The organism is Brevundimonas sp., assembly GCF_035627475.1.
Taxonomy (GTDB): Bacteria; Pseudomonadota; Alphaproteobacteria; order Caulobacterales; family Caulobacteraceae; genus Brevundimonas.
This window is the reverse complement of record NZ_DASPLR010000061.1, coordinates 1-55,133: the sequence shown is the minus strand read 5'-3', so window position 1 is coordinate 55,133 and position 55,133 is coordinate 1. Positions and strand designations below refer to the sequence as shown.

The 55,133-nt window shown below is 68.1% G+C and carries 60 protein-coding genes and 1 tRNA gene (1 of these 61 running past the window's edge); 8 read left to right on the top strand and 53 right to left on the bottom strand.

Features of this window, described 5'->3' with window-relative positions; all coding sequences use genetic code 11:
• Nucleotides 1-1,410, top strand: the 3' portion of a protein-coding gene (gene gltX, locus VEA62_RS15885; RefSeq protein ID WP_324823624.1) for a glutamate--tRNA ligase. Its footprint begins 27 nt before the window's first position; 1,410 of the gene's 1,437 nt are visible here — the last part of the coding sequence; the start codon falls outside the window, past its left edge; it ends in the stop codon at nt 1,408-1,410.
• 67 nt (nt 1,411-1,477) lie between these two features.
• Nucleotides 1,478-2,779 carry a citrate synthase gene (gltA, locus tag VEA62_RS15880; RefSeq protein WP_324823623.1) on the top strand — a complete coding sequence of 434 codons (1,302 nt, stop codon included), beginning with the start codon at nt 1,478-1,480 and terminating at the stop codon, nt 2,777-2,779.
• 22 nt (nt 2,780-2,801) lie between these two features.
• On the opposite strand, the gene VEA62_RS15875 is transcribed toward gltA, so the two are convergent.
• From VEA62_RS15875 to VEA62_RS15700, 36 genes are all read right to left on the bottom strand, one after another.
• A complete protein-coding gene (locus VEA62_RS15875; protein ID WP_324823621.1) occupies nt 2,802-4,310 on the bottom strand; it encodes a tryptophan halogenase family protein in 1,509 nt (502 codons plus the stop codon).
• Between the two features lie 49 nt (nt 4,311-4,359).
• The gene (gene lpxB, locus VEA62_RS15870; RefSeq protein ID WP_324823620.1) at nt 4,360-5,544 is read right to left on the bottom strand and encodes a lipid-A-disaccharide synthase; all 1,185 of its coding nucleotides are present in this window, start codon (nt 5,542-5,544) and stop codon (nt 4,360-4,362) included.
• Nucleotides 5,541-6,371, bottom strand: coding sequence for a UDP-2,3-diacylglucosamine diphosphatase (gene lpxI / locus VEA62_RS15865; RefSeq protein ID WP_324823619.1), 831 nt, complete (start codon nt 6,369-6,371; stop codon nt 5,541-5,543). The genes lpxB and lpxI overlap by 4 nt, the downstream gene beginning before the upstream one ends.
• Nucleotides 6,368-7,153 (bottom strand): acyl-ACP--UDP-N-acetylglucosamine O-acyltransferase, encoded by a 786-nt coding sequence (lpxA, locus tag VEA62_RS15860; protein ID WP_324823617.1) that lies wholly within the window; start codon nt 7,151-7,153, stop codon nt 6,368-6,370. The genes lpxI and lpxA overlap by 4 nt, the downstream gene beginning before the upstream one ends.
• Nucleotides 7,150-7,629: a 3-hydroxyacyl-ACP dehydratase FabZ gene (gene fabZ, locus VEA62_RS15855; RefSeq protein ID WP_324823614.1), complete on the bottom strand. Its 480-nt coding sequence runs from the start codon at nt 7,627-7,629 to the stop codon at nt 7,150-7,152. The genes lpxA and fabZ overlap by 4 nt, the downstream gene beginning before the upstream one ends.
• Entirely contained in the window at nt 7,622-8,644 is a 1,023-nt protein-coding gene (gene lpxD / locus VEA62_RS15850; RefSeq protein ID WP_324823612.1) for a UDP-3-O-(3-hydroxymyristoyl)glucosamine N-acyltransferase, read from the bottom strand. The genes fabZ and lpxD overlap by 8 nt, the downstream gene beginning before the upstream one ends.
• Before the next feature lie 15 nt (nt 8,645-8,659).
• The gene (locus VEA62_RS15845; RefSeq protein WP_324823610.1) at nt 8,660-9,250 is read right to left on the bottom strand and encodes an OmpH family outer membrane protein; all 591 of its coding nucleotides are present in this window, start codon (nt 9,248-9,250) and stop codon (nt 8,660-8,662) included.
• A 35-nt stretch (nt 9,251-9,285) separates the two neighbouring features.
• On the bottom strand, nt 9,286-11,685 hold the full coding sequence (gene bamA, locus VEA62_RS15840; protein WP_324823608.1) for an outer membrane protein assembly factor BamA: 2,400 nt from the start codon (nt 11,683-11,685) through the stop codon (nt 9,286-9,288).
• A gap of 89 nt (nt 11,686-11,774) precedes the next feature.
• Nucleotides 11,775-12,989 carry a M50 family metallopeptidase gene (locus VEA62_RS15835; RefSeq protein ID WP_324823606.1) on the bottom strand — a complete coding sequence of 405 codons (1,215 nt, stop codon included), beginning with the start codon at nt 12,987-12,989 and terminating at the stop codon, nt 11,775-11,777.
• A gap of 23 nt (nt 12,990-13,012) precedes the next feature.
• Complete coding sequence (gene dxr, locus VEA62_RS15830) at nt 13,013-14,209, bottom strand: 1-deoxy-D-xylulose-5-phosphate reductoisomerase (RefSeq protein WP_324823605.1); 1,197 nt, start codon at nt 14,207-14,209, stop codon at nt 13,013-13,015.
• A complete protein-coding gene (locus VEA62_RS15825; RefSeq protein WP_324823603.1) occupies nt 14,206-15,021 on the bottom strand; it encodes a phosphatidate cytidylyltransferase in 816 nt (271 codons plus the stop codon). Before VEA62_RS15825 ends, dxr begins: the two co-directional genes overlap by 4 nt.
• Entirely contained in the window at nt 15,021-15,776 is a 756-nt protein-coding gene (gene uppS, locus VEA62_RS15820; protein WP_324823601.1) for a polyprenyl diphosphate synthase, read from the bottom strand. Before uppS ends, VEA62_RS15825 begins: the two co-directional genes overlap by 1 nt.
• A 32-nt stretch (nt 15,777-15,808) precedes the next feature.
• A complete protein-coding gene (gene frr / locus VEA62_RS15815) occupies nt 15,809-16,366 on the bottom strand; it encodes a ribosome recycling factor (RefSeq protein WP_324823599.1) in 558 nt (185 codons plus the stop codon).
• Nucleotides 16,367-16,395: 29 nt separating this feature from the next.
• Entirely contained in the window at nt 16,396-17,139 is a 744-nt protein-coding gene (pyrH, locus tag VEA62_RS15810; RefSeq protein ID WP_324823597.1) for a UMP kinase, read from the bottom strand.
• A 54-nt stretch (nt 17,140-17,193) separates the two neighbouring features.
• Nucleotides 17,194-18,867 (bottom strand): ribonuclease J, encoded by a 1,674-nt coding sequence (locus VEA62_RS15805; RefSeq protein ID WP_324823595.1) that lies wholly within the window; start codon nt 18,865-18,867, stop codon nt 17,194-17,196.
• Nucleotides 18,864-19,646 (bottom strand): type III pantothenate kinase, encoded by a 783-nt coding sequence (locus tag VEA62_RS15800; protein ID WP_324823648.1) that lies wholly within the window; start codon nt 19,644-19,646, stop codon nt 18,864-18,866. The genes VEA62_RS15805 and VEA62_RS15800 overlap by 4 nt, the downstream gene beginning before the upstream one ends.
• The gene (locus tag VEA62_RS15795; RefSeq protein ID WP_324823593.1) at nt 19,643-20,392 is read right to left on the bottom strand and encodes a biotin--[acetyl-CoA-carboxylase] ligase; all 750 of its coding nucleotides are present in this window, start codon (nt 20,390-20,392) and stop codon (nt 19,643-19,645) included. Before VEA62_RS15795 ends, VEA62_RS15800 begins: the two co-directional genes overlap by 4 nt.
• Before the next feature lie 7 nt (nt 20,393-20,399).
• On the bottom strand, nt 20,400-21,842 hold the full coding sequence (gene nuoN, locus VEA62_RS15790) for an NADH-quinone oxidoreductase subunit NuoN (protein WP_324823591.1): 1,443 nt from the start codon (nt 21,840-21,842) through the stop codon (nt 20,400-20,402).
• Between the two features lie 7 nt (nt 21,843-21,849).
• The gene (locus VEA62_RS15785; protein WP_324823646.1) at nt 21,850-23,328 is read right to left on the bottom strand and encodes an NADH-quinone oxidoreductase subunit M; all 1,479 of its coding nucleotides are present in this window, start codon (nt 23,326-23,328) and stop codon (nt 21,850-21,852) included.
• Between the two features lie 11 nt (nt 23,329-23,339).
• On the bottom strand, nt 23,340-25,430 hold the full coding sequence (nuoL, locus tag VEA62_RS15780) for an NADH-quinone oxidoreductase subunit L (protein ID WP_324823589.1): 2,091 nt from the start codon (nt 25,428-25,430) through the stop codon (nt 23,340-23,342).
• Nucleotides 25,431-25,432: 2 nt separating this feature from the next.
• Nucleotides 25,433-25,741 (bottom strand): NADH-quinone oxidoreductase subunit NuoK, encoded by a 309-nt coding sequence (nuoK, locus tag VEA62_RS15775; protein WP_324814238.1) that lies wholly within the window; start codon nt 25,739-25,741, stop codon nt 25,433-25,435.
• The gene (locus VEA62_RS15770) at nt 25,741-26,367 is read right to left on the bottom strand and encodes an NADH-quinone oxidoreductase subunit J (protein ID WP_324823587.1); all 627 of its coding nucleotides are present in this window, start codon (nt 26,365-26,367) and stop codon (nt 25,741-25,743) included. The genes nuoK and VEA62_RS15770 overlap by 1 nt, the downstream gene beginning before the upstream one ends.
• Before the next feature lie 73 nt (nt 26,368-26,440).
• On the bottom strand, nt 26,441-26,932 hold the full coding sequence (gene nuoI / locus VEA62_RS15765) for an NADH-quinone oxidoreductase subunit NuoI (RefSeq protein ID WP_324823585.1): 492 nt from the start codon (nt 26,930-26,932) through the stop codon (nt 26,441-26,443).
• Nucleotides 26,932-27,159, bottom strand: a complete 228-nt coding sequence (locus VEA62_RS15760; RefSeq protein ID WP_324823583.1) for a hypothetical protein — start codon at nt 27,157-27,159, stop codon at nt 26,932-26,934. The genes nuoI and VEA62_RS15760 overlap by 1 nt, the downstream gene beginning before the upstream one ends.
• Nucleotides 27,156-28,226, bottom strand: a complete 1,071-nt coding sequence (nuoH, locus tag VEA62_RS15755) for an NADH-quinone oxidoreductase subunit NuoH (RefSeq protein WP_324823581.1) — start codon at nt 28,224-28,226, stop codon at nt 27,156-27,158. The genes VEA62_RS15760 and nuoH overlap by 4 nt, the downstream gene beginning before the upstream one ends.
• Before the next feature lie 6 nt (nt 28,227-28,232).
• Entirely contained in the window at nt 28,233-30,278 is a 2,046-nt protein-coding gene (gene nuoG, locus VEA62_RS15750; RefSeq protein WP_324823580.1) for an NADH-quinone oxidoreductase subunit NuoG, read from the bottom strand.
• Nucleotides 30,278-30,775, bottom strand: a complete 498-nt coding sequence (locus tag VEA62_RS15745; RefSeq protein WP_324823578.1) for a hypothetical protein — start codon at nt 30,773-30,775, stop codon at nt 30,278-30,280. Before VEA62_RS15745 ends, nuoG begins: the two co-directional genes overlap by 1 nt.
• A gap of 2 nt (nt 30,776-30,777) precedes the next feature.
• A complete protein-coding gene (gene nuoF / locus VEA62_RS15740) occupies nt 30,778-32,091 on the bottom strand; it encodes an NADH-quinone oxidoreductase subunit NuoF (protein WP_324823576.1) in 1,314 nt (437 codons plus the stop codon).
• A gap of 2 nt (nt 32,092-32,093) precedes the next feature.
• Nucleotides 32,094-32,327, bottom strand: coding sequence for an LPXTG cell wall anchor domain-containing protein (locus VEA62_RS15735; protein WP_324823574.1), 234 nt, complete (start codon nt 32,325-32,327; stop codon nt 32,094-32,096).
• Nucleotides 32,327-32,593 carry a hypothetical protein gene (locus VEA62_RS15730; protein WP_324823572.1) on the bottom strand — a complete coding sequence of 89 codons (267 nt, stop codon included), beginning with the start codon at nt 32,591-32,593 and terminating at the stop codon, nt 32,327-32,329. The genes VEA62_RS15735 and VEA62_RS15730 overlap by 1 nt, the downstream gene beginning before the upstream one ends.
• Nucleotides 32,590-33,252, bottom strand: a complete 663-nt coding sequence (nuoE, locus tag VEA62_RS15725) for an NADH-quinone oxidoreductase subunit NuoE (RefSeq protein ID WP_324823570.1) — start codon at nt 33,250-33,252, stop codon at nt 32,590-32,592. Before nuoE ends, VEA62_RS15730 begins: the two co-directional genes overlap by 4 nt.
• Nucleotides 33,252-33,440, bottom strand: a complete 189-nt coding sequence (locus VEA62_RS15720; protein ID WP_324823569.1) for a hypothetical protein — start codon at nt 33,438-33,440, stop codon at nt 33,252-33,254. Before VEA62_RS15720 ends, nuoE begins: the two co-directional genes overlap by 1 nt.
• Nucleotides 33,437-34,702 (bottom strand): NADH-quinone oxidoreductase subunit D, encoded by a 1,266-nt coding sequence (locus tag VEA62_RS15715; protein WP_324823567.1) that lies wholly within the window; start codon nt 34,700-34,702, stop codon nt 33,437-33,439. The genes VEA62_RS15720 and VEA62_RS15715 overlap by 4 nt, the downstream gene beginning before the upstream one ends.
• Nucleotides 34,702-35,298: an NADH-quinone oxidoreductase subunit C gene (locus VEA62_RS15710; RefSeq protein ID WP_324823644.1), complete on the bottom strand. Its 597-nt coding sequence runs from the start codon at nt 35,296-35,298 to the stop codon at nt 34,702-34,704. Before VEA62_RS15710 ends, VEA62_RS15715 begins: the two co-directional genes overlap by 1 nt.
• A 23-nt stretch (nt 35,299-35,321) precedes the next feature.
• Nucleotides 35,322-35,975 carry a NuoB/complex I 20 kDa subunit family protein gene (locus VEA62_RS15705; protein ID WP_414641924.1) on the bottom strand — a complete coding sequence of 218 codons (654 nt, stop codon included), beginning with the start codon at nt 35,973-35,975 and terminating at the stop codon, nt 35,322-35,324.
• Nucleotides 35,945-36,322 carry an NADH-quinone oxidoreductase subunit A gene (locus VEA62_RS15700; RefSeq protein WP_324823565.1) on the bottom strand — a complete coding sequence of 126 codons (378 nt, stop codon included), beginning with the start codon at nt 36,320-36,322 and terminating at the stop codon, nt 35,945-35,947. The genes VEA62_RS15705 and VEA62_RS15700 overlap by 31 nt, the downstream gene beginning before the upstream one ends.
• Nucleotides 36,323-36,584: 262 nt before the next feature.
• On the opposite strand from VEA62_RS15700, the gene VEA62_RS15695 reads away from it, so the two are divergent.
• A tRNA-Asp gene (locus VEA62_RS15695) sits at nt 36,585-36,661 on the top strand.
• An 80-nt stretch (nt 36,662-36,741) separates the two neighbouring features.
• On the opposite strand, the gene VEA62_RS15690 is transcribed toward VEA62_RS15695, so the two are convergent.
• Entirely contained in the window at nt 36,742-37,101 is a 360-nt protein-coding gene (locus VEA62_RS15690; protein WP_324823562.1) for a hypothetical protein, read from the bottom strand.
• A gap of 239 nt (nt 37,102-37,340) precedes the next feature.
• Between VEA62_RS15690 and VEA62_RS15685 the strand changes: the two genes are divergently transcribed.
• From VEA62_RS15685 to VEA62_RS15675, 3 genes are all read left to right on the top strand, one after another.
• On the top strand, nt 37,341-38,960 hold the full coding sequence (locus VEA62_RS15685) for a DEAD/DEAH box helicase (protein WP_324823560.1): 1,620 nt from the start codon (nt 37,341-37,343) through the stop codon (nt 38,958-38,960).
• Nucleotides 38,961-39,061: 101 nt separating this feature from the next.
• Nucleotides 39,062-40,120: a GGDEF domain-containing protein gene (locus VEA62_RS15680; protein WP_324823559.1), complete on the top strand. Its 1,059-nt coding sequence runs from the start codon at nt 39,062-39,064 to the stop codon at nt 40,118-40,120.
• Between the two features lie 31 nt (nt 40,121-40,151).
• Nucleotides 40,152-40,931, top strand: a complete 780-nt coding sequence (locus VEA62_RS15675) for a lysophospholipid acyltransferase family protein (protein WP_324823557.1) — start codon at nt 40,152-40,154, stop codon at nt 40,929-40,931.
• Here the strand turns inward: VEA62_RS15675 and VEA62_RS15670 are convergent.
• The 13 genes from VEA62_RS15670 to VEA62_RS15610 are packed head-to-tail and all read right to left on the bottom strand — an operon-like array spanning nt 40,928 to nt 51,018.
• On the bottom strand, nt 40,928-41,296 hold the full coding sequence (locus VEA62_RS15670) for a TfoX/Sxy family protein (protein WP_324823555.1): 369 nt from the start codon (nt 41,294-41,296) through the stop codon (nt 40,928-40,930). The two genes, VEA62_RS15675 and VEA62_RS15670, sit on opposite strands and share 4 nt — an antisense overlap.
• A gap of 3 nt (nt 41,297-41,299) precedes the next feature.
• Complete coding sequence (locus VEA62_RS15665) at nt 41,300-42,112, bottom strand: MetQ/NlpA family ABC transporter substrate-binding protein (protein WP_324823553.1); 813 nt, start codon at nt 42,110-42,112, stop codon at nt 41,300-41,302.
• A 21-nt stretch (nt 42,113-42,133) separates the two neighbouring features.
• Nucleotides 42,134-42,799 (bottom strand): methionine ABC transporter permease, encoded by a 666-nt coding sequence (locus VEA62_RS15660; RefSeq protein WP_324823551.1) that lies wholly within the window; start codon nt 42,797-42,799, stop codon nt 42,134-42,136.
• Nucleotides 42,799-43,788: a methionine ABC transporter ATP-binding protein gene (locus VEA62_RS15655; protein WP_324823549.1), complete on the bottom strand. Its 990-nt coding sequence runs from the start codon at nt 43,786-43,788 to the stop codon at nt 42,799-42,801. Before VEA62_RS15655 ends, VEA62_RS15660 begins: the two co-directional genes overlap by 1 nt.
• Nucleotides 43,788-44,201, bottom strand: a complete 414-nt coding sequence (locus VEA62_RS15650) for an iron-sulfur cluster assembly accessory protein (protein ID WP_324823547.1) — start codon at nt 44,199-44,201, stop codon at nt 43,788-43,790. Before VEA62_RS15650 ends, VEA62_RS15655 begins: the two co-directional genes overlap by 1 nt.
• A gap of 7 nt (nt 44,202-44,208) precedes the next feature.
• Nucleotides 44,209-44,607: an SUF system Fe-S cluster assembly protein gene (locus VEA62_RS15645; RefSeq protein ID WP_324823545.1), complete on the bottom strand. Its 399-nt coding sequence runs from the start codon at nt 44,605-44,607 to the stop codon at nt 44,209-44,211.
• The gene (locus tag VEA62_RS15640; RefSeq protein WP_324823543.1) at nt 44,604-45,845 is read right to left on the bottom strand and encodes a cysteine desulfurase; all 1,242 of its coding nucleotides are present in this window, start codon (nt 45,843-45,845) and stop codon (nt 44,604-44,606) included. The genes VEA62_RS15645 and VEA62_RS15640 overlap by 4 nt, the downstream gene beginning before the upstream one ends.
• The gene (gene sufD / locus VEA62_RS15635; RefSeq protein WP_324823541.1) at nt 45,824-46,852 is read right to left on the bottom strand and encodes a Fe-S cluster assembly protein SufD; all 1,029 of its coding nucleotides are present in this window, start codon (nt 46,850-46,852) and stop codon (nt 45,824-45,826) included. Before sufD ends, VEA62_RS15640 begins: the two co-directional genes overlap by 22 nt.
• On the bottom strand, nt 46,849-47,598 hold the full coding sequence (gene sufC / locus VEA62_RS15630) for a Fe-S cluster assembly ATPase SufC (protein WP_324823539.1): 750 nt from the start codon (nt 47,596-47,598) through the stop codon (nt 46,849-46,851). The genes sufD and sufC overlap by 4 nt, the downstream gene beginning before the upstream one ends.
• Nucleotides 47,599-47,600: 2 nt before the next feature.
• On the bottom strand, nt 47,601-47,939 hold the full coding sequence (locus tag VEA62_RS15625; protein WP_324823537.1) for a hypothetical protein: 339 nt from the start codon (nt 47,937-47,939) through the stop codon (nt 47,601-47,603).
• Nucleotides 47,936-49,405, bottom strand: coding sequence for a Fe-S cluster assembly protein SufB (gene sufB, locus VEA62_RS15620; protein ID WP_324823535.1), 1,470 nt, complete (start codon nt 49,403-49,405; stop codon nt 47,936-47,938). The genes VEA62_RS15625 and sufB overlap by 4 nt, the downstream gene beginning before the upstream one ends.
• 3 nt (nt 49,406-49,408) lie before the next feature.
• Complete coding sequence (locus VEA62_RS15615; protein ID WP_324823520.1) at nt 49,409-50,548, bottom strand: cysteine desulfurase family protein; 1,140 nt, start codon at nt 50,546-50,548, stop codon at nt 49,409-49,411.
• On the bottom strand, nt 50,545-51,018 hold the full coding sequence (locus VEA62_RS15610; RefSeq protein ID WP_324823518.1) for an Rrf2 family transcriptional regulator: 474 nt from the start codon (nt 51,016-51,018) through the stop codon (nt 50,545-50,547). Before VEA62_RS15610 ends, VEA62_RS15615 begins: the two co-directional genes overlap by 4 nt.
• 162 nt (nt 51,019-51,180) lie before the next feature.
• Here VEA62_RS15610 and VEA62_RS15605 point away from each other — a divergent pair, with 162 nt between their 5' ends.
• Nucleotides 51,181-51,831, top strand: coding sequence for an alpha/beta hydrolase (locus VEA62_RS15605; RefSeq protein ID WP_324823516.1), 651 nt, complete (start codon nt 51,181-51,183; stop codon nt 51,829-51,831).
• On the opposite strand, the gene VEA62_RS15600 is transcribed toward VEA62_RS15605, so the two are convergent.
• Genes VEA62_RS15600 through VEA62_RS15590 form a run of 3 tightly spaced genes read right to left on the bottom strand, consistent with a single transcriptional unit; the run spans nt 51,832 to nt 54,415 of the window.
• A complete protein-coding gene (locus tag VEA62_RS15600) occupies nt 51,832-52,518 on the bottom strand; it encodes a DUF6624 domain-containing protein (RefSeq protein WP_324823514.1) in 687 nt (228 codons plus the stop codon). It lies immediately after the preceding gene.
• A gap of 56 nt (nt 52,519-52,574) precedes the next feature.
• The gene (locus VEA62_RS15595) at nt 52,575-53,777 is read right to left on the bottom strand and encodes a DUF1343 domain-containing protein (protein ID WP_324823512.1); all 1,203 of its coding nucleotides are present in this window, start codon (nt 53,775-53,777) and stop codon (nt 52,575-52,577) included.
• Nucleotides 53,774-54,415, bottom strand: a complete 642-nt coding sequence (locus VEA62_RS15590) for a DOMON-like domain-containing protein (RefSeq protein ID WP_324823510.1) — start codon at nt 54,413-54,415, stop codon at nt 53,774-53,776. The genes VEA62_RS15595 and VEA62_RS15590 overlap by 4 nt, the downstream gene beginning before the upstream one ends.
• A gap of 74 nt (nt 54,416-54,489) precedes the next feature.
• Between VEA62_RS15590 and tyrS the strand changes: the two genes are divergently transcribed.
• The coding region (gene tyrS, locus VEA62_RS15585; RefSeq protein WP_324823508.1) for a tyrosine--tRNA ligase at nt 54,490-55,133 on the top strand (644 nt) is incomplete at its 3' end.

The window sequence follows — 55,133 nt, the reverse complement described above, 5'->3', positions numbered from 1 at the left end:
ACGTCCAAGTCCGAAGTCGTCACCCGCTTCGCCCCCTCGCCGACCGGCTATCTGCACATAGGCGGCGCTCGCACGGCGCTTTTCAACTGGCTGTACGCCAGGCGTCACAACGGCAGGTTCCTGGTCCGGGTTGAAGACACGGATCGCGAGCGCTCGACGGAAGCGGCGGTCAGGGCGATCTTCGACGGCCTGAGCTGGCTGGGCCTGTTCGCCGACGAGGAGCCGGTGTTCCAGTACGCCCGCGCCGACCGCCATCGCGAAGTGGCGAATATTCTTCTGGAGACCGGGCACGCCTATCGCGATTTCCTGTCCGCGGAGGAGACCGGCGCCCTGCGCGACGCCGCCAAGGCCGCGGGCCGCCCCTTTGAATCGCCGTGGCGCGACCGCACGCCCACGGTCGACCATCTGGCGAAGCCGCACACCGTGCGCTTCCGCCGTCCGGCCGACGCGCCGGTCGTCGTCGAGGACGCGGTGCAGGGGACGGTGCGCTGGGAGTCCGCCTCTCTGGACGACCTCGTCATCCTGCGCTCCGACGGCGCGCCGACCTACAATCTCGCCGTGGTCGTCGACGACCACGACATGGGGGTGACGCATGTCATCCGCGGCGACGACCACCTGAACAACGCCGCCCGCCAGAGCCTGATCTACGACGCGCTCGGCTGGACCCGGCCGACCTTCGCCCACATTCCCCTGATCCACGGGCCCGACGGCGCCAAACTGTCGAAGCGACACGGGGCCCAGGCGGTGCACGAGTATGCCGAAATGGGCTATCTGCCCGAGGCGATGCGCAACTATCTGGCGCGGCTGGGCTGGGCCCACGGCGACGACGAGCTGTTCTCGGACGCCCAGGCCATCGAATGGTTCGATCTGGCCGGCGTGGGGCGGGCCCCGGCGCGGCTGGACTTCGACAAGCTGGCCCACGTCAACGCCCACTGGATCCGGCTGGCCGACGACGACCGCCTGGCCAAGCTGACGCTGGACGTGCACCTGGCGCGCGGCCACGTTCTGGGCCCCGACGACGAGGCGCGGCTGACACGGGCCATGCCATTCGTGAAGGACCGGGCCAGGACCACGCTGGAGCTGGCCGACCAGACCGCCTTCGTGCTGGCGGCGCGGCCGATCGCCATCGCCGCCAAGGGGCGGGAATTGCTGACGGGCGAGTCAGGGGAACGCATCGGCCGCCTGCGCGACCGGCTCGCCCTGTTCGAGAGCTGGGACGTGTTCGCCCTCGAGGCCGAACTGAAGGTGTTCGCCGAGGAGGAGGCCGTCGGCTTCGGCAAGATCGGCCCGGCGGCGCGCGCGGCGCTGACCGGCGGCTCGGCCTCGCCCGACATCGCGAAAACTTTGGCGGCGCTGGGGCGGGAAGAGAGCCTCGGCCGTTTGAATGATGCGCTGCAACAGACTATCTGACTTCCGATAGCGAACCACGACCCGCCGCCTCCCATGTGCGAGGCCGCCGTCTCACCAAGGGGCCCCTATGACTGAACTCGCCAAACCCGCCGGCTCGGCCACCCTCACCTACGGCGACAAGTCCGTGGACCTGCCGGTGCTGTCGGGTTCGACCGGCCCCGACGTGATCGACATCCGCAAGCTCTACGGCGCCACCGACGCCTTCACCTATGATCCCGGCTTCACCTCGACGGCGGCCTGCGAGAGCGGCCTGACCTTCATCGACGGCGATGCGGGCACCCTGCTGCACCGCGGCTATCCGATCGACCAGCTGGCCTCGCGCTCGAACTTCGTCGAGGTCTGCCACCTGCTGCTGCATGGCGAGCTGCCGACGGCTTCCGAATACGAGGCCTTCGAGCGCAACATCACCATGCACACGATGCTGCACTCGCAGTTCGACCGCTTCTTCGAGGGGTTCCGCCGCGACGCCCACCCGATGGCCATCATGGTCGGCACCGTCGGCGCCCTGTCGGCCTTCTATCACGACAGCCTGGACATCCATGATCCGGTCCAGCGCAACATCTCGGCCATCCGGCTGATCGCCAAGATGCCGACCATCGCGGCCCGGGCCTACAAGTACCACATCGGCCAGCCGTTCATCTCGCCGCGCAACGACCTGAACTACGCCGAGAATTTCCTGCGCATGTGCTTCGCCGTTCCGGCCGAGGAGTATGTGGTCAATCCGGTGCTGGCCAAGGCCATGGACCGGATCTTCATCCTGCACGCCGATCACGAGCAGAACGCCTCGACCTCGACCGTCCGCCTGGCCGGTTCTTCGGGAGCCAATCCCTTCGCCTGTATCGCGGCGGGGATCGCCTGCCTGTGGGGCCCGTCGCACGGCGGCGCCAACGAGGAGGCGCTGACCATGCTGAAGGAGATCGGCACTCCGGAGCGCATCCCCGAGTTCATCGAGGGCGTGAAGGCCAAGAAATACAAGCTGATGGGCTTCGGCCACCGGGTCTACAAGAACTACGATCCGCGCGCCCGGGTGATGAAGGAGAGCGCCGACGAGGTGCTGGAGGCCGTCGGCGACCCCAACGACCCGCTGTTCCAGGTCGCCAAGGAGCTGGAGCGGATCGCGCTGAACGACGAGTATTTCATCGAGCGCAAACTATTCCCGAACGTGGACTTCTATTCGGGCATCACCCTGTCGGCGATGGGCTTCCCGACCTCGATGTTCACCGTGCTGTTCTCGCTGGCCCGCACGGTCGGCTGGATCGCCCAGTGGCAGGAGATGATCGGCGATCCGACCCAGAAGATCGGCCGCCCGCGCCAGCTCTACACCGGCCCGACCGAGCGCGACTACGTGCCCATCCAGAACCGGGGCTGACCCGACGGGCGGGGCCCCGCCGTCAGACCGGCGGGGCCTTGCAGTACCGATCGATGAAGGCCTGGTGGGTCGGCATCTCAGCCGCGGCGTGGGCCACGGCATGGCGGAAACGCTCCATACGCTGACGCATCGCCTCAGGGTCGTGAGCCGCCGCGACGGGGTCGTAGGCGCGCGGCATGACGCCCTGCCCCATCATCACCGCGACCCAGCTGGTCTCCGAGAACAGTTCCTCGTCCTCGCGGAAGAAGCGGCCCTGGCTGCGGAACAGGGCCAGCTTGCGCTGCAGGGTCTCGGGGATCTCCATGGTCCGCACATGGTCCCACAGCGGCGAGTCCGAGCGGGTCGTGGCGTGGTAGTGCAGGATCACGAAGTCTCGCAGCCGGGCGTATTCGTTTGCGGCCTGGCGATTGTACTCCTCGGCCAGGACCGGATCGAAGGTGCGGTCGGGGAACAGGGCCAGCAGGCGGAAGATGCCGGTCTGGATCATATGGATGCTGGTCGATTCCAGCGGCTCGAGAAACCCCGAGGCCAGGCCGATGGCGACGCAGTTTCTGATCCATGACTTACGCCGCCGGCCCGTCTTGAAGCGTAGCATCCGCGGTTCGGCGAGGGCCTCGCCATCCAGCCCCGCCAGCAGATCGGCCGTGGCCTCATCCTCACTGATGAACTGGCTGCAGTGGACATAGCCGTTGCCGGTCCGGTGCTGCAGGGGGATGCGCCAGCGCCAGCCCGCCCTCTGAGCCGTAGAGCGGGTGTAGGGCTCGGGCGGTCCGACGTTCTGGCTGGGCACCGCTACGGCGCGGTCGCAGGGCAGCCAGTGGCTCCAGTCCTCGAAGCCGGCTTCCAGCGTCTGCTCGATCAGCAGGCCGCGGAAGCCCGTGCAGTCTACGAACAAGTCGGCCTCGATCACCTCGCCCGATTCGAGGCGCACGCCCTCAATGAAGCCGTCGAGAGGGCGTTGCACGACCTCGACGATCTTCCCTTCCTGCCGCACCACGCCTCGCTCCTCGGCATAGGCGCGCAGGAAGGCGGCGTAGCGCGAAGCATCGAAATGGAAGGCGTAGGCGAGCATCGACAGGATGTTCCGCGTATCCTTCACCGGCCGGAAGAATTTCCCGGCCCGGGCCGCGGCGGCTGGCAGGCAGTATTCGTCCAACGTCCCGGGATCGCCCAGCTCCCTCTGGCGCAGCCAGTGCTGGTGGAATGAGGCGCCCTCGAAATCGAGGCCGTAGCGGCCGAACGGGTGCAGGTAGCGGTCGCCCGGCGCGCCCCAGTCGCGCAGTTCTATGCCCAGCTTGAAGCTGGCCTGCGTCGCCTGGATGAAGGCGGTCTCGTCGATGCCCAGGAAGGTGTTGAAGTCGACGATCGGGGGAATCGTCGCCTCGCCCACGCCAACCGTGCCGATCTCGGCCGACTCGACGAGGGTGATCCTCACCGTGCCGCGAAGTTTTCGGGCCAGCGCCGCCGCCGCCATCCAGCCTGCGGTCCCGCCGCCGATGACGGCGACTGTTTCTATGGCCTGTTGGGTCACGGGGGGAGCGTAGCGGCTCGAACCGCGATGGCAAGGCGTGGGCCGGAGCTCAGTCCGGGGAGGGCCCGGCGCCGCGACGCTCGACGATGACCCGCAGCACCGCGTCGGCGGCCAGCTCCGACGGGTCGCGCCCCTCCCGCCCCATCAGGTCCAGCGCAGCAGTCTGGCGCGCCGACTGCCCCGCCCGCGCCTCCGGGTCCGCGAGCAAGCGTCCGACGGCCTCGGCCAGCCTGCCGGGCGTGGCGTCGTTCTGGATCAGCTCCGGAGCGATCTCCTCGCCGGCGGCGTGGTTGAACAGGGTCGCGTACTTGCCGGTGAAGAACGGCTTCATGATCGCGTAGCTGAGCGGCTGGAAGCGGTAGGAGATCACCATCGGCGCCCCCGCCAGCGCCAGTTCGGTGGAGACGGTGCCGCTGGTCGCGAGGGCGACCGTGGCGGCCTTCATGGCGGAGTATTTTTCGCTTTCCGGCACGAGGTGAGCCCGGAACGGCCAGGACGCGACCCGGGCCGTGACGTCGTCGGCCACGGCGCCGGCCGCGACGACGGCGACCTCCAGCGTCGGATCCTGCCGCTTGAGCCGGGAGACGGCCTCTTCATAGACCGGAGTCATCAGGCGAATCTCGGACGGGCGGCTCCCCGGCAGCACCAGCAGCAGGGGCGCATCACGGGCGATGCCGCGCGACGCCCTGAAGGCTGCCGGATCGGCGCCGCTCATGTCGACGTGCAAGGCCTGCGACCCAACCACGGTCGTCGCCAGGCCCTCGCGCTCGAACCACGGCGCGTCAAAGGCGTAGAGCGCCAGCAGGTGGTCGACCGCGCCCGCCAAGGTCTTCGCCCGGCCCGGACGGGAGGCCCAGACCTGCGGACCGACATATTTGATCAGCGGCGTGTCCGGCAGGGCCGCCCGGATCGCCTTGGCCACGCGAATGGTGAATCCCCAGCTGTCGATCAGGACCACGGCGTCGGGCCGTTCGGCCATGGCCAGGGCCGCGGTGTCGGCGACCCGCCGCTTGACCACGCCATAGGCCTTGAGGCCCTCAAGCCAGCCAAGCACCGACAGGTCGGTGATGTCGAACGGGCTGGCGACCCCGGCCGCAGCCATCTTCGACCCGCCGACGCCGACGAAGGCGACATCGTCGCCCAGCCGCGCCTTGAGGGCGTGGGCGAGCCCGGCCCCGAGCGCGTCGCCCGACGCCTCCGCCGCCACCAGCATGATTTTCAGCGGCCGGCTCATCGCGTCTCACCCCAGACGAACAGGCCGAGGCGGTCGGCGGCTTCGACAATGGCCGCATGGTCGATCAGGATCAGCTTGCCGGCCACGCCTCCGACGCCGGCAAGGCCCGCGGCGGCGGCGAGCTCCACGGTCCGGGCTCCCATCACCGGCATGTCGACGCGCAGGTCCTGGATCGGCTTGGGCGCCTTGCCGAGCGCTCCCTTGCGCGTTGCCGGCGAGCCGCGCAGGTCAGCCGGCAGACCGGCGACCCGGGCCAGCATGGCGTCCGTGCCTTCCTGGGCTTCGACCGCCAGAACCAGGCCATCGCACACGACCGCCCCTTGGCCGATATCCAGTTCTCCGGCCTTTTCCGCGACATACAGGGCCTTCTTCAGATCCTGAATCTGCTCCGCCGTCGGTGTCACGCGTCCAAGCGCACCGGCCGGCAGGGTCTCGCCGCCAAGGATGTCGTCGGCCCCCTCGATGGCGTAACCCTCGCCCTCGAACACCGACAGGATCTTGCGCAGCAGGGCGTCATCGCCCTTGGCCGCCTCCGCAATGATGCCCGGCAGCAGGGTCATTCCCTTGAAATCCGGCTTGAGGCTCTTGAAGTCGGGCCGATTGACCGTGCCGGCGAAGCAGACGGCGTCGCAGCCCGCCTTCTTCAGCGCCGAGAGGACGCGGCCGATCTCGGCCATGCCGGCGTCTACACCGGGATAGCGGACCAGGTGCGGATCGGCGAAGCCCGCCAGCCGGACCACGAAGACCGGCCGGCCCTCGGCCTCGCAGCGGGCGGCGACGGACAGCGGCAGGGCCCCGCCGCCGGCGATCAGACCCAGCTTGCTCATTCGCCGGGCAGGCAAAGCGGACGTTTGCCGTCCTCGCGGATGAAGGCGATGATCTCCATGATCTCAGGCAGGTCGGCGTAGTCGCTCGCCACCGCATCGACGCGCTCGCCGAAGGTCCCGCCGCCCTCGAACAGGTCGCGATACGCCGCCAGCAGCCGGCGGATGGCGTCCTTGCCGTAGCCCTTGCGCTTGAGGCCTATCAGGTTGAGGCCGTGAAGGCGCGCGTGATTGCCCCAGGCCGAGCCATAGGGGATGACGTCGCGGGTCACCGCGGCCAGTCCGCCGACGATGGCGCCCTGCCCCACCCGGCCGTTCTGATGCACGGCGCACAGACCGCCGAGGAAGACCTTTGACCCGATGCGCGCGTGACCGCCGAGGGTGGCGTTATTGGCCATGACCACATTGTCGCCGACGACCGCGTCGTGGCCGACGTGAGCCCCCGTCATGAACAGGCCGTTGGAGCCGACCCGGGTCACCCCGACCCCCTGCGGCGTCCCCCGATTGAAGGTGCAGTGCTCGCGGATCAGGTTGTCGGAGCCGATCTCCAGCGTGACCGCCTCGCCCTTGTAGCCGCCGTGCTGAGGATCTCCGCCGATCACGGCGAAGGGATGGATGACCGTGCGGGCGCCGACGGTCGTGTCCTGCTGGATCACCACATGGCTGACGAGCCGCACATCCTCGTGCAGGACCACGCCCGGGCCGACCGTGCACCAGGGACCGACCTCCACGCCCTCCGCCAGGCGCGCGCCGGCGTCCACGATCGCGGTGGGGTGAATGCTCACGACGCCGCCGGCTGGTCGACGGTGACCACCATGGCGGCGAAGTCGGCCTCCGCGGCCAGCTTGCCGTCGATGAAGGTCTCGCCGCGGAATTTGAAAACGTCGCCGCGCTGTTTCGTGACCACCACCTTCATCCGCAGCTGGTCGCCGGGACGCGCCGGCTTGCGGAAGCGAACGCCGTCGATGGACATGAACATGATGATCTTGCCCTCCACGGCGACGTCCATGGTCTTGGACATCATCAGCGCGCCCGTCTGGGCCATGGCTTCGACGATCATCACGCCAGGCATGACCGGGTCGATCGGAAAGTGGCCCGGGAAGTAGGGCTCGTTGTGGGTGACGTTCTTGATGCCGGTGATCGAGGTTCCGGAAACGAAGTCCTCGGCCCTGTCGACCAGCAGGAACGGATAGCGGTGCGGCAGGCGCCGCATCACCTCGGCGTAGTCGATGGTCCCCCCGGCTCCCTTTTCGTCAGTCATTCCCGGCCTTCCCTGCGCGTGCCTTTCCGGACGCCTGTTTGGCGAGCCAGACCGCTTCACGCAAGAACTGTCGGAGGGGTTTCGCGGGATATCCGGACCAGGTTTCGCCGGCGGGAATGTCCTGCAGCACCCCGGCGCCGGCCGCGACCCGGGCGCCGTCGCCGATGCTGAGATGGTCGCCCACGCCGGCCTTGCCGCCGAACATGACGCCGTCCCCGACGGTCACCGAGCCCGACAGGCCGGTATTGGCGGCCATCAGGCAGTTGCGGCCGATCACGCAGTTGTGGCCGATCATGACCAGGTTATCGATCTTGGTATTCTCGCCGATGACCGTGTCGTCATAGGCGCCGCGATCGATGCAGCTGTTGGCGCCCACGCTGACGCCGTCCTGCAGGATGACGCGGCCCAGCTGGGGCACGTCCACGGGGCCCGAGCGCGACACCGCGGCTCCAAATCCCGGCTCTCCGATGCGGGCGCCGGACAATAGCCGCACCCGGTCGCCGATCAGGGCGAAGCCGATGGTGACGTTCGATCCGATCACGCAGTCGCGGCCGATCTGCACGCCCGGGCCGATGACGGTGTTGGCGCCGATCCGGCTGCCGCGCCCGATGCGGGCCCCGGCGCCCAGCACCACGCCCGGCTCGATCACGACCGTATCGTCCTCGACGACATCATCGGGCGCGAGAGAGCAGGTCAGGGAAATGGGACGATGGAAAAGCAGCGACGCCCTCGCCCAGGCGGCCTGGGCCTCGCCCGAAACGATGACGGCGGCGCCCGGGGGAGCCGCCTCGACGGCCGACGCAGGAAGAATGACGCAGCCGGCGGCGGCGCCAGAAAGGCTGTTCAGGAAGCGACGGTCGCCCAGGAAGGCGAGGTCTTCCGGCCCCGCCGTCCCGAGAGGCGCGACGGCGGAGATCATTCGATCTCCGCCGCGAACGACTTCCGCCTCGATCCGCTCGGCCAGCCCGGCGACGCTCAGCGCCGGCAGGTGTTCGAAGAAGCGCGGATCAGGCATCTCCCGATACTGGACCTACTGCTGCTGCTGGACCGGCACCGGGGTGCGGTTGAAGTTCGGCAGCGACGGAACCTGGCTGTTCAGTTGCTGAAGAACGGCTTCGCTGATGTCCATGCCCGGGTTGGTCAGATAGACGTTCGAGCGGTCCAGCAGGATGCTGCAGTTCCGCGACTGGTAGATGGACGCGATGATCGGGTCCGCCGCGGTGAACAGGGCCCGTTGCTGCAGCGAGGCGGTGTACTGGAGCTCGCGCTCGCGGGTCTGGCCCAGCTGCTGGTATTCGGAGTAGCGGGCCTGCAGGGCCTGGGCGCGCTGCTGGCGCTGGTCGGCGGGCAGCGAGGCGCCCGCCTGGAGCAGGGCGGCGTCTTCCTGTTCGATCGCGGTCTGGTAGGGAGCCAGCTCGGTCGCGACTTCCTGCTGCAGGGCCTGCATGCGCGTGGCGACGCCCTGGCCCGCCGTGGAGGTGCGGATGACGCCTTCGAGGTTGAGCACGCAAACGCCGGGCACGGGCGCGCCGTGCGTGATCTGCTGCTGGGGGGTCTGGGCCGAGGCCGCACCGGCGGTCAGCACGGTGAGGGCGAAAGCGCCGAAAGCGAGGGTTTTCATCGTTATGCCTTTGATCGGGCCCAAGGGCCCGCCGGTTAGAACTGGGTTGAGGTCGAGAAGCGGAAGGTTTCTGTCTTGTCGTATTCCTGGCTGCCGAGGACCTTGCTGAGGTCGAAGCGGATCGGGCCCATCGGCGAACGCCAGTGGATGCTCACGCCCGCCGTCGCGCGCAGATCCAGCTCGTCCGCGATATTCGGATCGCGCTGGCCGGCGTTGGGGCCAGACTGGATCACGGTGTAGCGGTCATCCAGGGCGCCCACGGTGCCCACGTCGGTGAACAGCGAGGTGCGGATACCATATTCCTCGGGCAGACCGTTCGGAACCGTCAGCTCGAGGGTGCCGATGACGTAGAAGTTACCGCCGAGCGCGTCCGTGGTGGTCAGGTCACGCGGCCCGATGCCCGCCGTCTCGAAGCCGCGGAAGCTGTTGCCGCCCTTGAAGAAGCGGTCGTTGATGCGGATCGGATCGCCGCCCCAGCCGGACACATAGCCGGTCGAGGCCGCGGCCGTGACGATCCAGTTCGGCGTGATGCCCCAGTAGGCGGACACGTCGGCCTCGGTCTTCACATAGTTCACGTCGCCGCCGATGCCGGCGAAGTCCTGGCGCAGCGAGCCGGTCCAGCCCCGCGTCGGACGGACCGGATCGTTCCGGCGATCGACGTACAGCGTGTAGCCGGCCGACGAGTTGAGGAACGAGCCGACCTGGTCGCACAGGGCGTTCGAACCCGTGCCGCCGGGCACGCAGAAATTGGTCGGGACGATGATCTCGTCCGCCTTGAGGAAATAGCGGGTGCTCAGCAGGGTGTAGGCGTTCAGCGGATAGGACAGGCGCACGCCGCCGCCGGTGGAGCGGTAGTCGTACGAGGAATATTCGCTGAGGTCGTAGCGCGAGTGGAAGGCGTCGAAGCCGGCGCGCAGGTCGCGGCCGAGGAATTTCGGCTCGGTGAAGCGGAAGTCGATCTGCTGGCGCAGCGAGCCCCATTCGATCCGCGCGACGACGTTCTGACCGCGCCCGCGGAAGTTCCGCTCGGTAATGCCCAGGTTGACGACGAAGGAGTCGACCGAGCTGAAGCCCGCGCCGACGGACAGTTCGCCGGTCGGCTGTTCCGTCACGGTGACGTTGACGACCGAGCGGTCGGGGGCCGATCCGCGGGCTTCCTCGACAGTGACGTCCTTGAAGAAGCCCAGGCCGCGCAGGTTGTTGCGCGAACGCTCCAGCAGGGTGCGATTGAAGGCGTCGCCCTCGGTCAACATCATCTCGCGGCGGATGACGTTGTCCAGGGTGCGGGTGTTGCCGATGACGTTGATCCGGTCGACGTAGACGCGCTGGCCTTCCTTGACGTTGAAGGTGACGTCGACGGTGTCGGTCTCGGGGTTGGCGCGGTAGGTCGGCTCGATTTCGACGAAGGCGTAGCCGGCGGACCCGGCGGCGAAGGTCAGGGCGTCGACCGCCGCCTCGATCTGGTCGCTCTCGTACAGCTGGCCCGACCGGATCGGCAGCAGCATCTTGAGGAATTCGGGGTTCAGCCGGTCGTTCTCGGTGACCACGTCGACCGTGCCGAAATTGTAGCGGTCGCCCTCGTTGACGGTGATGGTGATGCCGAAGGCGCTGTCATCCGGGGCGAGCTCGGCGATCGCCGACAGGACGCGGAAGTCGTAATAGCCGCGGTTCGTATAGAATTTCCGCAGCTGCTCCCGATCGTAGTCGAGGCGATTCGGGTCGTAGTTGTCGTTTGACGAGAAGATCTGCCACCACTGCGAGCGCTTGGTGACCATCACCTCCTGCAGATCGCCGTCCGAAAAGGCGGTGTTGCCGAGGAAGGTGATCGCCCGGACGCCGGTCTCGGGGCCCTCGTCGATCTCGAAGACCACGTCGACCCGGTTCTGGTCCAGCTGGACCAGCTTTGGCGTGACCGTGGCGGAGATGCGGCCGGACAGGCGGTAGAGCTCGACGATCTTGCCGACGTCCTCCTGCACCCGGGCGCGGGTGTAGATGCCGCGGGGGGCCAGGGTGACCTCCTCGCGCAGCTTGTCCTCGCCGATCGCGCCGTTCCCCTCGAACACCACCTGATTGATGATCGGGTTCTCGACGATCTCGACGACCAGGTCGCCATTCGGCTGGACGCCCAGCTGGACGTCCGCGAACAGCTGGGTCCGGGTCAGGGTCCGGACGGCCACGTCGAGGACGGCGGGATCGACCGTGTCGCCCGGCTGGATCGGCAGGTAGGACAGGATGGTGGTCTGGTCGATCCGCTGGTTGCCGCGCACCAGGATGCGGTTGACCGTCACCCGCTGCTCCTGGGCGGCGGGGGGCGTTTGCGGGGCCTCCTCGACCACCACGTTCGGAGCGGTCTGGGCCGGAGCCTGGGCCGGACCTGGGGCCGGAGTCTGGGCCAGGGCGGGACCGGCGAGGCCGGCCGCGACCACAAGGGCCATCAGGCTCGGGCTCAGGCCACGAGCGAAACGAAGGGCGGACGCGTCTTGTCGGATCATGCGTGAAACCATCGGGGGCTGGCGTCGGCTCATCAGGCGAGCCCGCCGAGGAAGGTGAACAGGCCGTTTTTCTGCAGGTCGTTCCAGGTGGCGAACAACATCAATCCCGCCAGCAAAGCAAGACCGACGCGGTAGCCGACTTCCTGAACGCGTGCGGGGACTGGCCTGCGCGCCACAGCTTCATAGCCGTAGAACAGAAGGTGGCCCCCGTCGAGGACCGGGATCGGAAGCAGATTTACAAAGCCGATCCCGATCGAAACCAGGGCGGCGAACTGAACGAGATTGATCAGCACGTTGAGAGCGCTGAGACCGGGGTCGGAACTCGCGGCGGCCGATTGCTGGGTGATGCCCCCGGCGGCCTTGGCGATGCCGAGCGGTCCGTTCAGCAGGTCGCCCGATTCCTTGCCGGCGAAGATTCGTCCGAGATAGGTCACGGTCGAGGTCAGGACCGCCCCGATGCGCTCGGTGGCCTTGCCCGCGGCCTCGAACGGGTTCAGGCGGCGGTAGCGGTAGTCCGACCGCAGCGGCTCCATCCGCAGCCCGATCCGGGCCACCTGCACCCGTCCGGCGATGGCGTTCTGCTCGACCTGTCTGACGGGGGTCGCCACGAGGCTGACGACCTGCCCCGCCCGATCGACGGTGAACCGGACCGGATCGTTGGCGCTGAGGATCACGATCTCGGTGACGTCCGCCGATTCGTCGACGGCCCGGCCGTTCACCGTGCGGATCATGTCGCCCCGCTGGAAGCCGGCCTCGGCCGCCGGGGAGCCCGGGGTGACCAGCCCGACCCGCGGCGGCGCGATCAGCTCGCCCAGGGCCATGAACAGGGCGGTGAGAAGCACCAGAGCCAGCAGGAAATTGGCCGCCGGCCCGGCCGCGACGATCAGCGCGCGCTGCCAGATCGGCTTGAAGTGGAAATAGTCGCGCTCGGCGCCCGGCCCATGCTCGGCGATGACCCGCTGGCGAAGTTCGGCGAGGCCGGCCTGGTCGGGCACGCTTGAGGCGTCGAGGTCGCCGGAGAATTTGACGTAGCCGCCCAACGGCAGCCAGGCGATGCGCCATTCGGTGCCGTGGCGGTCGGTGCGGCCGACGATCGTCTTCCCGAAGCCGATCGAGAACCGGTCGATCTTCACGCCGAAGGCGCGCGCGACAAGGAAATGGCCCAGTTCGTGGATGGTGACGATGAACGTCAGCACCAGCAGGAACGGCACGATGTAGAGCAGCGCCTGGCCCAGGAAGCCCGTCATGCCGTTATGTCACCCTCCGCCGTTCAGGCCGCTGCGGCCAGACCCCGGACGATCGACTCCGCCTCCCGCCGCGCCAGCGCATCCACGGCAAGAGCCGCATCGCAGGCGTTGCGGGAACCGGAATCCACCCCCGAGGCCGTCACTCGCGACAAGGTGTCGGCGACGACTGCGGCAATATTGAGAAAGCCCAGACGACGGTCAAGAAACGCCAGCGCCGCCACCTCGTTGGCGGCGTTGAACACGATCGGCGCGGAACCGCCCGCCCGGAGCGCCTCACGAGCCAGTTTCAGGGCCGGAAACCGCGCCTCGTCCGGCGCTTCGAAGGTCAGGCGGCCCAGCGCCGCCAGATCGAGCCGTGGCGCCGGCCAGGCGATCCGGTCGGGCCACGCCAGGGCGCAGGCGATCGGCGTCTTCATGTCGGGCGGGCCCAGTTGGGCCAGGGTCGAGCCGTCGACGTATTCGACCATGCTGTGAATGATCGATTCCGGATGCACGACGATATCGATGCGGTCGGCGGGCATGTCGAACAGATAGGCCGCCTCGATGGCCTCGAGCCCCTTGTTGGCCATGGTGGCGCTGTCGACCGAGATCTTGGCCCCCATGCTCCAGTTCGGATGGGCCACCGCCTGTTCCGGGGTGATGTCCGCCAGGGTCTCGCGGGGCATCGAGCGGAACGGCCCGCCCGAGGCGGTCAGGACCAGCTTGGCGACCTGATGCGGCGCCGCGTGCGGGAAGACCTGGAAGATGGCCGAGTGTTCCGAATCGACGGGGATCAGCCGCCCGCCGGAGCGCCGCACCCGCTCGATCAGGGCCGGACCGCAGCAGACCAGGCTTTCCTTGTTGGCGAGGGCGAGGGTCGCGCCGGTCGCAGCCGCCGCCCAGGCCGAGCGCAGCCCCGCGGCGCCGACGATGGCGGCCATGACCCAGTCGGCGGGCCGTGCGGCGGCCTCGATGACCGCCCCCTCCCCGGCCGCGGCCTCGACCCCGGTTCCGGACAGGGCGTCCCTCAGTTCTTCCAGGCGGGCCGGATCGGCGGTGACGGCGAGTTTCGGCTTCCAGCGACGCGCCTGTTCGGCCAGCCGGGCTATGTTGGCGCCGCCGGTCAGGGCCACGACCTCGAACGCCCCGGTCCCGCTCGCCTCGGCCTGATCCATCAGCTCCAGCGTCGAAGAGCCGACCGAGCCGGTCGAGCCCAGGACGGTGATGCGCCGGCGGATCACGCCCCGCCTCCGAAGGTCACGACCAGCAGCCGTCCGCAGGCGACCACGACGACGGCGAACATCAGCCCGTCGACCCGGTCTAGCAGGCCGCCGTGGCCGGGAATCAGCTTGCCGGCGTCCTTGACCCCGTAGCGGCGCTTGAGGGCGGATTCCCAGAGATCGCCGGCCATGGTGGCCAGGGCGGCGGCGAGGCCGAGGCCAGCGCCCCATGCCGGACCGATCCCCATGTCGAGGAAGGTGGCCAGCAGCGCGCCCGCCACCGTCCCGGCGACCAATCCGCCGATGAAGCCCGACCAGGTCTTGTTGGGCGAGAAGCGCGGCCACAGCTTGCGGCCGCCGATCAGGCTGCCGACCATATAGGCCATGATGTCCGAGGCCCAGGCGATGATGAAGGCCGACACTGTCCAGGCCAGGCCGCTGGCTTCCGTGCCGTCCCTCAGCCAGATCAGCAGCACCGCCGGCCAGCCGAGGTAGAGCACGCCATAGGCCGCGTCGAGCGCCTCCTGGCCCCGGCTGCGCGCGAACAGGCCGGCCGCCGCGGCGCAGAAGACCAGCATGACGAGCGCGAGCGAGAGTTGCTCGACATGGGCCGAGATGATCGCCGCGAACAGGCCGAACGCCACCGCCCCCGCCATCAGCCGCCAGGCCGTCGCCGCGCTCATCATGGCCCATTCGACGGCCAGCAGGGCGCAGGCCAGCAGCATCAGGGCGAGGAACCACAGGCCGCCGGCCCAGATGCCGAGCACCGCCGCCGGGGCCAGCACCACGGCCGAGGCGGCCCTGAGGCCGATGTCGCCGGCGCGCATCGCCATCAGCCGGCCGCGTGCGCGGGAGCGGGGGTCAGCCCCCCGAAGCGCCGGTCACGGTTGCGGTACTGCTGGACCACGTCGGCCAGCGCCTCCGGACCGTAGTCCGGCCACAGCACGTTCTGGAACACCAGCTCGGCGTAGGCGGCCTCCCACAGGAGGAAGTTCGACAGCCGCTGCTCGCCGGAGGTGCGGACGATGACGTCGACGGGAGGGCCGCCGGCGGTCGACAGGCCGAGCCCCAGCGTCTCCTCGTCGAGGGGCCCGGCGGCCTCCCCCGCCCGCACCCGATCGGCGTAGCGTTGGGCGGCGTCGACGATGTCGGCGCGGCCGCCGTAGTTGAAGGCCACCTGCAGCAGGAATTTGTCGTTGTGGGCGGTGCTCGCCTCGGTGTGCTCGACGATCCGCGCGATGTCGGGCGGCAGGCCCGCCCGTCGGCCGAGGATGCGCACCCGCACCCCCTCGCGTTCCAGCCGCTTAAGGTCGCTGGCGACGTAGGAGCGGACGAGGCCCATCAGGTCGGACACCTCCTCGGCGGGCCGGCGCCAGTTCTCGGTCGAGAAGCCGAACACCGTGAGGCAGCGGATGCCCAGCGCTGGCGCGGCCTTGACGGTGCGTTTCAGCGCCTGGACCCCCTCACGGTGCCCCATGGCCCGTGGCAGGCCGCGCGCCTGCGCCCAGCGCCCGTTGCCGTCCATGATCAGGGCGACGTGGCCGGGCCCATCGGACGCGGGCGGCTGCTCAAGGGGTTCGACGGGCATGACCGGCGCGTATCCTACGGCAAAACGCGCCGTCAAACCTGCATGATCTCAACTTCCTTGGCCTTCAAGGCCTCGTCGATGCGCTTGATGGCTGCGTCGGTGTCCTTCTGGACCTCGGCCTCCATCTTCTTCTGCTCGTCCTGGCTGATATCGGAGGCCTTCTCGGCCTTCTTCAGGTCGTCGTTGGCGTCGCGGCGGACGTTGCGGACGGCGATCTTCTGCTGCTCGGCGTATTTGCCGGCCAGCTTGGCCAGATCCTTGCGGCGCTCCTCGGTCAGCGGCGGCACCGGAATGCGCAGGGTCTGGCCGTCGACGATCGGGTTCAGACCGAGGCCGGCGGCCCGGATGGCCTTCTCGACCGGCGTCACCATGCTCTTGTCCCAGACGCTGACCGAGATCATGCGCGGCTCGGGCACGCTGATCGCCGCGACGGAGTGCAGCGGCGACATCGAGCCGTAGGCCTCGACCTGGACCGGCTCCAGCAGACCGGCGTTGGCCCGGCCGGTGCGCAGGCCGGAGAATTCTTCCTTCAACGCGCTGACCGCCTTGTCCATCCGGTCGCGGTAGGTTTTCAGATCGGGCTTGGCCATGGACTTTTCTCTCATTCTCGAAGGACTTGTCAGGCTGATTTAGCCTTGGAGGTGATGACCGTGAAGGTCCCCTCTCCGGTCAGGGTCTTGCGCAGCGAGCCGTCCTCGCGGATCGAGAAGACCACGATCGGAATGCCCGAGTCGCGCATCAGGGCGATGGCCGAGGCGTCCATGACCTTGAGGTCCCTGGCCAGCACGTCGTGGTAGCTCAGGGTGTCGTAGCGCGTCGCCGTCGGGTCCTTCTTGGGATCGGCGGTGTAGACCCCGTCGACGCTGGTGCCTTTCAGCAGGGCGTCGCAGCCCATTTCGGCGGCTCGCAGGGCGGCGCCCGAGTCGGTGGTGAAGAAGGGCGCCCCGACGCCGGCGGCGAAGATCACCACCCGGCCCTTCTCGAGATGGCGCAGGGCGCGGCGGCGCACATAGGGCTCGGCCACGGCGTTCATGGTCAGGGCGCTCTGGACCCGGGTCTGGACCCCGATCTTCTCCAGCGCCGCCTGCATGGCGAGGGCGTTCATCACCGTGGCCAGCATGCCCATGTAGTCGGCCGTGGCGCGGTCCATGTCGCCGGCGGCCTTGCTCAGTCCGCGGAAGATGTTGCCGCCGCCGATGACGAGGCAGATTTCGACGCCCTCGCGCGCCACCTGGGCGACCGCCTCGGCGACGTTGGCGACCGTCTTCATGTCGATGCCGTAGGCTTGATCGCCCATCAGCACCTCGCCCGAGACCTTCAGCAGGACGCGCTTGTAGCGGAACTCGGGCGAGACATCGGGCATGGAGCGGTCCTTGGGCGGAGGAATCGGCTCCTTATAGGAAGCCCGGCGACGGGTTCAAAGCCTCAGCACGATGGTCTCGACGATCGGACGGCGGTCCCAGATCTGCTGGCTGGCCTTCTTCAGCGCTCGCGACACGGCCTGTTCAATGACCATCTCGTCCTCCAGCGCCTCGCCCTTCAGCTTCATCACCGCCGCCTCGGCCCGCTCGGCCAGGTCGTCCAGCGCGTCGCCGAGCGGCGACTCCGCGTCGCCCGGCAGGCCGATGGCGCGCACATCGATGTCGCTGACGATCGCGCCGCGCCGGTCCATGGCGAAGCTGACGATCAGCACGCCATTGGTCGAGGCGTGACGCCGTTCGTGCAGGGCCTCGCCCTGTTCGGTGACGAGACGGCCGCCGTCGACATAGAGCCGCCCGCTCGGCACCTCGTCGATGATCGCCGCCGGGCCGGGGGCCAGGCGGACCATGTCGCCGTTGCGCGGGGTCACCGTCTCGGGCACGCCGATGTCCCTGGCCAGGTTGGCGTGTTCGGCGAGGTGCCGGCGCATGCCGTGCGTCGGGACGGCGATCCTCGGCCGCGCCCAGGCGTACATCTGGCGCAGCTCCTCGCGGCACGGATGGCCGGAGACGTGAATGCCGGGGTGGTCCCGCTCGGTATAGATGCGCACGCCGCGATCCGACAGCCTGTCCTGCAGACGGCCGACCGACAGCTCGTTGCCGGGGATCACACGCGACGAGAAGATGCAGTGGTCCCCATTGCTCAGCTTGATGTAGGGGTGGGTGCCCTCGGCCACGCGGGACAGGGCCGCGCGCGGCTCGCCCTGGCTGCCGGTGCACAGGAACAGGATTTCATCGGCCGGCCAGACCCGGGCCTCCTGCTCGCTCAGGAACGGCTGGATGCCCTGCAGCATGCCGACGTGCTTGGCCGCGGAGGTAATGCGGTGCATCGACCGCCCGGCCAGCGAGACGCGCCGTCCGGCGGCCTCGGCGGCGCGGATGATACTGTCCATGCGAGCCACGTTCGAGGCGAAGCAGCCGACGGCGATACGGCCCTTCAGCGAGCCGATCAGTTCGGTCAGCCGATCCCGGACGTCGCCTTCCGAACCGGCCACGCCCTCGACGAAGACGTTGGTCGAATCGCACACCATGGCCAGCACGCCCTCGTCACCGAGGCGGGCGATGGCCCCGGAATCGGTGACGCCGCCGACGATGGGGTCGTCGTCGATCTTCCAGTCGCCGGTGTGCAGCACCGTGCCCAGCGGGGTGCGGATCGCCAGCCCGTTCGGCTCGGCGATCGAGTGGGTCATGGTGATGAAGTCGACCGTGAACGGGCCGAGATCGACCGTGCCGCCCAGCGGGATCTCGTGGATTTCGACCTGGTCGAGAATGCCCGCCTCGCGCAGCTTTTCGCGGATCAGGAAGGCGGTGAACGGCGTGGCGTACAGCGGCGCCTTCATGCGGGTCCACAGCCAGCCGAGGGCGCCGATATGGTCCTCGTGGGCGTGGGTCAGCACGATGCCGCGGATGGTCTCGCCCTCGAGGAAGGCGGGGTCCGGCACGATGACGTCGACGCCCGGCGTCGACAGGTCGCCGAAGGTCACGCCGACGTCGACGACGATCCACTGGCGGTCGCTCTCCGGCCCATAGCCGTAGAGATTGAGATTCATCCCGATCTCGCCTGACCCGCCGAGCGGCAGGAAGACGAGTTCGTCACTGGTTTGCTTTTTCATATGTCCTTGATGTGGGTATTCCGCCGCCAGATTTCGAGGAGGCCGCGGATAGTCAGGTCCGGATCGAACCGGTCGATTGAGTCGGTGGCGCCCTCGAACAGCGAGGCGACGCCGCCGGTTCCGATGACGGTCATGGGTCGGCCCCACTCCGCCTTGATGCGCGCCACCAGCCCCTCGATCAGGGCGACATAGCCCCAGAAGACGCCGGACTGCATGTTGGAGACGGTGTCCTTGCCGATCACGTGCTCGGGCCGCTGGATGGCGATGCGCGGCAGCATGGCCGCCGCCTCGTGCAGGGCCTGGAGCGACAGGTTGATGCCGGGCGCGATCACCCCGCCCTCGAAGGCGCCGTCGGCGGCGACCACGTCGAAGGTGGTGGCGGTGCCGCTGTCGATGATGATCAGATCGCCGGGATAGACCAGATGGGCGCCGATGGCGTTGACCAGCCGGTCCGCGCCCGCCTCGCTCGGTTTGAGGATGCGCACCGGAATGCCGAGGTCGACATTGTCGCCGACGACCAGGGGTTCGACGTTCAGGTAGCGCCGCGACAGGTTGCGCAGGTTGAAGATCGACTGCGGCACGACGCTGGAAATGATGCAGCCGTCCAGCTGGCCGATCCCGAGGCCCCGCATGGTCAGGAGCTGGCTGAGCCAGACGGCGTATTCGTCGGCGGTGCGGCTGCTCTCGGTCGCCGTGCGCCACTGGGCGACCCAGTCCGCGCCGTCATGCACCGCGAACAGGGTGTTGGTGTTGCCTTGCTCGATCGCCAGAAGCATCAGGCGGCCTCCCCGAAGAATACGTCGCCGGCCGAGATCAGCCGCAGCGACCCGTCCGCCAGCCGCAGCTTCAGCGCCCCGTCCGGCGCCACGCCCTCGGCCCGGCCCTTGACCGTCTCATGGCCCAGCCGCGCGGTCGCCGGACCATCGAGGCCGGATGTCCGCGCCCGCCACGCGTCGAGGATGGGCTCGAAGCCGAGCGTCTCCCAGCGACCGGTCCAGATCGCGAAGGCCTCGGCCAGCCGGGCGGCGGCGGCCTCGACGGACGGCGGCGCACCGACATCGCCCCGCAGGTGATGGACCAGCGCCGTCGCGGGCCGTTCCGTGCCGGCGGGTGCATGAGCCAGATTGACCCCGATACCGACCGCCAGCCACAGACCGCCGCCTGGATGCGCCCCCGACTCCACCAGTATGCCCGAGGCCTTGTCGCCGGCCAGCATCACGTCGTTGGGCCATTTGATCGTCACCAGCGACGGCGGGACGAACGCGTCCAGCAGGTCGGCCACCGCCAGGGCCGCCAGGAAGGTCACCTGCGCGGCCTCCGCCGGCGGCCTGGGCGTGATGGTCAGCAGGGTGGCGAACAGATTGCCCGTCTCGCTTGCCCACGCCCGGCCGCGCCGGCCGCGGCCGCCGGTCTGCCGGCGCGCCACGATCCACAGCGGTCCGGCCTCGCCGGCCTCGGCCCGGCGGCGGGCCTCCGCATTGGTGGAGTCGGTCTGGTCGAGCAGCAGGACGGGAGCGGCGGGCATGAACGCCCTACCCGGCTCCGAAACCGGCGGCGGCGGCGACGGTCAGCGGCTGGAGCCAGGTCAGACCGACGATGACCAGCGGAAAGGCGAAGGCGGCGCAGGCCCAGGCGATGGTTTTCGCCTCGACCGGAGCCCTGTCCGTCGCGGCCTGATCCGGCGCCGGGTCGAACCACATCAGCTTGATGATGCGCAGATAGTAGAAGCCGGCCACGACCGAGGCCACCAGGCCCGCGGCGCCGACCATCCAGTAGCCGGCGTCGGCGGCGGCGCCGAACACGGCCCACTTGCCCCAGAAGCCGGACAGCGGCGGCATGCCCAGCACCGAAAGGCAGAGCACCGTCATCGCCAGGGTGGTGACCGGCCGCTCCTTTCGCAGACCGGCGAAGTCGGCGATCGAGCGGACCGGCCGGCCGTTGCGGCCGAGGGACAACAGGATGCCGAAGAAGCCGAACTGGTCGATGACGTACAGGGTCATGAACAGCAGCATCGACTGCACGCCCAGCGTCGTGCCCGCCGCGATGCCGAGCAGGGCGTAGCCGATGTTGGCGATCGACGAATAGGCCAGCAGCCGCTGCAGGTCCTTCTGAACCAGACCCCCGAAGGCGCCGACCGCGAAGGAGATCAGCGAGATGAGGATCAGCACCTGGGCCCACTGGTCGTGCGAACCGGCGAAGGCGCCCTCCAGGGTGCGGGCGATCAGCACCATGGCCGCCACCTTGGGAGCGGTCGAGAACAGGGCCACGACAGGCGTCGGCGCGCCCTCGTAGACGTCGGGCGTCCACATGTGGAACGGGGCCGCGGAGACCTTGAAGGCCAGGCCGCAGATCAGGAACACGAGGCCGAACACCAGTCCGGTCGAGGGATTGGCCGCCGCATAGGCGGCGATCTCGTCGAACCGCATCGAGCCGGCGAAGCCGTAGATCAGGCTGGCGCCGTACAGCAGCAGGCCGGACGACAGGGCGCCGAGCACGAAATACTTCAGCCCGGCCTCGGACGCCTTCAGGTCGTCGCGGTGGAAGGCGGCCAGCACGTACAGCGCCAGGGAATGCAGCTCGATGCCCACATAGAGCGAGATCAGATCGCCCGACGAGGCCATCATCCCCATGCCGGCCGAGGCCAGCACGATCAGGATCGGATATTCGAAGCGGGCGATGCGCATGCGCTTCATCCAGCCGTCGCCGAGCACGATGGCAACGGCGCTGGACAGGAAGATCAGCGCCTTGCCGTAGACAGCCAGCGGGTCGGCGACATACGCCCCGTTGAAGGCCCGGCCGAGAGGACCGGTGACGGCCAGCGCCGTCGCGGCGACCAGCAGCAGGACCGACAGGACGGAGACGACGCGCGCGCTCCTTTCGCCGGCGAAGGCGCCGATCATCAGCAGCACGAGGCCGCCGACCGCGAGGGCGGCTTCGGGAGCCGAGAGCTGGAGGGCGGAAATCAGATCAGGCATCATGGTCTCACCCGCCGATCGCAAGTTGATAGGCGGAAGTCAGGGCCTCGACCGAGGCGGCGGTATAGTCCAGCACCAGACCGGGCTGCACGCCCAGCCAGATCGTGCCGAGGATCAGCGGGACGAAGATCAGCAGTTCGCGTTTGTCGACATCGGTGATCGCCTTCATCGCCGGATTGGTGATCTCGCCGAACATGACGTTGCGGTACAGGGTCAGGGCGTAGACCGCCGAGAAGATCACGCCTGAGGCCGCGAACAGCGCGGTCCAGGTCGAGACCTGATAGATCCCGGTCATGGTCAGGATCTCGCCGATGAAGCCCGAGGTGCCGGGCAGGCCGACGTTGGCCATGGTGAAGAGCATGAAGATGGCCGCGAACCACGGCATCCGCGCGGTCAGGCCGCCGTAGAGGGCGATCTCGCGGGTGTGCATCCGGTCATAGACCACGCCGACGCAGAGGAAGAGCGCACCGGAAATCAGGCCGTGGCTCAGCATCTGGAACACGGCGCCCTGCACGCCCTGATCGTTGCCGGCGAAGATGCCCATGGTCACGAAGCCCATGTGCGCCACCGACGAATAGGCGATCAGCTTCTTCATGTCGGTCTGCCGGAAGGCGACCAGCGAGGTGTAGACGATGGCGACCGCCGACAGCACGAAGACCAGCGGGGCGAACATCTGCGACGCCTGCGGGAACATCGGCAGGTTGAACAGGATGAAGCCATAGCCGCCCAGCTTCAGCAGGATGCCGGCCAGGATGACGGAACCCGCCGTGGGGGCCTGCACGTGGGCGTCGGGAAGCCAGGTGTGGACCGGCCACATCGGCATCTTGACCGCGAACGAGGCGAAGAAGGCGAGCCACAGCAGCGGCTGGGCGTAGGCCGGGAAGTCGAATGTCTTCAGCGCCGGAATGCTGGTGGTGCCGGCCTCGGCCGCCATCCACAGCATGGCCAGCAGCATCAGCACCGATCCCAGCAGGGTGTAGAGGAAGAACTTGTAGGCGGCGTAGATCCGGTTCGCCCCGCCCCACACGCCGATGATGATGAACATCGGCACCAGGGTGCCTTCGAAGAAGATGTAGAACAGGAACAGGTCCAGCGCCGTGAACACGCCGATGACCAGCGTCTCCAGCACCAGGAAGGCGATCATGTAGTCGACGACGCGGTCGGTGATCGTCTTCCAGCTGGCGATGATGCAGATCGGCATGAGGAAGGCCGTCAGCAGCACGAACAGGATCGAAATCCCGTCCACGCCCAGGTGGTATTCGGCGCCGGCGAACCAGACGTAGCGCTCGACGAACTGATAGGCGGCGCTCGAGGCGTCGAAGCCGGCCACCAGCACGGCCGAGACGGCCAGGGTCGCGAGCGTCGTGACCAGCGCGATCCAGCGGGCGGCGCCGGCGGCGTCGCCCTTGCCCATGATGCGGGCGAGCAGGATCAGGCCCGCGCCGACCAGCGGCAGGAAGGTGACGACGCTCAGGATGAAGGGGATCTGGGGCAAGATCAGGCTCCCCACGCATAGATGGCGAAGGCGAGGAAACCGGCCACGCCGAGCAGCATCACGAACGCATAGTGGTAGACATAGCCGGACTGGAGCTTGCCCAGCCGGGCGGCGGATTTCAGCGAGGCCCAGGCCGCGCCGTTCGGGCCGAGGCCGTCGATGATCTTCACGTCGCCGATCTTCCAGAACAGGTCGCCGACGGCCTTCGCGCCCTTCACGAACACGAAGTCGTACAGCTCGTCGAAGTACCACTTGTTGTAGAGGAAGGCGTGGATGACGCCGCCGCGGTCGGCCATGCGGCGCGCCATGCCTTCCTTGAGGACATAGAGCCAGAAGGCGGCGAAGGTGCCGATCAGGCTCAGCACCAGCGGCGACCAGACCACCCAGGTCGGCACGTCGTGGGCCTCGTGCAGGACGTGGTTGTGCGGACCGTTGAAGATGGCGCCGCGCCAGAACTCGCCCTCGTGGTGGCCGGTGAAGAATGCCTCGAACATGAAGCCGGCGGCGACGGCGCCGACCGACAGCACCAGCAGCGGCACGATCATGACCCATGGGCTCTCGTGCGGCTTCAGCGGGCCGTGGTGGTGGTGGTCGTCGTGCGCATGGTCGTCATGCGCATGGTCATCGGCCAGCGGCTCGGAGTGGGTTTCCAGTTGGGCGTGCGAGGCGTGGTCGTCGGCGTGATGGGCCCCCTCCTCCTTCCACACCGGCTTGTTGTGGAAGGTCATGAAGATGAGCCGCCAGGAATAGTAGGCGGTCAGGCCGGCGGCGAAGATGCCGACCAGGAAGGCGAACAGGCCCATGGGCGAGTGGCCCGAGGCCGCCGCCGCCCAGGCGCTCTCGATGACGATGTCCTTGGAATAGAAGCCGGCGAAACCGCCGATGCCCGGGATGCCCAGACCGGTGATGGCGATCGTGCCGATCATCATCACGGCGTAGGTGATGGGCAGCAGCTTCCACAGCCCGCCCATCTTCCGCATGTCCTGCTCGTGATGCATGCCGTGGATCACCGAGCCGGCGCCGAGGAACAGCAGGGCCTTGAAGAAGGCGTGGGTGAACAGGTGGAACATGGCCGCCTCATAGGCGCCCACGCCGGCGGCGAAGAACATGTAGCCGAGCTGCGAACAGGTCGAATAGGCGATGACCCGCTTGATGTCGTTCTGGGCCAGGCCGACGGTGGCCGCGAACAGGGCCGTGACCGCGCCGGTCAGGGCGATGATCGACGAGGCGACGGGGGCGTATTCGTAGATCGGCGACAGCAGGCAGACCATGTAGACACCGGCCGTGACCATGGTCGCGGCGTGGATCAGGGCCGACACGGGGGTCGGGCCTTCCATGGCGTCGGGCAGCCAGGTGTGCAGGAAGAACTGGGCCGACTTGCCCATGGCGCCGATGAACAGCAGCACGCCCGCGAGATCGAGCGCCGACCAGGTGTGGCCCAGGAACTCCCAGCCCGTGCCCTCGCGCGCCGCGATCATCGGGAACAGCTCGGCGAACTCGATCGTGCCGAACATCCAGAAGACGGTGAAGATGCCGAGGGCGAAACCGAAGTCGCCCACCCGGTTGACCACGAAGGCCTTGATGGCCGCGGCGCTGGCGGTGGACTTCTTGTACCAGAAGCCGATCAGCAGATAGGAGGCGAGGCCCACCCCTTCCCAGCCGAAGAACAGCTGCATGAAGTCGGCGGCGGTGACCAGCGCCAGCATGGCGAAGGTGAACAGCGACAGATAGGCGAAGAACCGCGGCTTGTCCGGGTCCTCGGCCATGTAGCCCCAGCTGTAGAGGTGGACCAGGGACGACACCGTCGTCACCACCACCAGCATCACCGCCGACAGGGCGTCGATGCGGATCGACCAATTGGACTGGAAGTCGCCGACATGGATGAACGGCGCGATCTGCACCGTGAACGGCTCCAGGTGGCCCCAGGTCCACTGGCTGAACACGATCCAGGCGACGGCGCACGAGACGAACAGCAGGCCCGTGGTGATCGATTTGGACAGCAGGTCGCCCAGCCGGCGACCGGACAGGCCGACGATGAAGGCGCCGAGCAGCGGGGCGAAGACGCCGAGAGTGACGAGAAGCTCGAGGTTCACGATCAGCCCTTCATGACCGAGGCGTCGTCGACGGCAATGTCGCCGCGATTGCGGAAGAAGGTCACCAGGATGGCCAGGCCGACGGCGGCTTCGGCCGCGGCGACGGTCAGGACGAACATGGCCATGATCTGACCCGAGACATCATTGAGATAGGCCGAGAAGGCGACGAAATTGATGTTCACCGCCAGCAGGATCATCTCGATCGACATCAGGATGATGATGACGTTCTTGCGGTTCACGAAGATGCCGAAGACGCCGATGGTGAACAGGATGGCGGCGACCGCCAGATAGTGCTGCAGGGTGATTTCCATCAGACCAGATCCTCCGCGGAAACGCCTTCGCCGGTGGCCGCGCCCTTGACCTCGACGGCGGTGCGCCGGTCGCGGTTGACCTGGTCGTGGGCGTTCTGACGCTTGATGTTGGGCTTGTGGCGCAGAGTCAGGACGATGGCCCCGATCATGGCGATCAGCAGCACGATCCCCGCCGCCTGGAAGATGTAGACGTAGTCGGTGTAGAGCACCCGCCCGATCGCCTCGGCGTTGGTGGCGTCGAAGGCCGCCACGGCCGGCGCCGTCGCCCCGGACGCCGCGCCCCCGTCCACGACCACCAGCGAGATCATGATCATCTCGGCCAGCAGCACGCCGGCGACGATCGCCGCCAGCGGCAGGTAACGCGCATAGCCCTCGCGCAGCCGCACGAAGTCGACGTCCAGCATCATGACCACGAACAGGAACAGCACCGCGACGGCGCCGACGTAGACCACGACCAGCAGCATCGCCAGGAACTCCGCGCCGAGCAGCACGAACAGTCCCGCCGACGAGAAGAAGGTCAGGATCAGCCACAGCACGCTGTGCACGGGGTTCTTCGCGGTGACGACCATCAGGCCGCCGACCACGGCCACCGCCGCCAGCAGGTAGAAGGCGAGTCCTTGCAACATCTGAGGCTATCGCCCCTTTCGGTTATGGCCGGCGATCCCTTCGGAATCGCCCGGGCCGTTCAGCGGTTGCGCCTTAACGGTAAGGCGCGTCGAGTTCCAGATTCTTCGCGATCAACCGCTCCCAGCGGTCGCCGTTCGAAAGCAGTTTTTCCTTGTCGTAGAGCAGCTCTTCCCGGGTCTCGACGGTGAACTCCGAGTTGGGGCCCTCGACGATGGCGTCCACCGGGCAGGCCTCCTGGCACAGGCCGCAGTAGATGCATTTGACCATGTCGATGTCGTAGCGGGTCGTGCGGCGGCTGCCGTCGGCGCGCGGCTCGGCCTCGATGGTGATGGCCTGGGCCGGGCAGATGGCCTCGCACAGCTTGCAGGCGATGCAGCGTTCCTCGCCGTTCGGGTAGCGGCGCAGGGCGTGTTCGCCCCGGAAGCGCGGCGACTGCGGATTGCGCTCGAACGGATAGTTCACGGTCGCCTTGGGCCGCGCCATGTATTTCAGCGACAGGCCGATGGCGCCGATGACGTCCAGCATCATCGCGCCTTTGGTCGCCTGGACGAGACGGGTAAGCATCAGTCTTGGTCTCCGGAGACGCCGCGGCAGCGTTCGGCCTTGCGCGGATCCTCATCCTTGGTGATACGGCACAGCCGCTCGCGTTCGGCGTAGTCGCGCTCCACCGCCTGCTGGCGCCGCTCCCACTGGTACACCGAGGTCGGCTCCGGCTCGTAGACCGGCACGGCGCAGGCCGACGCGCCCGCGGCGACGGCGACCAGACCGGCGAGCATCAGCGGGCGGCTCATAGCAGACCCGCCTCAAGCGCGACGCGCCAGCCCGACACGATGACCACCGCGACCAGCGAGGTCGGCAGGAAGATCTTCCAGCCCAGCCGCATCAGCTGGTCGTAGCGGTAGCGGGGCACGAAGGCCTTCACCATGGCGATCATCGTGAACCAGAAGACGATCTTGGCGCAGAACACCACCACGTAGAACAGATTGGCTGCGAACTCGGGCCAGTCGTTCAGGAAATCGGTCGGGAAGCCCGGGTTCCAGCCGCCGAAGAACAGCAGGCTGATCATGGCGCACATGAAGACGATGTTGGCGTATTCGCCGATCATGAACAGCAGGTACGGGGTCGAGCTGTACTCGACCTGGTAGCCGGCCACGAGCTCCGACTCCGCCTCGGGCAGGTCGAACGGCGGGCGGTTGGTCTCGGCCAGGGCCGAGATGAAGAAGATGATCGCCATCGGGAACATGACGATGATGGTCGGCAGGGTCGCCAGACCGCCGCCGAAGGCGAACCAGTTCCAGATCCAGCCGCCCTGCTGGGTGACGATCTGGGTCAGGTTCATCGTGCCGGCGAGCAGGATGACGTTGATGATCACCAGGCCGATGGAGACCTCGTAGGACACCATCTGGGCCGCCGATCGCAGCGACCCCAGGAACGGATACTTCGAGTTCGAAGCCCAGCCGCCCATGATGATGCCGTAGACGCCCAGGGAGCTGATGGCGAAGATGTAGAGGATGCCGACGTTGAGGTCCGAGATGACCCAGCCGGGCGCGAACGGGATCGCCGCCCAGGCGATGAAGGCCAGCACGAAGGTCAGCAGCGGGGCCAGCAGGAAGATGACCTTGTCCGCGCCGGCCGGGACGACGATCTCCTTCAGCACGAATTTGAAGAAGTCGGCGAACGACTGCAGCAGGCCGAACGGGCCCACGACGTTGGGGCCCTTGCGCATCTGCACGCCGGCCCAGATCTTCCGGTCGGCGAGCAGCAGGAAGGCCAGCGAGATCAGGATGCCGACGGTGACCAGCAGGATGCCGCCCGCCGTGATCAGGGTCCAGCCGAGAGGGGTGCTCCAGAAATCCATCGGGCCTTACTCCGCCGCCATCGCGACCGGGGCCACCCGCAGGGCGGACAGCTCGGCCATGGTCACGCTGGCGCGCGCGATCGGGTTGTTGAGATACGGGTCGCGGACCGCGGAATGGAAGGTCACGTCGCCGAGGTCGCCCTTCTTGCCGAGGCTCGCCACGTCGAACGACGCCGCCGCCGGCAGATAGTCGATGCGGCCGAAGGTCGGATGGTCCGCCATCAGCTTCGAGCGCAGGGCGTCGATCGTGTCGTACGGCAGGGTCTGGCCGACGAGCGCGGACAGGGCGCGCAGGATCGCCCAGTCCTCCTTGGCCTGGCCCTTCGGGAAGACGGCGCGTTCGGCCATCTGCACCCGACCCTCGGTATTGACGTAAATGCCCGGCTTCTCGGTATAGGCCGCCCCCGGCAGGATCACGTCGGCGCCGTGCGCGCCGCGGTCTCCGTGGCTTCCCAGATAGACGCGGAAGGCTTTCGACTTCGACAGCTCGACCTCGTCGGCGCCGAGCAGGAACAGCACGTCCAGCGCGCCCTTGCCGACCATCTGCGCGGCGGTGAGCCCGCCCTCGCCGGGCACGAAGCCCATGTCGAGCCCGGCCACGCGCGATGCGGCGCTGTGCAGGACGTTGAAGCCGTTCCAGCCCTCGCTGACCACGCCGACCTTTTTGGCCAGGGCGCCGAGCGCGTTCAGCACAGCCGGGCCGTTGTCGCCGGTCAGGGCGCCCGAGCCGACGATGATCGCGGGCCGCTCGGCCTTCGTCAGGAAGTCCATCGCCGCCTTCGGCAGCTTGCCCAGGGTCTTCGAACCGGCGCCCAGCCAGCTGTAGTCGAAGGTCAGGTCGACCTGCTCTCCGACCACCCCGACCTGGGTCTTGCCGGTCAGCCAGGCCTTGCGCAGACGGGCGTTCAGCAGCGGCGCCTCGGTGCGCGGGTTGGCCCCGACGATGAGGATGGCATCTGCTTTTTCAATGCCTTGGAGGCCGGAGTTGAACAGCCACCCCTCGCGCGGGCCATAGCCAACCGCCGCGCCGTCCTGGCGGCAGTCCGTATTGGCCGAGCCCAGGGCGCGGAACAGGTCCAGCGCCGCCTTCATCGATTCCGCGTCCTGCAGGTCGCCGGCGATGACGCCGATCTTCTCGGGCCTGGCGGCCTTGATCTTCTCCGCGACCACACCGAGCGCCTCTTCCCACGAGGCCACCCGCAGCTTGCCGTTCTCGCGCACATACGGGCGGTCGAGGCGCTGGCGCTGCAGGCCGTCGACGACATAGCGGCTGATGTCGGACAGCCACTCCTCGTTGACGCCCTCGTTAACGCGCGGCAGCACACGCATGACCTCGGGGCCGCGGGCGTCGACGCGGATGTTCGAGCCCAGGGCGTCCATGACGTCGATCGACTCGGTCTTCTTCAGCTCCCACGGACGGTAGTGGTACTGCCACGGCCGGTGGGTCAGGGCGCCGACCGGGCACAGATCGTTGACGTTGCCCGACAGCTCGCTGTCGATGTTCTTCTCGAGATAGGTCGTGATCTCGGCGTCCTCGCCGCGCGAGATCATGCCGATGTCCGGCACGCCGGCGACCTCGGTGATGAAGCGGACGCAACGGGTGCACTGGATGCACCGGGTCATGAAGGTCTTGACCGTCGGACCCATGTTCTTTTCTTCGACGGCGCGCTTGTTCTCGGCGTAACGCGAGCCGTCGCGGCCGTAGCCCATGGCCTGGTCCTGCAGGTCGCACTCGCCGCCCTGGTCGCAGATCGGGCAGTCCAGCGGGTGGTTGATGAGCAGGAACTCCATCACCCCTTCGCGCGCCTTTTTCACCATCGGCGTGTCGGTGAAGATCTCCTGGCCGTCGGCGGCCGGCAGGGCGCAGCTGGCCTGCGGCTTCGGCGGTCCGGGCTTCACCTCGACCAGGCACATGCGGCAATTGCCGGCGATCGACAGCCGCTCGTGATAGCAGAAGCGCGGAATCTCCTGGCCGGCCTTTTCGGCGACCTGGAGCACGGTCATGCCGGGCTCGAATTCGATCTCTACGCCGTTGACCTTGGCGACGGGCATCAGCGGGCCTCTTGCTCAGCGGCCACGGCATAGGTCTCCGTGGCGGTCGTCCCATCCGGGAGCGTCGTGTTGATGGTGATGGCGTCGCCGTCAAGGACGAAGCGCGTCACCGGGTCGCCGGACTGGTTCATCCAGCGGTTCTGTTCGGGGGTCGGGGCGTCGACCGGCTTCCAGGTGATCAGGTCGCCCTCGACCCGGCACTGGGCCCGACGGCGGCCGCCGTCGACCGGCGCGCGCCACGAGGCGTTGACGATCTCGCCCTCCAGACTGTCGATGGCGATGTCGCCGAGAACCTGGCCATGAATCGCCGCCAGACCGGCCTGGCAGACGCGGCGCAGGGCCGCGGCGTCCAGCACCGCCGGCGCCGCCGGGGCGGCGTCGCTCTCGACCGGCGTGGCAGAGACCACCTCCGCCGCCGTCGGCGCGGCCTCGCCCGCCCGCTCGCCGCAGGCGGCGAGGGACAGCGAAGCGATCATCAGCATGGCGATCCTGCCCATCGTCACTCCGCCGCGATCGCGTGGCCGGCGAAATTCGCGCGGCGGCTGCGGTAGGAGGCGATCCGCTCCTCGATCTCGTGGCGGAAATGCCGGATCAGGCCCTGGACCGGCCAGGCCGCGGCGTCGCCGAGGGCGCAGATGGTGTGGCCCTCGACCTGGCCGGCGACGTCCAGCAGAAGGTCGATCTCCGACGGGTCGGCCTCGCCGATGGCCATCCGCTCCAGCACCCGCCACATCCAGCCCGTGCCCTCGCGGCAGGGCGTGCATTGGCCGCAGCTCTCGTGCTTGTAGAAATAGGAGATGCGGGCGATGGCGCGGACCAGGTCGGTCGACTGGTCCATGACGATCACCGCCGCCGTGCCGAGGCCCGAGCGCATCTCGCGCAGGCTGTCGAAATCCATCAGCGCCGTCTCGGACATCTCGCGCGTGATCAGCGGTACGGACGAGCCGCCGGGGATGACGGCCTTGAGGTTGTCCCAGCCGCCGCGCACGCCGCCGCAGTGCTCTTCCAGCAGCTGCTTCAGCGGGATCGACATCGCCTCCTCGACATTGCACGGCCGGTTCACGTGGCCGCTGATGGTCATCAGCTTGGTGCCGGTGTTGTTCGGACGTCCGAAGCCCGCGAACCAGTCCGCCCCACGGCGCAGGATGGTGCCGACGACGGCGATCGACTCGACGTTGTTCACCGTGGTCGGGCAGCCGTACAGACCCGCGCCCGCCGGGAACGGGGGCTTCAGGCGCGGCTGGCCCTTCTTGCCCTCCAGCGATTCCAGCAGGGCCGTCTCCTCGCCGCAGATGTAGGCCCCGGCGCCGTGGTGAATGTAGACGTCGAAGTCCCAGCCGTGGACGTTGTTCTTGCCGATCAGCTGCGCTTCATAGGCCTGCTTGACCGCGGCCTCCATGCGCTCGCGCTCCAGCACATATTCGCCGCGCAGGTAGATGTAGCAGGCGTGGGCCTGCATCGCGAAGCTGGCGATCAGGCAGCCCTCGATCAGCAGCTGCGGATCGTGGCGCATGATCTCCCGGTCCTTGGCGGTGCCGGGCTCGGACTCGTCGGCGTTGACCACCAGATAGTGCGGCCGGTCCTTCACCTCCTTGGGCATGAAGGACCACTTCAGCCCGGTCGAGAATCCGGCGCCGCCGCGTCCGCGCAGGCCCGAGTTCTTGACGTTGGCGATGATCCAGTCACGACCGAGGTCGAGCATGTCCTTCGTGGCGTTCCACGCGCCGCGCGACTTCGCGCCCTCGAGGCCCCAGTCCTGGAGACCATAGAGGTTGGTGAAGATGCGATCCTTGTCTTCGAGGATTCCGACCATGGTCAGTTCAGGTCTCCACGCCGGCTTTCGGCCTTGCTGAGATTGTTGCGGGCCCACAGAAACAGGCCCAGGCCGACGAGCACCAGCAGCCCGCCCACGAAGGCGAGCACCATCTGGTCGCTGTCGCCGAGAAAGCCGGTCAGCGCGGCCGTGGCCAGGGACACGCCGATGATCATGTCGGCAAGCCCGGCCCAGACCATCACCTGCCAGTTGATTGGCTTCTGAGGCCTGTCCATCACCCCTCCTCCCGCATGCGCCGGCGGTGATACCGTGTGCGCAGGAAGATGGCGGCCAGCATCAGGGCCCAGCCGAACGCCAGGGCGGCGTAGCCCGCCCACTGGATCGCGGCCGCGGCCGCTCCGGTGTAGCTGGCGGTCCAGACGGCGAGCGCGCCCAGGATGACCAGGGCGAAGCCGGCCAGCCGCTGGTTGCGGCCGACCACGCGCAGCTCGGCGCGATAGCGGGCGATGGCCTCGTCCTCGGACAGGTCGGGGCGCGTCACGCGGACACCGGATCGCTGTTGGGGAGCTTCCTGATCGGCTTCGCCGCCGAGCCGTCATAGAGTTTCGGATCGGTCAGGGTCAGGGCCCCGCCTTCGGGCTCGGAGCTGGCGCGACCCGCGCGGCTGCCCGGCTCCGGCTTCTTGCCGGCCGCGAAGTCGTCGATGATCCGGGCCATGCTCTCCGGCGTCAGGTCTTCGAAATAGTAGTCGTTGATCTGGGCCATGGGCGCATTGGCGCACGCGCCGAGGCACTCGACCTCCTGCCATGTGAAGCGGCCGTCGGCGCTCAGCGTGTCCTTGGGTCCGATCCGGTCCTTGCAGACCTTCATCAGCTCCCCGGCCCCGCGCAGCATGCAGGGCGTCGTGCCGCAGACCTGGATAAGCGCAGCGGATCCAACGGGTTCGAGCATGAACATGGTGTAGAAGGTCGCGACCTCCAGCACCCGGATGTAGGGCATGCCCAGCAGTTCGCCGATGGCGCGGATGGCCGGCTCGGAGACCCATCCCTCCTGCTTCTGGACCAGCCACAGGATCGGGATCACCGCCGACTGGCGCCGCTCCTCCGGATATTTGGCGATCCACCAGTCAGCCTTGGCCTTCGTCGCCTTCGAGAAGGCGAACGAGGCGGGCTGTTCCTTGGCGAGACGACGAACGCTCATCAGATTTCCATTTCCGACACGACGACGCCGTCGCCGATCATCTTCTTGCGCACGGTCAGAATCTTGTGCTGGCCCTGCCGTCGCAGCAGGACGTTGTGCTGGTAGGTCTCGCCGTTCATGTCGGTCGCCGAATATTCGACGATCTCCCAGCCTTGCCGCACGGCGTCGCTCAGGGGTTTGTCGCTCACCGGTCCACCTCCCCGAACACGATGTCCAGCGAGCCGAGGATGGCGCTCACGTCGGCCAGCATGTGGCCGCGGTTCATCCAGTCCATGGCCTGCAGGTGGCGGAAGCCCGGGGCCGAGATCTTGACCCGGTACGGCTTGTTCGTCCCGTCAGACACCAGATAGACGCCGAACTCGCCCTTGGGGGCCTCGACCGAGGCGTAGACCTCGCCCTCCGGGGTGCGGAAGCCCTCGGTGTAGAGCTTGAAGTGGTGGATGAGCGACTCCATCGACCGCTTCATCTCGCCCCGCCGGGGCGGCACGATCTTGTTGTCCTCGACGATGACCGGTTCGCCGGGGCAGTTGCGCAGCTTGTGGATGCACTGCTCCATGATCCGCACCGACTGCTTCATCTCCTCGATGCGCACCAGGTAGCGGTCCCAGCAGTCGCCGTTCTTGCCGACCGCGATGTCGAACTCGAGATCGGCGTAGCATTCGTAGGGCTGCGATTTGCGCAGGTCCCAGGCGATGTCGGAGCCGCGCAGCATCACGCCCGTGAAGCCCCAGTCCAGCGCCTGCTGCTTGCTGACCACGCCGATGTCGACGTTGCGCTGCTTGAAGATGCGGTTCTCGGTGACGAGCGACTCGATATCCTTCAGGGCCGCCGGGAATTCCAGGCACCAGCGGCCGATGTCGTCGATCAGGTCGGGGGACAGGTCCTGGTGGACGCCGCCGGGGCGGAAATAGTTGGCGTGCAGACGGGCGCCCGAGGCGCGCTCGTAGAACACCATCAGCTTCTCGCGTTCCTCGAAGCCCCACAGCGGCGGAGTCAGGGCGCCGACGTCCATGGCCTGGGTGGTCACGTTCAGCAGGTGCGACAGGATCCGGCCGATCTCGGAGTACAGGACCCGGATCAGCTGACCCCGGTACGGCACGTCGAGGCCCAGCAGCTTCTCGATGGCCAGGCAGAAGGCGTGCTCCTGGTTCATCGGCGCGACGTAGTCGAGGCGATCCAGATAGGGCACGTTCTGCAGATAGGTGCGCGCCTCCATCAGCTTCTCGGTGCCGCGGTGCAGCAGGCCGATGTGCGGGTCGACGCGGGTGACCAGCTCTCCGTCCAGCTCCAGCACCAGGCGCAGCACGCCGTGCGCGGCCGGGTGCTGCGGGCCAAAGTTGATTGTGAATTTGCGGTCGTCGAGCGCCCGCGCGTGCTCGGTGCGCGGATCGTCCTCAAACACGTCGACCGACGCGCCCAGCGGCGCCGGAATGTGCGAACCTTCCGCCATCAGCCCTGAACCTTCTCGTCGCCCGGCAGCACCGGGGCGGGGTATTCCGCGCCTTCCCACGGCGACTGGAAGTCGAAATTGCGGAACTCCTGGGTCAGCCGGACCGGCTCATAGACCACCCGCTTCTGCTCCTCGTCGTAGCGGACCTCAACATAGCCGGTCATCGGGAAGTCCTTGCGCAGCGGATAGCCCTGGAAACCGTAGTCGGTCAGCAGCCGGCGCAGGTCCGGGTGATCCGAGAACAGCATGCCGTACATGTCGAACGCCTCGCGCTCGAACCAGTCGGCGCAGGGGAACACCGACACCACACTGGGCACAGGCTGGCGCTCGTCGGTCGTCACCTTGACCCGCACCCGGGCGTTCCGGGTCAGCGACAGCAGGTGATAGACCACCTCGAACCGTTCCTCGCGGTCCGGGAAGTCGACGCCGCAGATGTCCAGCAACTGCTGGAAACCGAAGCGGTCGCGCAGCGCCGTCAGCACCGCCGGAATGCTGTCGCGTTCGGCGACCAGCGTCAGTTCGCCGAACGCCACCTGGGCCTGCACGCCCAGAGCGCCGACCATCTCGGCGCCGAGCGGCGTCAGCGCCGATTCCATCTCTTCAATGCGAGCCAGGGCGTTCATCGCTCGATCGTCCCCGTCCGGCGGATCTTCTTCTGCAGTTGCAGCAGGCCGTACAGCAGCGCCTCCGCCGTCGGCGGGCACCCCGGCACATAGGCGTCTACAGGCACGACCCGGTCGCAGCCGCGCACTACACTGTAACTATAGTGATAATACCCGCCGCCATTCGCGCACGAGCCCATGGAAAGTACGTAACGCGGGTCAGGCATCTGATCGTATACTTTACGAAGAGCCGGAGCCATCTTGTTGGTCAGGGTGCCGGCCACGATCATCAGGTCCGACTGGCGCGGGCTGGCGCGCGGGGCCATGCCGAACCGCTCCATGTCGTAGCGCGGCATCGAGGCCTGCATCATCTCCACGGCGCAGCAGGCCAGGCCGAACGTCATCCACATCAGCGAGCCGGTCCGGGCCCAGTTGATCACGTCGTCCAGCGAGGTGGTGATGAAGCCGCGCTCGCCCAGTTCGGCGTTCACCTGCTCGAAGAATTTGTCGTGCACGGCCGGGTCGTAGCCCTGGACCAGCGTCCGCCCGGCCTGGCCGAAGGCGACCGGCGACGACGGCGCCGTTCCGGCCGGCGACGCGCCCTGGTTGCCCGCGCCGATCAGCGGAAAGGTGTTGTCGGTCACTCCCATTCGAGGGCGCCCTTCTTCCATTCGTAGATGAAGCCGACGGTCAGCACGCCCAGGAAGACCATCATCGACCAGAAGGCGAACACCATGCCCGCGCGCGACAGGTCGAACATCGACACCGCCCACGGGAACAGGAAGGCGACTTCCAGATCGAAGATGATGAACAGGATCGAGACCAGGTAGAAGCGCACGTCGAACTTCATCCGTGCGTCGTCGAAGGCGTTGAAGCCGCACTCGTACGCCGACAGCTTCTCGGAGTCCGGGTTCTTCGGCGCCAGCACCCAGGCGGCCACCATGAAGCCGAGACCGAGGACCGTCGCGATCCCGAGAAAGACCACGATCGGCAGATATTCGAGAAGGAATGCATTCATCCGGAGGGACCTCGTCCGCCGTGAAGGGAGGGGCGGATTCGGCGCTTTCTAGACCCGGAACCGCGCCCGTTCAAACCCATGCGGCGAAAGGTTTTTCTTGAGAATGGTTCGCAGGTTTGGCGGCCTCGGCCATGGTCGGCGCCGCCTCGTCGAAAGCCGCCGAAAAACTGTCGAAGTCGGCGGCTTCCTCGCTTGACAGTGCGCGGCGCCCCCGCCTAAACGACGCCCCTCGCCGCGACGCACTGCTTCGCGGCCGGGAAACGCGGGTGTAGCTCAGTTGGTTAGAGTGCCGGCCTGTCACGCCGGAGGTCGCGGGTTCGAGCCCCGTCACTCGCGCCATTCCCTCTGATATCGCAGTCAGGGAATGGCGCATTCCGCTCCGCGAGCGGCTTTATCGAAATCGGGATGGAGACGAGGCGTCAGCTGCGCCCGGCGATCAGCACATTGTTGACGCGGCGCCCCAGCGGATCGCGTGACTGCCAGGTCTCGCCGACCGTCGCGTCGATCATGTCGGTGCAGAAGCGCGGGATCAGCATGTTGGGTCGGATATTGGTCAGGCAGAGCTTTTCGCCCCGCACCGACCAGCGGGCCGAAAGACGCCGACCGTCCGAGAACTGGGCGGCGTAGGTGCCGTCCGGATTGAACCAGTGCTTGACCCAGCCACCGTCCGCATAGCGCGAGAGGACGGTGTTGCCGAAGGCGGCGTTGATGTCGGCCCGGCCCGGGCTCGCCAACAGGCAGGCGGCCGCCACGGTCGTCACGGCAAGCGTGCGAAGCATACTTGAACCCCTACTCAGCCCTTCCCGGGCAGGACTATTAACAATCGTTTAGGGAATGCCAACCCCCTGCCCCGGTTCCGCGAATAGTTGACTCTCGCGTGTGGGCTTCTATATGCGGCCCACGTTCGGGACAGGACTGGCGAATCCGCGCCGCCCGCTCGCCCAGAGACAGGGCGGTTCCGCACATCGCACGACGGCCCGATGCGCGGGACGTCCTTCAGCACCAGTCCCAAGGACCCATGACCGAATTTTCCCAACTGGGCCTCTCGCCCACGACCCTGCAGGCGGTCGCCGATACCGGCTACACCACGGCCACCCCGATCCAGGCCCAGGCCATTCCGGTCGCCCTCGCCGGCCGCGACGTCCTCGGCATCGCCCAGACCGGCACCGGCAAGACGGCCGCCTTCACCCTCCCCCTCATCGACCGCCTGTCCAAGGGCCGCGCACGGGCCCGGATGCCCCGCGCCCTGGTGCTGGCCCCGACCCGCGAACTGGCCGACCAGGTCGCCTCCAGCTTCGAGAAATACGCCAAGGGCACCAAGCTGAGCTGGGTGCTGCTGATCGGCGGCGTCTCCATGGGCGACCAGGTGGCGGCCCTGAACAAGGGCGTCGACGTGCTGATCGCCACCCCGGGACGGCTGCTCGACCTGTTCGAGCGCGGCAAGATGCTGCTGACCGGCGTCGAGCTGATGGTCGTCGACGAGGCTGACCGCATGCTCGACATGGGCTTCATCCCGGACATCGAGCGGATCTTCAAACTGACCCCGCCGAAGCGCCAGACGCTGTTCTTCTCGGCCACCATGCCGCCCGAGATCACCCGGCTGACGACCCAGTTCCTCAAGGACCCGACCCGCATCGAGGCCTCGCGCCCGGCCATGACGGCCGAGACCATCACCCAGTATCTGGTGCGCATTCCGTCCAGCGACCCGAAGATGAAGCGGGCCGCCCTCCGGGCCCTCATCGGCCGTTCGGACGTCAGGAACGGCATCGTCTTCTGCAATCGCAAGTCCGAGGTCGATGTCGTCGCCAAATCGCTGAAGCAGCACGGCTTCGACGCCGCGCCGATCCACGGCGACCTCGACCAGTCGCTGCGCATGAAGACCCTGGCCGCCTTCCGCTCGGGCGAGCTCAAGCTGCTGGTCGCCTCGGACGTCGCCGCGCGCGGCCTCGACATCCCGGATGTCAGCCACGTCTTCAACTACGACGTCTCGCACCACGCCGACGACTATGTGCACCGCATCGGCCGCACCGGCCGCGCCGGCAAGACCGGCCAGACCTTCATGATCGTCACCCCGGCCGACGACCGCTCGCTCGACAAGGTCCTCAAGCTCATCAAGATGACGCCCGAGGAACTGACGCTGGATAGCGCCGACCTTGGCGGCGGCGCCGGCCGGCGGCCCGACGAGGCCGAGCGGGCCGAGCCGGCGCGCGAGCGCGCCGAGCGGCCGTCGCGTTCGCGGCGCGCCCCCGCCGCGACCCCGGCCGAAGCCGCCGCCGAGACCGTCGAGACGGTCCAGGTCGCCCCGGAGGCGCCGCCCTCCCCGGCCGAGCCCCAGGCCGCGGAACCCCGCACCCCGAGCCGCCGGAGCCGCAGCCGCCGCGGCGGCGCCAGGTCCGCTGCGGCGCCGGCGGAGACTTCGGTCGAGACCGGAGCCTCCACGGAAGCCGAAGCGCCCGTCGAGACCACGACCACGCCCGAAGCCGCCGCCCCGGCGCGCCCGGCCCAGCAGGCCCACCTGCGCCAGTCGGACCGTCGCGGCGCGCGCGCCGAGGCGGAGCCCCAGCGCACCAACGGCCGCCCGTTCGGCGAGTCGGAGGTCCCGGCCTTCCTGCGCCGCCCCGTGTCCATCAAGACCTAGCGGCCAGGCGTTCGGGAGCGGATTTAACCCGGCGTTACGGAACCCTCTCTAGCGTGCAGCCATGAGGTCGTCGTCTCAAGGCGACCCGCCAGAGGACATCGATGACGGAACCGGTCGAAGCCACGCTGAGGGGACCCCAGGCCTATTCTCTGGCGCGGCGGGCGGTCGAGGCGATGGAAGCCGCATCGGTCTGGCCGACCCCTCTCAATTTCGAGCTCTGGCTGCAGTACCTGGGCGACCCCGAAGGGGCGCTCGGCCGCGAGATCGACCGGATGCTGGCCGCGGGCGAGCCCTTCACGGAAGAGACGGCCGGAATCCTGGCCGCCGAATACCTGCCGCGGGGACGCCTGACCGAGGAGATCCGCGACGCCGGTCGGGTGCTGGACCGCGAGCTGTCCAGCGTCACCGAGGCCATCTCTCGCGCCCACAAGGCCCAGTCCGACTACGGCCGCACTCTCGAGGGCGCCGCGGGCAGCCTGGAGTCCGCCGACGGCGCGCCGCAGCTCCGGGCCATCGTCACCGGCCTGTCCGACGCGACCCACAAGATCAGGCGCGACAACCAGGCCCTGGAGAAGAAGCTGGAGCTGTCGACCCGCGAGATCGCCCGGCTCAGCGAACACCTGGAACAGGTGCGCCGCGACTCCATGACCGACGCCCTGACCAATCTGGCCAACCGCAAGGCGTTCGACGAACAGCTGGAAAGCGCCTGCGAGACCGCGCTGTCCGAAGGCGCCCGGCTGTCGCTGGCCGTGCTCGATATCGACCATTTCAAGCGCTTCAACGACACCTGGGGGCATCAGACCGGCGATCAGGTGCTGCGCTACGTCGCCAGCGTGCTGGCCAAGGCGGCGAAGTCGCCTCGCGTCGCCGCGCGCTACGGCGGCGAGGAATTCGCCATCATCTTCCCGCGCGAGAGCCTGCCCGAGGTCGAGGCGGCGCTGGAAGCCGTGCGCAAGGAGATCGGCTCCCGTTCGCTGCGCCGCCGGTCGACCAACGATGAGCTCGGCGCCGTGACCGTGTCGATCGGATTCGCCCATCGGCGCGCCAGCGAGACCGCCTCCAGCCTGCTCGGCCGGGCCGACGCCGCCCTCTACGCCTCGAAGCGTTCCGGCCGCAATCGCGTCACCTGCGCCGACTGGCTGGACGACGCGGCGGCCTAGACCCCCCGTCAAATCACGCCATAGTCGCCCGATGCGAAGCCTGGCCTTCAACATCGCCTACTGGCTCCTGTCCATCGGCTACACCCTGGCCGCCGTGGTCGCCGCCCTCGCCCCGGGACGGCACGCCACCGGCTGGATCATCCGTCGCTATGTCAGGCGGATGGTGCAGGCCATGAGCCTTCTGGCCGGCATACGCCTCCAGTACCGGGGCGAGGAACGACTGCCTCCAGGCGCCTTCATCATCGCCGCCAAACATCAGAGCTGGGGCGACGGCTACTCGGTCTACGACCGTTTTGACGACCTGGCGTTCGTCACCGGCGACCATCTGGAGAAGTTTCCGCTGATGGCCACGGTGCTGCGCAAGCTGGGGGCCATAGTGGTCAACAACTGCGGCGGCCGCGAAGCCCGCGAGGCGTTGAAGGACCGCGCCGCCGACGCCCATGCCGCCGGCCGCCGGATCCTGATCTACCCCGAAGGCAATCTGGCGAAGGTCGGCGAGAAATTCCGCTACCGGGCCGGCGTCTGGCACATGTACCGCGACTTCGACATGCCGGTCGTCCCGCTGGCCACCAACCTCGGCCTGTTCTGGCCGCAGGAGGCGTTCCGGAAGCACCCCGGCACGGCCACGCTCGAATTCCTCGACCCCATCCCGACCGGACTGCCGAAAGACGAATTCCTCGCCCGGCTGGAAGCCGCCGTCGAAGGCCGGACCGCGGAACTGATCGCCGAGGCCACGGGCCAGCCCCTCGCGCCGGCCGTTCGCGTCCTGGCGCCGGACGAGGCGGCCCGGGCGGCAGCCGTTCCCGCCTAGGGCCTGGGCTTCGGCTTGCGGGGCTTTCGCGCGGCCGCCTTGCGCAGGGCGGCGTCGATCGATTTGCGCGCCCAGCCCACGGCTTCATCCGGGTCGTCCAGGGCGCTCTCGGGCAGCGACCAATAGGCCATCGCCATCATCGCCCCGTCCCTGGTCGGATAGGTGAATTGCCGCGCCCCCGCCTGCGTCAGCAGGGGCTCATTGACCTCGTCGGCCTTCAGCCAGATCACCCCGTCGTCCAGCAGGGCGAAGATCAGGCCGTTCGCATAGACGGCGGCGGCGCCGAACATCCGCTTGATCTCGAGCGGGCCCAGCGCCGCGAAATGCTCCCGAACCCACTCGCCGAAATCGGGGTCGTAGGCCACGCGTCAGGCCGCCGGGATCACGGCGCCATCGTATTTCTGCGCGATGAAGTCCTTCACCGCCTGGCTGCGCAGCATCGCCGCCAGCGCCACGATGCGCGGGTCGTCGCGGTTGTCCGGCCGAGCCACCAGATAGTTCACATAGGGGCTGTCGGCGCCTTCCAGGGTCAGGGCGTCGGTCTTCGGCTTCAGCCCGGCGTCCAGCGCGTAGTTAGTGTTGATCACCGCCATGTCGACCTGGTCGAGCACCCGCGGCAGGGTGGCCGACTCCAGCTCACGAAAGCGTAGTCCCTTGGGATTGTCGACGATGTCGCGCAGGCTCTGCAGCGGGTTGGCCGGATCCTTCAGCCGCACCAGTCCGGCCTTCTGCAGCAGGATCAGCGACCGGCCGATCGACGAGGCGTCGTTGGGCACCGCCACCTGCGCGCCCTGCGGGAGTTCGGCCAGCGACCTGTAGCGCCGCGAATAGGCCCCCAGCGGCTCGACGTGGACGCCGGCCACCGTGATCAGGTCCGAGCCGCGCGAGGCGTTGAACTCGTCCAGGTAGGGCTTGGTCTGGAAATAGTTCACGTCCAGCCGGCGCTCGGCCAGCTGTGTGTTCGGCTGCACATAGTCGTTGAACACCTTGATCTCGATGTTCACGCCCTCGGCCGCCAGCAGCGGCTTGATGTGTTCAAGGATCTCGGCGTGCGGCACGGCGGTGGCGCCGACGATCAGCGGCCGGCTGGCGTCGGCCGCCTTGTCGGCGCCCTGCCCGCAGGCGGCGAGCGCCCCGAGAGCAGCGGCGGCGGCAAGGGTCAAAAGGGTGCGGCGGATCATGGAGAGCCTTTCGGGGAGCGATCAGCGGTGGGAAACGGCGGCGACCAGCCGGTCGCCGAGCATCTGGAGACCCTGCACCAGCAGCAGAAGCAGGACGACGGTGACCACCATGACATCGGTCTGGAAGCGCTGGTAGCCGAAGCGGATGGCCAGGTCGCCGAGCCCCCCCGCGCCGACAACCCCGGCCATGGCCGTGTAGCTGACCAGGGCGATGGCGGTGACGGTCGCGCCGGCGATGACCCCCGGCATGGCCTCGGGCAGCAGGGCGCGGGTGACGATCTGCCAGGTCGAGGCGCCCATGGCCTGGGTCGCCTCGACGACGCCGTTGTCCACCTCGCGCAGCGCCGATTCGACCAGGCGGGCGTAGAAGGGCGCGGCGCCGACCACCAGCGGCGGAATGGCGCCCGCCACCCCCAGCGATGTCCCCACCAGCAGCACCGTCACCGGCAGCATGACGATCAGCAGAATGATGAACGGCACCGACCTCAGGACATTGACGACCAGAGACAGCGCCGCATTGAGCACCGGGTTGGCCGCCAGCCGCCCCCGGCCCGACAGATAGAGCAGCACCCCCAGCGGCACGCCGAACAGCACCGTCAGGGCCATCGACCCACCGAGCATCAGCAGGGTGTCCCATGTCGCCCGGCCGATCTCCGGCCAATCCACATTGGTGAAGAAAGCCTCCATCACACCGCCTCCACCACCACGCCGCGCGCGCCCAGCTGGGCCACCGCCGCCTCGGCGTCGCCGCCGGTGAAGGCGACCACCAGCTGGCCGTAGGGCTCGCCGCGGATGCGGCTGATGCGGCCAGACAGGATCGAATAGTCGACGCCCACCGACCGCGCCACGCGGCTCAGCTCCGGCTCATAGGTCGAGCCGCCGCGGAAGGTCAGCTTCGCCAGCCGCCCGCCGACCGGCGCCAGCAAGGCGTCGAACGCCTCCTCGCCCTCGGCCAGCATGGCTCGCGTCGCCGGATGTCCGGGATGAAGGAAGACATCGGCCGTCGCCCCCTCCTCCACCACCCGGCCGTCCTGCATCACCGCCACCCGGTCGCAGACGCGGCGCACCACCTCCATCTGGTGGGTGATGAGAACAAGGGTCAGCCCGAGCTCCCGGTTCAGCTGGTCCAGCAGGGTCAGGATCTCGTCCGTGGTCTCCGGGTCGAGGGCGCTGGTCGCCTCGTCGCAGAGCAGCACCTTCGGCTCCGTGGCCAGCGCCCGGGCGATGCCGACGCGCTGCTTCTGCCCGCCCGACAGCTGGGCCGGGTGTTTCTTCGCATGTTCCGCCAGACCCAGCCGGTCCAGCAGTCCCGCCACCCGCCGGTCCACCTCAGCTCCCGACCGCCCCTCCAGCCGCAGCGGAAAGGCCACGTTCTCGGCGATGGTCTTCGCGTTCAGCAGGTTGAAATGCTGGAAGATCATGCCGATCCGCCGCCGCGCCGCCCGCAGCTCCGCCGGCGCCAGCGCCGTGATCTCCTGCCCGTCCACGATCACCCGGCCGGCGTCCGGCCGCTCCAGCAGGTTGATCGTCCTGATCAGCGTCGACTTGCCCGCGCCCGAGCGGCCGACGACGCCGAACACCTGACCGGCCGCGACCGTCAGATCGACGCCGTCCAGCGCCACGCGCTCGCCCGCGGCGCTCCGGAAGCGCTTCGTCACCCCGTCCAGCCGGATCATCAGCCGGCGTCCAGGGCCTTGGCGGGAATGATGGTGACGCTCTCGCCGCAGCCGCAGGCGTCGGTCTGGTTCGGATTCCGGAACACGAATTTCGAAGCCAGCTTCGTCGTCTCGTAGTCGATCTCGGAGCCGATCAGGAACAGCACCGCCTTGGGGTCGATCAGGATGGTGACGCCCTTGTCCTCGACCACCTCGTCCAGCGGCTCGATCGTCTCGGCATAGGCGAAGGTGTACTCCTGCCCCGCGCATCCGCCGTTCTTCACGCCGACCCGCAGCGCCACATAGGGCTTGTCCGCCCCGTCCTTCCTCGCCTGGCCCATGATCTCGCGCACGCGGGCGGCGGCCGCCTCGGTCAGGGAGACGACCTTGGGGCGCGGGCGGCGGGGACGACTGGTGGTCTGAAGCTCGGTCATCGCGTCCTCAGAACATGTTCAGGGCCAGCTTGGCCTCGTCGCTCATCTTCGACGGATCCCACGGCGGGTCGAAGGTCAGTTCGGCCGTCGCCGACCGGATGCCCTCGACCTTCATGATCGCCTGCTCGACCCACATGGGCATTTCACCCGCGACCGGGCAGCCCGGCGCCGTCAGCGTCATCTCGACCGCCACGTCGCGGTCGTCCGACAGGTCGACCTTGTAGATCAGCCCCAGCTCATAGATGTCGACCGGGATCTCCGGATCGTAGACGCTCTTCAGCGCCTCAATGATCTCGTCGGTCAGCCGGTCCAGCTCGGCCTGGCTGATCTTGCCCGAGGCCACGGCCGCGGTGCGGCCGCCGTCATCCGCGGCGTCGGCCTGAACTGTGGTCGTCTGGTCGCTCATGCAAAGAACTCACGGGCCTTGATCAGGGCGTCGGCGAAGGCGTCGGCGTCCTCGAGGGTGTTATATAGGGCGAAGGAGGCGCGGGCGCTCGACGTCAGGCCGAACCTTTTGGCCAGCGGCTCGGCGCAATGCAGGCCGGCCCGCACGGCGACGCCGTAGCGGTCCATCACCTGGGCGATGTCGTGGGCGTGGGCCCCCTCGACGGTGAAGGTCAGGATGGCCCCCTTCCCCGCCGCCTCGCCGATGACGCGCAGCCAGTTCACTCCTTCCAGCCGGGCGCGGGCGTGGTCGTACAGGGCGTGCTCGTGGGCGGTGATCGCCGCCTTGTCGAACGGGCTCAGCCATTCGACGGCCGCGCCCAGGCCGATGGCCTCGACGATCGGCGGGGTTCCGGCCTCGAACCGGTGCGGCGGCCTCGCATAGGTGACCCGGTCGCGCTCGACAGTCTCGATCATCTCGCCGCCGCCCTGGTAAGGCGGCAGGGCCTCCAGCGCCTCCGCCGTCCCGTACAGGGCGCCGATGCCCGACGGGCCGTACAACTTGTGGCCGGTGAAGACGTAGAAGTCGCAGCCGATGGCCTGCACATCCGGCGCAGCGTGCACCGCGCCCTGGCAGCCGTCGATCAGCACCTGCGCCCCGGCGGCATGGGCCATTTCCGTGATCGCCCGCACCGGATTGATGGTGCCCAGCACATTGGACATGTGGGTCACCGCGACCATCCGCGTCCTCGGCCCCAGCAGGTCGGCATAGGCCGCCATGTCCAGCGAGCCGTCGTCCAGCACGGGGATCCACCTGATCACCGCGCCGCGCCGCTCGCGCAGCAGATGCCAGGGCACGATGTTGGAGTGGTGCTCCATCTCCGAGACGATGATCTCGTCGCCCGTCTGGATGGACTGGCCGATCCCCGAGGCCACCAGATTGATCGCCTCCGTGCCGCCCTTGGTCCAGACGATGTTGGTCGCGGCTTCGGCGTTCAGGAACCGGGCCACGCTCTCGCGCGCGCTTTCGAACGCCTCGGTGGTCTCGTTGGCCAGGGTATGCAGGCCGCGATGCACGTTGGCGTAGCTGCCCTCCATGGTCCGCACCATGGCGTCGATCACCGCCCGCGGCTTCTGCGCCGAGGCGGCCGAGTCCAGATAGACCAGCGGCCTGCCGTTCACCGTCCGCGACAGGATCGGGAACTGCGCCCGCGCGGCGTGGGCGTCGAACAGCCGGTTCACAGGCGAGCCGTCAGCCATTCCCGCACCACCTCTCTCGCGCCCTCGTGTTCGATGCGGTCGACCACCTCGACCAGGAAGGCCTCGGTCAGCAACGCCCGCGCCTCGTCGGCGGGAATGCCCCGCTGCTGCAGATAGAACAGCGCCGCCTGGTCCAGATTGCCGACCGTATTGCCGTGCGCGCACTGCACGTCGTCGGCGTAGATGACCAACTCCGGCTTGGCGTCGACCTCCGCCCGCTCGCCGAGGATCAGGGCATGGTGGCCCATCCGGGCATCGGTGCCGTCGGCCCCGCGCTCGACGACGATCCTGCCCTGGAAGACGCCGCGGGCGGTGTCGCGCACAACGCCCTTGGTCAGCTGGGAAGTGGTTCCGTCGGCGCCGACGTGATCGACCACGGAGGTCAGGTCCGCCTGCCGCGCATCCGACAGCACATAGAGCCCGTCTATGCGCACCTCGGCGCCCTGCCCCGGATGCCGGACCTCCGTCTCCAGCCTTTGCAGCCGGGCGCCCGTCGTCGCGATGGTCTGGCGGTACCGGCCGCCGGCCTCGACCCGGACCTGGGCCTGGGTGATCGAGATCGCGTCTTCCGGTTCGTCGGTCAGGACGATCCGCGTCACCTCGGCGCCGCGCGCCACGTCCAGCTCAAGCCGGTTGTGCGCCACATAGGCCGAGCCCTCGCCCTCGTGGGTCTCGAGGATCAGCAGCTTCGCCCCGGCCCGGGCCGAGATGCGCGCGGTCGTCGCATGGCCGGTGCCGGTCGCCTTGGACATGAAGCGCAGCCGCACCGTCTGCTGGCCCGAGCCCATGAAGGCGCTGGCGCCCACGGGCCGGCCGTTGACGAACACCATGGCCTCGCCGCCCAGCGCCTCGAACGGCCCGCCGCCGGTGATCGAGATCGCCGCCGACGGCGACGGCGCGGGCGCCTCGCGCAGATATTTGCGCAGGTCGCTGTATTTCCATGCCTCAGTCCGACGGGACGGGAAGCTGGACGCGTCCTTCAGATCGATGAGCGGCAGGGCGTTCACGCCGCCTCCGGCAGATACTTGTCGTAGCCTTCCGCCTCCAGCTGGTGCGCCAGCTCCGGTCCACCCGAGGCGACGATGCGGCCGGCGGCCAGCACATGCACCCGGTCCGGTTTGATGTAGTCAAGCAGCCGCTGGTAATGGGTGATCACCAGCATGGCCCGCTCCGGCGAGCGCAGGGCGTTGACCCCGTCCGCCACGATGCGCAGGGCGTCGATGTCGAGGCCCGAATCCGTCTCGTCGAGGATCAGCAGCGACGGCTCCAGCAGGGCCATCTGCAGGATCTCCATCCGCTTCTTCTCGCCGCCCGAGAAGCCGACGTTGAGCGGCCGCTTCAGCATGTCGAAATCCATCTTCAGCGCCGCCGACGCCGCCTTGACCATCTTCAGGAAGGCGGGGGCCGAGACCTCCTCCTCGCCGCGCGCCCGCTTCTGGGCGTTCAGCGCCGTGCGCACGAAGGTCAGGGCCGGGACGCCGGGAATCTCGATCGGATACTGGAACGACAGGAACACGCCCTTGGCGGCCCGCTCGGCCGGCTCCAGGGCCAGCAGGTCCTCGCCCTTCCACGATACGGCGCCCTCGGTCGCCTCATAGCCCGGCCGTCCCGACAGGGCGTAGCCCAGCGTCGACTTGCCGGCCCCGTTCGGCCCCATGATGGCGTGCACCTCGCCCGCCGGCACATCGAGCGAAAGCCCCTTGAGGATCGGCTTGTCGCCGACGGAGACGTGGAGGTTGGCGATGGAGAGCATGGTCAGTGTCGGGCCTTCATGTGGAGGTCGTCGCCGGCCTCGCAGAGATATCGAACATCGGAAGAGGAGAGCACCACGTCGGCGTTGACCCACGGATGGCCCGAATGATCGACCTGAAGCCAAAGCAGGCTCCGGTCCCCATCGGCCGTACCGAGCACGACGAGTTTGACTCCGGGCTCAAGTACGATTGGTTGGGCTCCGGCCTCGTAGTGCTGGCAGATCTGCCCCACGGGTGTAACCACCGAATACATCCTCACCGGATGCCCATCGGAGTCGGAGATCTCGCCTTCGAAGAGATGTTGCTCGGAAGCGCGGCGAAAGAGGTCTTCGGCGAGCGTCACCCCACGCTCCCTTCCAGACTGATCGCCACCAGCTTCTGCGCCTCGACGGCGAACTCCATCGGCAGTTCCTGCAGCACGTCGCGGACGAAGCCGTTGACCAGCAGGGCCACCGCCTCCTCCTGCGACAGGCCGCGCTGCTGGGCGTAGAACAGCTGGTCGTCGGACAGGCGCGTCGTCGTCGCCTCGTGCTCCAGCTGGGCCGAGCCATTGCGGGCCTCGATATAGGGTACGGTGTGCGAACCGCACTCCTTGCCGATCAGCAGGCTGTCGCACTGGGTGAAGTTGCGCACCCCGGTCGCTTTCGGATGCACCGACACCAGACCGCGATAGGTCGAGTCCGACCTGCCCGCCGACACCGCCTTGGCGATGATCCGGCTCTTCGAGTTCTTGCCCAGGTGCACCATCTTGGTGCCGGTGTCGGCCTGCTGGCGTCCGTTGGTGATGGCGATCGAATAGAATTCGCCCGAGCTGTCCTCGCCCTTCAGCAGGCAGGACGGATATTTCCAGGTGATGGCCGAGCCGGTCTCCACCTGCGTCCACGACACCTTCGAGCGGTCGCCGCGGCAGTCGGCCCGCTTGGTCACGAAGTTGTAGATGCCGCCCTTGCCGGTGACCGGATCGCCGGGATACCAGTTCTGCACCGTCGAATATTTGATCTCGGCGTCGTCCAGAGCCACCAGCTCGACCACCGCCGCGTGCAGCTGGTTCTCGTCCCGGGTCGGCGCCGTGCAGCCCTCCAGGTACGAGCAGTACGACCCCTTGTCGGCGATGATCAGCGTCCGCTCGAACTGGCCGGTCTGGCTGGCGTTGATCCGGAAATAGGTCGACAGCTCCATCGGGCAGCGGACGCCCGGCGGGATGTAGACGAACGATCCGTCCGAAAAGACCGCGCTGTTCAGGGCGGCGAAATAGTTGTCCGAGACCGGCACCACGGAGCCCAGGTATTTGCGCACCAGCTCAGGATGTTCGCGCAAGGCCTCGGAAATCGGCATGAAAATCACCCCGACCTTGGCCAGCTCGGCCTTGAAGGTGGTCACCACCGACACGCTGTCGAACACCGCGTCCACGGCGTAGCGCGGCGCGCCCTCGACCCCGGCCAGAACCTCCTGTTCCTTCAGCGGGATGCCCAGCTTGGCGTAGACGGCCAGCAGCTCCGGATCGACCTCGTCGAGGCTCTTCGGCCCCTCCTTCTGTTTCGGCGCCGCGTAGTAGAACAGGTCCTGGTAATCGACCGGCTCGTATTTCACCGAAGCCCAGGTCGGCTCCTCCATCGCCTGCCAGCGCTCAAAGGCGGCGAGGCGCCATTCCAGCATCCACGCTGGCTCGCCCTTCTTCTGCGAGATGAAGCGCACGATGTCGGCGTTCAGCCCCTTGGGCGCGAACTCCGTCTCGATGTCCGAGGTGAAGCCGTGCTCGTACTTCTCGAGCGCGGCGACCGCTTCGATGGTTTCCTTGACTGCGGCCATGACCTACGCGAGTTCCTTCGCGCGCTCACTGACGCGCGCGACATGCTTCTGATACGCGGCGACCCAGGCGTCGGCGAACCGCTGCCATTCGCCCTCGACCGTGCCCCAGCCGCCCGAAACCCGGACGCCGCCGGTGGCGAGGTGATCCAGCCCCATGGCCGAGATCGCCTTCGACGGCTTGGTCTTGCCCGACGTACAGGCGCTTCCGGCCGACACCATGACGCCCATCAGGTCGAGGGTGATCAGCTGCTGCGGGCTGTCCCAGCCCTCGACGGCCATGAACAGGGTGTTGGGCAGGCGCTCGACGGCGCCGCCGATGATGGTCGCGCCGGCGGCCTTCACCTTCGCCTCGGCTTCATCGCGCCACGTCCTGTGGGCCATGGCCGACGGCACGTCGCGCGCGGCGCAGTCCGCCGCCACGCCAAAGCCGGCGATGCCCGGCACGTTCTCGGTCCCGGCGCGCAGCCCGCGCTCCTGCCCCGCCCCGTGCAGGGTGCGGATCACCGGAACGCCCTCCTTCGAGACCAGCGCGCCCACGCCCTGCGGCCCGCCCAGCTTGTGCGCCGACAGGGTCAGGGTGTCCGCGTCCAGCTTGCGCATGTCGACCGGGATCTTTCCCGCCGACTGGATGGCGTCGACATGCAGCCAGCCGCCCGCCGCCCGCACCAGCTTCGCCGCCGCCTCGATCGGCTGGATGACGCCGCTCTCGTTGTTCGCATGATGGATCGCCACCACGGCCCGGCCCGGCCGGGCCAGCGCCTCGGCCAGCCACTCCAGATCGGCCACCCCGTTCGCGTCGACCGGCAGGATTTCCACCGGCTTGCCGCTGACATTCGCCGCCTCGGCCACGCACGGGTGTTCCGTCGCCCCGACGATGAGCCGCTCGCAACCCGCCGCCAGGGCGCTCTGGATCGCCTGGGCGTTGGACTCCGTTCCTCCCGACGAGAAGACGATCGCCGTGGGATCGGCGCCGATCAATTCGGCCACCCGGGCCCGCGCCGTCTCCACCCGCGCCCGGGCGCGGCGGCCGGCGGCGTGCACCGCATTGGGATTGCCCCCCTCGGCCAGAACCTCGGCCATGACCTCGCGGACCTCGGGACGAACGAGGCCCGAGGCGTTGTAATCCAGATAGACCGCGCTCACGCCGCCACTCCCACGTCCTGGTTCGCGCCCGACCGGCGCCTGCCGGTGCGGTTCATCACCACGTCTTCCAGCGACACGCTGGCCAGATAGGCATGGATCTCGGCGCCCAGATCCTCCCACAGATTATGGGTGATGCATCGCTCGCCGGCCATCATGCAGCCCTTGGGCGACGAGTGGCCGACGCAGCGCGTGGCCCGGATCGGCTCATCGACGGCCAGCACGATCTCCGCCACCACCGTCTCATCCGCGCCCTTGGCCAGCCGGTAGCCGCCGCCGGGGCCGCGCACGCTCTGCACCAGTCCGCTCTTCCTCAGCCGCGCGAACAGCTGCTCCAGATAGCTCAGCGAAATCTCCTGCCGCGCCGCGATCTCGGCCAGCGACACCGCCCGCTGCACCCCGTCGGTGCGCCCGTTCCTGGCCAGATCGGCCATCGCCATCACGGCGTATCGTCCCTTGGTCGACAGTCGCATCGCGCTACCCGCAAAAACCGCGCGCTTTTCGAGGGTCCTGTGCTAGAACCCGCGCCTTCGCAAAAGCGTCAGCACGCAGGGCGGACTTAGAAAGTCCTACTGCCCCGGTCAAGTATTACGCAGATGCGAAACGACAGTTGAACACGGGAATTCGCGCCGCCCATGCCTGAAGTCATTCTGCCCGGGGCCTCTGGCCGTATCGAAGGCCGTTATTCGCCGGGCAAGCGCCCGAACGCTCCGATCGCCCTGATCCTGCATCCCCACCCCAAGGCGGGCGGGCACATGAACAACCCGGTCACGGTGACCCTCTACCAGCTGTTCGTGAAGCGCGGCTTCGCGACCCTGCGCTACAACAGCCGCGGCGTCGGCAAGTCGCAGGGTGAGTTCGATTCGGGCATCGGCGAGCTGGCCGACGCGGCCACCGCCCTCGACTGGCTCCAGGCCAACAACCCCGGCGCCACCCAGACCTGGGTCGCCGGCTATCAGTTCGGCGCCTACATCGGCATGCAGCTGCTGATGCGCCGGCCCGAGACCGACGGCTTCATCTCCGTGTCGCCGCCGTCGAACATGTACGACTTCAGCTTCCTGGCCCCCTGCCCGGCCTCCGGCCTGTTCCTGCACGGCACGGCCGACACCATCGTCCCGCCGGTCGAGGTCGAGCGCGTCGTCAACAAGCTGCGCACCCAGAAGGGCATCGTCATCGACTACGAGCTGGAAGAGGGCGCCACCCACTTCTGGCAGGACCACATCGACGCCGTCGACCGCCGCGTCGGCGCCTACCTCGACAAGCGGCTGGAAGAGAAGCCGGCCTGATCAGTTCTCGGTGCAGGGCGGATAGTGGGCGAATAGAGCCTCATACTCCAACAACGTCCCGGGAATTCCCAGCGCAGCGCGGCGGGCGTCGGCGTTCGCCGGGTCCTCGATATTCTCCCAGTCGATGACGACCTTCCCGGCCTTGCAGGTCATCTGCGTGCCGTAGCGCTGTGGACGACCCTCGTTGACAGCCAAACGATCGTACATCAGCCCATAATCCTGCCCGTCAATCTTTCCGGCCAGCGCCAGCGGTTCGAGAATCGGCACGAAGCGCCGCCACTGTTCGACGTTGGAGTGCTGGATGATCAGGAAGGCCGCGTTCGACGCTCGCTCGCCATACTCCTCCTCCGTGAACCAACCTTCCTCCGGCACCAGCGGCAACAGTTCGCCCAGCAGCCGCTCATCCATGGCCGCCACCGGCGCCCACATCGCCGACAACGCCGCCTGCCGCTCCTCTTCGGGCAGGACGCTGACGTCAACCGCAATGGACGCCCGACGGCCAACCTGATCCAGCTGTCCCATCCGCTCCAGACGCTCCCGCACATCAATCGGCGGCGGCAGGGCCGCCTGCCGCGCTTCCTCGGCGGCCATGGCGTCGGTCACCGGCGCGATCAGCGCCCGGGCTTCCGGACTCAAGGGCGTCGGGTCCTGAACCATCAGAACGGCGGCAAAAAGCAATGCGATCATGGTGGACCTCACTCGGGCGGCCACAACAACCGTCGATTACGGCGACTTCGCGACCGTCAGTAGAGCAGAAACCGCTTCCGCTCCTCCACCCACGCCAGCTCGTCCGGCACGGTGATCGCGTCCAGATCGGCCGCCGTCGACCCCGGCGCATCGACCCATTCCCGCAACCCCGGCCCGCCGTTGATCACGTCGATGGCCAGTTTCCCGAACTCGTATTCGTACGGGAAGTCCCGCCACAGATCGTAGTCCGGATACAGCCGCCGGATCGCCTTGAACGCCAAGGCCTGCACCCGCCACGGCCGGAACGCCGCATGGTCGTAGGCCGGCCCGGCGACATGCATCTGCACCCCGTTGCAAAGCGTGCCGACGTGCTTGTGGAAGGTCGGCTCGAACCAGATGTCCCTCAGGACGCACCCCTCCAGCCACGCCGGCGCAAACGCCTGCATCTCCGCGATCACCGCCCGGGCGTCGATGTCCGGCGCCCCGAACAGCTCCAGCGGCCGGGTCGTGCCGCGCCCCTCGGACAGCGTCGTGCCCTCCAGCATCACCGTCCCGGCATAGGCCCGCGCCATCGAAACATTGGGCGCGTTCGGACTGGGATTGATCCACTCCCGCTCCAGCAGCGGCCAGCCGTAGCCGGGGCCCTGTTCGGGCTCCCAGCCCTCCATTTCGATGACGCGGTAATCCACGTCCAGCCCGAACCGGTCGATGAACCACAGCCCCAGCTCGCCCAGCGTCATGCCGTGCCGCATCGGCATCGGCCCGGCCCCGACGAAGCTCTCCCAGCCCGGCCGCAGCGTCAGGCCCTCGACCGGCCGCCCGGCCGGATTGGGCCGGTCCAGCACCCAGACCGTCTTGCCGTGCTCCGCCGCCGCCTCCAGCACATAGAGCAGGGTCGTGACGAAGGTGTAGATGCGGCAGCCGAGGTCCTGCATGTCGACCAGCAGCACGTCGAACGTGCCCATGGCCTGCCCGGTCGGCCGCCGCACCTCGCCGTACAGGCTGAACACGGGAATGCCGAGCCGCGGATCGGTGAAGTCCGGCGACTCCATCATATTGTCCTGCAGGTCGCCCCTCATGCCGTGCTGCGGCCCGAAGGCGGCGGTCAGCCGGATGTCGGGACAGGCCGCCAGCGCGTCCATCGCATGCGTCAGATCCGCCGTCACCGAGGCCGGATGCCCCAGCACGGCCACCCGCCGCCCCTTCAGCGGCGCCCGCAGCGCGGGATCGGACAACAGGCGGTCGAGGCCGGTCTTCATGCGGGCTCCGGAGGCGGCAGGATCAGGGCGAAGGAATCGGGATGGTGGAAGTCAGGCTTACCCGGCGGATGCGCCAGGGCCCAGTAGGAGAGATTGCCGTCGATGTCCTCGATGACGGCGGAGAGGCCGATGCGTTCGATGAAAGGCCAATCGGTCCAGCTGACCATGGCCTCCAGTTCGAAGGCGTAGTCGGTACGCTCGGCTCGTATCACCCTGATCGGACCTGCGAGATTCGTCATATTCTCGCGATAGCCGGTGAATCCGTACGCCGCCCACTCGCCTGAGGAAGAGATGTTGAACTCGGCGTAGCGACCGTCCCGCAGGCGGGCGAAGACCTCGAAGCACGTGCTGCGCCAGAGCCCATCGGTCCGACCGACGTCAGAAGCAGCGCCGACGGCCCCCACCTTCTCGCCGGCCAGTTGCATCAAGGCAGCTTCTGCGAAGTCACGCTGACGCCTGACCTGAACGCGCGAAATCGACTCGGACGGCTCGGGAACAAGTATCCCGTCGCCGAAGCCGTTCAGGCGGAAGGTCACGAACACATAGCTGCGGCCTTCAATATTGACGGAGGCATCGATCGACCTTCCGCGCCGGCCGGGCGTTTCCTCATATGGGCGCAGGGCTGCGTTCAGAATCATCAGTGGCCGCTTGGTTCGCCTCGGCAGATGACCGTGCTACACGCGCCCTCTCCCCAAGCAAAGCCTCGCCGTCCATGACCGACACCGCCTTCAAGTCCGACTTCCTGCGCACGCTCCGGGACCGCGGCTACATCCACCAGATCACCCACCCGGCCGAGCTCGACGAGGCCGCCGCCTCCGGCGTGATCACCGCCTACATCGGCTTCGACGCCACCGCCCCCTCGCTGCACGTCGGCAGCCTGATCCAGATCATGATGCTGCGCCGTCTGCAGCAGGCCGGGCACAAGCCCGTCGTCCTCATGGGCGGCGGCACCACCAAGGTCGGCGACCCGACCGGCAAGGACGCCTCGCGCCCTCAGCTGACCGACGCGACCATCGCCGCCAACATCGCCTCGATCCGCACCGTGTTCGAGCGCTTCCTGACCTTCGGCGACGGCCCCACCGACGCGGTCATGGTCGACAATGACGAGTGGCTGTCGACCTACGGCTACATCCAGTTCCTCCGGGAATACGGCACGCACTTCACCGTCAACCGGATGCTGGCCTTCGACTCGGTCAAGCTGCGCCTCGAGCGCGAGCAGCCGATGACCTTCCTCGAGTTCAACTACATGCTGATGCAGTCGGTGGACTTCCTCGAGCTGAACCGCGCCCGCAACGTCACCCTGCAGATGGGCGGCTCGGACCAGTGGGGGAACATCGTCTCGGGCGTCGACCTGGT

Bases quoted from the DNA above. Each gene is read 5' to 3' on its own strand.
- gltA (WP_324823623.1), top strand. From the start codon at position 1,478: ATGACTGAACTCGCCAAACCCGCCGGCTCGGCCACCCTCACCTACGGC.
- lpxB (WP_324823620.1), bottom strand. From the start codon at position 5,544: ATGAGCCGGCCGCTGAAAATCATGCTGGTGGCGGCGGAGGCGTCGGGC.
- lpxI (WP_324823619.1), bottom strand. From the start codon at position 6,371: ATGAGCAAGCTGGGTCTGATCGCCGGCGGCGGGGCCCTGCCGCTGTCC.
- fabZ (WP_324823614.1), bottom strand. From the start codon at position 7,629: ATGACTGACGAAAAGGGAGCCGGGGGGACCATCGACTACGCCGAGGTG.
- lpxD (WP_324823612.1), bottom strand. From the start codon at position 8,644: ATGCCTGATCCGCGCTTCTTCGAACACCTGCCGGCGCTGAGCGTCGCC.
- VEA62_RS15845 (WP_324823610.1), bottom strand. From the start codon at position 9,250: ATGAAAACCCTCGCTTTCGGCGCTTTCGCCCTCACCGTGCTGACCGCC.
- bamA (WP_324823608.1), bottom strand. From the start codon at position 11,685: ATGGCCCTTGTGGTCGCGGCCGGCCTCGCCGGTCCCGCCCTGGCCCAG.
- VEA62_RS15835 (WP_324823606.1), bottom strand. From the start codon at position 12,989: ATGACGGGCTTCCTGGGCCAGGCGCTGCTCTACATCGTGCCGTTCCTG.
- VEA62_RS15825 (WP_324823603.1), bottom strand. From the start codon at position 15,021: ATGGCGATGCGCGCCGGCGACATCGGCCTCAGGGCCGCCTCGGCCGTG.
- uppS (WP_324823601.1), bottom strand. From the start codon at position 15,776: ATGCCCGTCGAACCCCTTGAGCAGCCGCCCGCGTCCGATGGGCCCGGC.
- frr (WP_324823599.1), bottom strand. From the start codon at position 16,366: ATGGCCAAGCCCGATCTGAAAACCTACCGCGACCGGATGGACAAGGCG.
- pyrH (WP_324823597.1), bottom strand. From the start codon at position 17,139: ATGCCCGATGTCTCGCCCGAGTTCCGCTACAAGCGCGTCCTGCTGAAG.
- VEA62_RS15805 (WP_324823595.1), bottom strand. From the start codon at position 18,867: ATGAAAAAGCAAACCAGTGACGAACTCGTCTTCCTGCCGCTCGGCGGG.
- VEA62_RS15795 (WP_324823593.1), bottom strand. From the start codon at position 20,392: ATGCCCGCCGCTCCCGTCCTGCTGCTCGACCAGACCGACTCCACCAAT.
- nuoN (WP_324823591.1), bottom strand. From the start codon at position 21,842: ATGCCTGATCTGATTTCCGCCCTCCAGCTCTCGGCTCCCGAAGCCGCC.
- nuoK (WP_324814238.1), bottom strand. From the start codon at position 25,741: ATGGAAATCACCCTGCAGCACTATCTGGCGGTCGCCGCCATCCTGTTC.
- VEA62_RS15770 (WP_324823587.1), bottom strand. From the start codon at position 26,367: ATGTTGCAAGGACTCGCCTTCTACCTGCTGGCGGCGGTGGCCGTGGTC.
- nuoI (WP_324823585.1), bottom strand. From the start codon at position 26,932: ATGCTTACCCGTCTCGTCCAGGCGACCAAAGGCGCGATGATGCTGGAC.
- VEA62_RS15760 (WP_324823583.1), bottom strand. From the start codon at position 27,159: ATGAGCCGCCCGCTGATGCTCGCCGGTCTGGTCGCCGTCGCCGCGGGC.
- nuoH (WP_324823581.1), bottom strand. From the start codon at position 28,226: ATGGATTTCTGGAGCACCCCTCTCGGCTGGACCCTGATCACGGCGGGC.
- nuoG (WP_324823580.1), bottom strand. From the start codon at position 30,278: ATGCCCGTCGCCAAGGTCAACGGCGTAGAGATCGAATTCGAGCCCGGC.
- VEA62_RS15745 (WP_324823578.1), bottom strand. From the start codon at position 30,775: ATGGGCAGGATCGCCATGCTGATGATCGCTTCGCTGTCCCTCGCCGCC.
- nuoF (WP_324823576.1), bottom strand. From the start codon at position 32,091: ATGGTCGGAATCCTCGAAGACAAGGATCGCATCTTCACCAACCTCTAT.
- VEA62_RS15735 (WP_324823574.1), bottom strand. From the start codon at position 32,327: ATGGACAGGCCTCAGAAGCCAATCAACTGGCAGGTGATGGTCTGGGCC.
- nuoE (WP_324823570.1), bottom strand. From the start codon at position 33,252: ATGAGCGTTCGTCGTCTCGCCAAGGAACAGCCCGCCTCGTTCGCCTTC.
- VEA62_RS15715 (WP_324823567.1), bottom strand. From the start codon at position 34,702: ATGGCGGAAGGTTCGCACATTCCGGCGCCGCTGGGCGCGTCGGTCGAC.
- VEA62_RS15710 (WP_324823644.1), bottom strand. From the start codon at position 35,298: ATGGAATCGGCGCTGACGCCGCTCGGCGCCGAGATGGTCGGCGCTCTG.
- VEA62_RS15705 (WP_414641924.1), bottom strand. From the start codon at position 35,975: ATGGAAGAAGGGCGCCCTCGAATGGGAGTGACCGACAACACCTTTCCG.
- VEA62_RS15700 (WP_324823565.1), bottom strand. From the start codon at position 36,322: ATGAATGCATTCCTTCTCGAATATCTGCCGATCGTGGTCTTTCTCGGG.
- VEA62_RS15690 (WP_324823562.1), bottom strand. From the start codon at position 37,101: ATGCTTCGCACGCTTGCCGTGACGACCGTGGCGGCCGCCTGCCTGTTG.
- VEA62_RS15685 (WP_324823560.1), top strand. From the start codon at position 37,341: ATGACCGAATTTTCCCAACTGGGCCTCTCGCCCACGACCCTGCAGGCG.
- VEA62_RS15680 (WP_324823559.1), top strand. From the start codon at position 39,062: ATGACGGAACCGGTCGAAGCCACGCTGAGGGGACCCCAGGCCTATTCT.
- VEA62_RS15675 (WP_324823557.1), top strand. From the start codon at position 40,152: ATGCGAAGCCTGGCCTTCAACATCGCCTACTGGCTCCTGTCCATCGGC.
- VEA62_RS15665 (WP_324823553.1), bottom strand. From the start codon at position 42,112: ATGATCCGCCGCACCCTTTTGACCCTTGCCGCCGCCGCTGCTCTCGGG.
- VEA62_RS15660 (WP_324823551.1), bottom strand. From the start codon at position 42,799: ATGGAGGCTTTCTTCACCAATGTGGATTGGCCGGAGATCGGCCGGGCG.
- VEA62_RS15655 (WP_324823549.1), bottom strand. From the start codon at position 43,788: ATGATCCGGCTGGACGGGGTGACGAAGCGCTTCCGGAGCGCCGCGGGC.
- VEA62_RS15650 (WP_324823547.1), bottom strand. From the start codon at position 44,201: ATGACCGAGCTTCAGACCACCAGTCGTCCCCGCCGCCCGCGCCCCAAG.
- VEA62_RS15645 (WP_324823545.1), bottom strand. From the start codon at position 44,607: ATGAGCGACCAGACGACCACAGTTCAGGCCGACGCCGCGGATGACGGC.
- VEA62_RS15640 (WP_324823543.1), bottom strand. From the start codon at position 45,845: ATGGCTGACGGCTCGCCTGTGAACCGGCTGTTCGACGCCCACGCCGCG.
- sufC (WP_324823539.1), bottom strand. From the start codon at position 47,598: ATGCTCTCCATCGCCAACCTCCACGTCTCCGTCGGCGACAAGCCGATC.
- sufB (WP_324823535.1), bottom strand. From the start codon at position 49,405: ATGGCCGCAGTCAAGGAAACCATCGAAGCGGTCGCCGCGCTCGAGAAG.
- VEA62_RS15610 (WP_324823518.1), bottom strand. From the start codon at position 51,018: ATGCGACTGTCGACCAAGGGACGATACGCCGTGATGGCGATGGCCGAT.
- VEA62_RS15605 (WP_324823516.1), top strand. From the start codon at position 51,181: ATGCCTGAAGTCATTCTGCCCGGGGCCTCTGGCCGTATCGAAGGCCGT.
- VEA62_RS15600 (WP_324823514.1), bottom strand. From the start codon at position 52,518: ATGATCGCATTGCTTTTTGCCGCCGTTCTGATGGTTCAGGACCCGACG.
- VEA62_RS15595 (WP_324823512.1), bottom strand. From the start codon at position 53,777: ATGAAGACCGGCCTCGACCGCCTGTTGTCCGATCCCGCGCTGCGGGCG.
- VEA62_RS15590 (WP_324823510.1), bottom strand. From the start codon at position 54,415: ATGATTCTGAACGCAGCCCTGCGCCCATATGAGGAAACGCCCGGCCGG.